General features: G+C 45.3%; 53 protein-coding genes and 1 tRNA gene (1 of these 54 running past the window's edge). 5 read left to right on the plus strand and 49 right to left on the minus strand.

The window, feature by feature from the left end; translation table 11 throughout:
• Positions 1 to 321: 321 nt before the first annotated feature.
• The 19 genes from DWZ61_RS12905 to DWZ61_RS12995 form a co-directional block, all read right to left on the minus strand.
• A tRNA-Ser gene (locus DWZ61_RS12905) sits at positions 322 to 409 on the minus strand.
• A 125-nt stretch (positions 410 to 534) separates the two neighbouring features.
• The gene (locus DWZ61_RS12910) at positions 535 to 1,242 is read right to left on the minus strand and encodes a lysophospholipid acyltransferase family protein (protein ID WP_022312674.1); all 708 of its coding nucleotides are present in this window, start codon (positions 1,240 to 1,242) and stop codon (positions 535 to 537) included.
• Between the two features lie 13 nt (positions 1,243 to 1,255).
• On the minus strand, positions 1,256 to 1,843 hold the full coding sequence (locus DWZ61_RS12915) for a Fe-S-containing hydro-lyase (RefSeq protein ID WP_172594671.1): 588 nt from the start codon (positions 1,841 to 1,843) through the stop codon (positions 1,256 to 1,258).
• Positions 1,844 to 1,850: 7 nt separating this feature from the next.
• Positions 1,851 to 2,693 carry a fumarate hydratase gene (locus DWZ61_RS12920; RefSeq protein WP_117465308.1) on the minus strand — a complete coding sequence of 281 codons (843 nt, stop codon included), beginning with the start codon at positions 2,691 to 2,693 and terminating at the stop codon, positions 1,851 to 1,853.
• Between the two features lie 12 nt (positions 2,694 to 2,705).
• Positions 2,706 to 3,116, minus strand: coding sequence for an HIT family protein (locus DWZ61_RS12925; protein WP_117465307.1), 411 nt, complete (start codon positions 3,114 to 3,116; stop codon positions 2,706 to 2,708).
• A gap of 10 nt (positions 3,117 to 3,126) precedes the next feature.
• On the minus strand, positions 3,127 to 4,134 hold the full coding sequence (locus DWZ61_RS12930; protein WP_022312670.1) for an SCP2 sterol-binding domain-containing protein: 1,008 nt from the start codon (positions 4,132 to 4,134) through the stop codon (positions 3,127 to 3,129).
• Positions 4,131 to 4,745: a rhomboid family intramembrane serine protease gene (locus tag DWZ61_RS12935; protein WP_172594670.1), complete on the minus strand. Its 615-nt coding sequence runs from the start codon at positions 4,743 to 4,745 to the stop codon at positions 4,131 to 4,133. Before DWZ61_RS12935 ends, DWZ61_RS12930 begins: the two co-directional genes overlap by 4 nt.
• Before the next feature lie 92 nt (positions 4,746 to 4,837).
• The gene (locus tag DWZ61_RS12940; protein WP_022312668.1) at positions 4,838 to 5,977 is read right to left on the minus strand and encodes a DUF6382 domain-containing protein; all 1,140 of its coding nucleotides are present in this window, start codon (positions 5,975 to 5,977) and stop codon (positions 4,838 to 4,840) included.
• Between the two features lie 18 nt (positions 5,978 to 5,995).
• Positions 5,996 to 6,484 (minus strand): hypothetical protein, encoded by a 489-nt coding sequence (locus DWZ61_RS12945; RefSeq protein ID WP_022312667.1) that lies wholly within the window; start codon positions 6,482 to 6,484, stop codon positions 5,996 to 5,998.
• A gap of 17 nt (positions 6,485 to 6,501) precedes the next feature.
• Positions 6,502 to 6,915, minus strand: a complete 414-nt coding sequence (locus tag DWZ61_RS12950) for a hypothetical protein (RefSeq protein ID WP_118538972.1) — start codon at positions 6,913 to 6,915, stop codon at positions 6,502 to 6,504.
• 18 nt (positions 6,916 to 6,933) lie between these two features.
• The gene (locus tag DWZ61_RS12955; protein WP_118538974.1) at positions 6,934 to 7,701 is read right to left on the minus strand and encodes a hypothetical protein; all 768 of its coding nucleotides are present in this window, start codon (positions 7,699 to 7,701) and stop codon (positions 6,934 to 6,936) included.
• A gap of 214 nt (positions 7,702 to 7,915) precedes the next feature.
• Positions 7,916 to 9,427 carry a DUF5702 domain-containing protein gene (locus DWZ61_RS12960; RefSeq protein WP_118538976.1) on the minus strand — a complete coding sequence of 504 codons (1,512 nt, stop codon included), beginning with the start codon at positions 9,425 to 9,427 and terminating at the stop codon, positions 7,916 to 7,918.
• 12 nt (positions 9,428 to 9,439) lie between these two features.
• Positions 9,440 to 9,622 carry a Flp1 family type IVb pilin gene (locus DWZ61_RS12965; protein ID WP_022312663.1) on the minus strand — a complete coding sequence of 61 codons (183 nt, stop codon included), beginning with the start codon at positions 9,620 to 9,622 and terminating at the stop codon, positions 9,440 to 9,442.
• An 18-nt stretch (positions 9,623 to 9,640) separates the two neighbouring features.
• On the minus strand, positions 9,641 to 11,014 hold the full coding sequence (locus tag DWZ61_RS12970) for an immunoglobulin-like domain-containing protein (protein ID WP_118538978.1): 1,374 nt from the start codon (positions 11,012 to 11,014) through the stop codon (positions 9,641 to 9,643).
• Between the two features lie 6 nt (positions 11,015 to 11,020).
• A complete protein-coding gene (locus DWZ61_RS12975) occupies positions 11,021 to 11,788 on the minus strand; it encodes a hypothetical protein (RefSeq protein ID WP_022312661.1) in 768 nt (255 codons plus the stop codon).
• Positions 11,754 to 12,971, minus strand: a complete 1,218-nt coding sequence (locus tag DWZ61_RS12980; protein WP_117465299.1) for a CpaF family protein — start codon at positions 12,969 to 12,971, stop codon at positions 11,754 to 11,756. The genes DWZ61_RS12975 and DWZ61_RS12980 overlap by 35 nt, the downstream gene beginning before the upstream one ends.
• Positions 12,972 to 12,987: 16 nt before the next feature.
• The gene (locus tag DWZ61_RS12985; protein ID WP_118538980.1) at positions 12,988 to 13,992 is read right to left on the minus strand and encodes a hypothetical protein; all 1,005 of its coding nucleotides are present in this window, start codon (positions 13,990 to 13,992) and stop codon (positions 12,988 to 12,990) included.
• Positions 13,992 to 14,522 (minus strand): A24 family peptidase, encoded by a 531-nt coding sequence (locus tag DWZ61_RS12990; protein ID WP_118501697.1) that lies wholly within the window; start codon positions 14,520 to 14,522, stop codon positions 13,992 to 13,994. The genes DWZ61_RS12985 and DWZ61_RS12990 overlap by 1 nt, the downstream gene beginning before the upstream one ends.
• Before the next feature lie 299 nt (positions 14,523 to 14,821).
• Positions 14,822 to 15,094 carry a pro-sigmaK processing inhibitor BofA family protein gene (locus DWZ61_RS12995; RefSeq protein WP_242993440.1) on the minus strand — a complete coding sequence of 91 codons (273 nt, stop codon included), beginning with the start codon at positions 15,092 to 15,094 and terminating at the stop codon, positions 14,822 to 14,824.
• A gap of 139 nt (positions 15,095 to 15,233) precedes the next feature.
• Between DWZ61_RS12995 and DWZ61_RS13000 the strand changes: the two genes are divergently transcribed.
• Entirely contained in the window at positions 15,234 to 15,530 is a 297-nt protein-coding gene (locus DWZ61_RS13000; protein ID WP_118501695.1) for a DUF2508 family protein, read from the plus strand.
• Here the strand turns inward: DWZ61_RS13000 and DWZ61_RS13005 are convergent.
• The 7 genes from DWZ61_RS13005 to yfcE form a co-directional block, all read right to left on the minus strand.
• The gene (locus tag DWZ61_RS13005) at positions 15,480 to 15,947 is read right to left on the minus strand and encodes a flagellar protein FliS (RefSeq protein ID WP_022312654.1); all 468 of its coding nucleotides are present in this window, start codon (positions 15,945 to 15,947) and stop codon (positions 15,480 to 15,482) included. The genes DWZ61_RS13000 and DWZ61_RS13005 overlap by 51 nt on opposite strands.
• 29 nt (positions 15,948 to 15,976) lie before the next feature.
• Positions 15,977 to 17,101 carry a flagellin gene (locus tag DWZ61_RS13010; protein ID WP_118501693.1) on the minus strand — a complete coding sequence of 375 codons (1,125 nt, stop codon included), beginning with the start codon at positions 17,099 to 17,101 and terminating at the stop codon, positions 15,977 to 15,979.
• 13 nt (positions 17,102 to 17,114) lie between these two features.
• A complete protein-coding gene (locus DWZ61_RS13015; RefSeq protein WP_118538982.1) occupies positions 17,115 to 19,991 on the minus strand; it encodes a DUF6240 domain-containing protein in 2,877 nt (958 codons plus the stop codon).
• Positions 19,992 to 20,251: 260 nt separating this feature from the next.
• Entirely contained in the window at positions 20,252 to 22,156 is a 1,905-nt protein-coding gene (gene glgB / locus DWZ61_RS13020) for a 1,4-alpha-glucan branching protein GlgB (RefSeq protein ID WP_118538984.1), read from the minus strand.
• Between the two features lie 14 nt (positions 22,157 to 22,170).
• Positions 22,171 to 25,053 carry a hypothetical protein gene (locus DWZ61_RS13025; protein ID WP_118538986.1) on the minus strand — a complete coding sequence of 961 codons (2,883 nt, stop codon included), beginning with the start codon at positions 25,051 to 25,053 and terminating at the stop codon, positions 22,171 to 22,173.
• Positions 25,054 to 25,204: 151 nt separating this feature from the next.
• Positions 25,205 to 26,857 (minus strand): D-alanyl-D-alanine carboxypeptidase family protein, encoded by a 1,653-nt coding sequence (locus DWZ61_RS13030; protein WP_182427083.1) that lies wholly within the window; start codon positions 26,855 to 26,857, stop codon positions 25,205 to 25,207.
• A 193-nt stretch (positions 26,858 to 27,050) separates the two neighbouring features.
• The gene (yfcE, locus tag DWZ61_RS13035; RefSeq protein ID WP_118538990.1) at positions 27,051 to 27,599 is read right to left on the minus strand and encodes a phosphodiesterase; all 549 of its coding nucleotides are present in this window, start codon (positions 27,597 to 27,599) and stop codon (positions 27,051 to 27,053) included.
• 110 nt (positions 27,600 to 27,709) lie between these two features.
• Here yfcE and trmB point away from each other — a divergent pair, with 110 nt between their 5' ends.
• Together trmB and trxA are read left to right on the plus strand one after the other, a co-directional pair.
• Positions 27,710 to 28,354, plus strand: a complete 645-nt coding sequence (gene trmB / locus DWZ61_RS13040) for a tRNA (guanosine(46)-N7)-methyltransferase TrmB (RefSeq protein ID WP_022312647.1) — start codon at positions 27,710 to 27,712, stop codon at positions 28,352 to 28,354.
• A gap of 67 nt (positions 28,355 to 28,421) precedes the next feature.
• The gene (gene trxA / locus DWZ61_RS13045) at positions 28,422 to 28,742 is read left to right on the plus strand and encodes a thioredoxin (RefSeq protein WP_022312646.1); all 321 of its coding nucleotides are present in this window, start codon (positions 28,422 to 28,424) and stop codon (positions 28,740 to 28,742) included.
• A 66-nt stretch (positions 28,743 to 28,808) separates the two neighbouring features.
• On the opposite strand, the gene DWZ61_RS13050 is transcribed toward trxA, so the two are convergent.
• From DWZ61_RS13050 to DWZ61_RS13115, 14 genes are all read right to left on the minus strand, one after another.
• On the minus strand, positions 28,809 to 31,304 hold the full coding sequence (locus DWZ61_RS13050) for an ATP-binding cassette domain-containing protein (RefSeq protein ID WP_118538992.1): 2,496 nt from the start codon (positions 31,302 to 31,304) through the stop codon (positions 28,809 to 28,811).
• Positions 31,305 to 31,335: 31 nt separating this feature from the next.
• A complete protein-coding gene (locus tag DWZ61_RS13055) occupies positions 31,336 to 32,235 on the minus strand; it encodes a hypothetical protein (protein WP_118538994.1) in 900 nt (299 codons plus the stop codon).
• A gap of 177 nt (positions 32,236 to 32,412) precedes the next feature.
• The gene (locus DWZ61_RS13060) at positions 32,413 to 33,534 is read right to left on the minus strand and encodes a 5-methyltetrahydropteroyltriglutamate--homocysteine S-methyltransferase (RefSeq protein ID WP_118539042.1); all 1,122 of its coding nucleotides are present in this window, start codon (positions 33,532 to 33,534) and stop codon (positions 32,413 to 32,415) included.
• A 120-nt stretch (positions 33,535 to 33,654) separates the two neighbouring features.
• Positions 33,655 to 34,554, minus strand: coding sequence for a LysR family transcriptional regulator (locus tag DWZ61_RS13065; protein ID WP_022313155.1), 900 nt, complete (start codon positions 34,552 to 34,554; stop codon positions 33,655 to 33,657).
• A gap of 195 nt (positions 34,555 to 34,749) precedes the next feature.
• Positions 34,750 to 34,977, minus strand: a complete 228-nt coding sequence (locus tag DWZ61_RS13070; protein WP_117465284.1) for a hypothetical protein — start codon at positions 34,975 to 34,977, stop codon at positions 34,750 to 34,752.
• Positions 34,974 to 35,570, minus strand: coding sequence for a hypothetical protein (locus tag DWZ61_RS13075; RefSeq protein ID WP_022313157.1), 597 nt, complete (start codon positions 35,568 to 35,570; stop codon positions 34,974 to 34,976). Before DWZ61_RS13075 ends, DWZ61_RS13070 begins: the two co-directional genes overlap by 4 nt.
• A 67-nt stretch (positions 35,571 to 35,637) precedes the next feature.
• On the minus strand, positions 35,638 to 36,231 hold the full coding sequence (locus DWZ61_RS13080; RefSeq protein WP_118538996.1) for a sugar O-acetyltransferase: 594 nt from the start codon (positions 36,229 to 36,231) through the stop codon (positions 35,638 to 35,640).
• A gap of 3 nt (positions 36,232 to 36,234) precedes the next feature.
• Positions 36,235 to 36,756, minus strand: a complete 522-nt coding sequence (locus DWZ61_RS13085; RefSeq protein WP_117465281.1) for a hypothetical protein — start codon at positions 36,754 to 36,756, stop codon at positions 36,235 to 36,237.
• Positions 36,757 to 36,817: 61 nt separating this feature from the next.
• Positions 36,818 to 38,020: an HD-GYP domain-containing protein gene (locus DWZ61_RS13090; protein WP_118538998.1), complete on the minus strand. Its 1,203-nt coding sequence runs from the start codon at positions 38,018 to 38,020 to the stop codon at positions 36,818 to 36,820.
• 152 nt (positions 38,021 to 38,172) lie between these two features.
• The gene (locus DWZ61_RS13095; RefSeq protein ID WP_117465279.1) at positions 38,173 to 40,491 is read right to left on the minus strand and encodes a PfkB family carbohydrate kinase; all 2,319 of its coding nucleotides are present in this window, start codon (positions 40,489 to 40,491) and stop codon (positions 38,173 to 38,175) included.
• A 4-nt stretch (positions 40,492 to 40,495) separates the two neighbouring features.
• Positions 40,496 to 41,338 carry a carbohydrate ABC transporter permease gene (locus DWZ61_RS13100; protein WP_117465278.1) on the minus strand — a complete coding sequence of 281 codons (843 nt, stop codon included), beginning with the start codon at positions 41,336 to 41,338 and terminating at the stop codon, positions 40,496 to 40,498.
• Positions 41,339 to 41,340: 2 nt separating this feature from the next.
• Positions 41,341 to 42,216, minus strand: a complete 876-nt coding sequence (locus tag DWZ61_RS13105; protein WP_117465277.1) for a sugar ABC transporter permease — start codon at positions 42,214 to 42,216, stop codon at positions 41,341 to 41,343.
• Between the two features lie 66 nt (positions 42,217 to 42,282).
• Positions 42,283 to 43,626, minus strand: coding sequence for an extracellular solute-binding protein (locus DWZ61_RS13110; protein WP_181968624.1), 1,344 nt, complete (start codon positions 43,624 to 43,626; stop codon positions 42,283 to 42,285).
• A 13-nt stretch (positions 43,627 to 43,639) separates the two neighbouring features.
• Positions 43,640 to 46,105, minus strand: a complete 2,466-nt coding sequence (locus tag DWZ61_RS13115) for a GH116 family glycosyl-hydrolase (RefSeq protein WP_117465275.1) — start codon at positions 46,103 to 46,105, stop codon at positions 43,640 to 43,642.
• A gap of 169 nt (positions 46,106 to 46,274) precedes the next feature.
• Here DWZ61_RS13115 and DWZ61_RS13120 point away from each other — a divergent pair, with 169 nt between their 5' ends.
• Positions 46,275 to 47,708, plus strand: coding sequence for an extracellular solute-binding protein (locus tag DWZ61_RS13120; protein ID WP_118539000.1), 1,434 nt, complete (start codon positions 46,275 to 46,277; stop codon positions 47,706 to 47,708).
• 48 nt (positions 47,709 to 47,756) lie between these two features.
• On the opposite strand, the gene DWZ61_RS13125 is transcribed toward DWZ61_RS13120, so the two are convergent.
• The 9 genes from DWZ61_RS13125 to DWZ61_RS13165 all read right to left on the minus strand — a co-directional run bounded on the left by DWZ61_RS13125 (position 47,757) and on the right by DWZ61_RS13165 (position 56,507).
• Positions 47,757 to 48,341 carry a rod shape-determining protein gene (locus DWZ61_RS13125; protein WP_118539002.1) on the minus strand — a complete coding sequence of 195 codons (585 nt, stop codon included), beginning with the start codon at positions 48,339 to 48,341 and terminating at the stop codon, positions 47,757 to 47,759.
• Between the two features lie 68 nt (positions 48,342 to 48,409).
• Positions 48,410 to 49,225 (minus strand): hypothetical protein, encoded by an 816-nt coding sequence (locus DWZ61_RS13130; protein WP_118539004.1) that lies wholly within the window; start codon positions 49,223 to 49,225, stop codon positions 48,410 to 48,412.
• 196 nt (positions 49,226 to 49,421) lie between these two features.
• Positions 49,422 to 50,381, minus strand: coding sequence for a PD-(D/E)XK nuclease family transposase (locus tag DWZ61_RS13135; protein ID WP_118539006.1), 960 nt, complete (start codon positions 50,379 to 50,381; stop codon positions 49,422 to 49,424).
• 373 nt (positions 50,382 to 50,754) lie between these two features.
• Positions 50,755 to 51,264: a hypothetical protein gene (locus DWZ61_RS13140; RefSeq protein ID WP_243026418.1), complete on the minus strand. Its 510-nt coding sequence runs from the start codon at positions 51,262 to 51,264 to the stop codon at positions 50,755 to 50,757.
• 321 nt (positions 51,265 to 51,585) lie between these two features.
• Positions 51,586 to 52,527, minus strand: a complete 942-nt coding sequence (locus DWZ61_RS13145; protein WP_242993434.1) for a DUF5301 domain-containing protein — start codon at positions 52,525 to 52,527, stop codon at positions 51,586 to 51,588.
• Between the two features lie 161 nt (positions 52,528 to 52,688).
• Entirely contained in the window at positions 52,689 to 54,008 is a 1,320-nt protein-coding gene (locus tag DWZ61_RS13150) for a DUF6688 family protein (protein WP_243026419.1), read from the minus strand.
• Complete coding sequence (locus DWZ61_RS13155) at positions 53,998 to 55,680, minus strand: DUF4173 domain-containing protein (RefSeq protein WP_118539008.1); 1,683 nt, start codon at positions 55,678 to 55,680, stop codon at positions 53,998 to 54,000. The genes DWZ61_RS13150 and DWZ61_RS13155 overlap by 11 nt, the downstream gene beginning before the upstream one ends.
• A gap of 22 nt (positions 55,681 to 55,702) precedes the next feature.
• On the minus strand, positions 55,703 to 55,930 hold the full coding sequence (locus tag DWZ61_RS13160; RefSeq protein ID WP_022154045.1) for a helix-turn-helix transcriptional regulator: 228 nt from the start codon (positions 55,928 to 55,930) through the stop codon (positions 55,703 to 55,705).
• 91 nt (positions 55,931 to 56,021) lie between these two features.
• Complete coding sequence (locus DWZ61_RS13165; protein ID WP_118539010.1) at positions 56,022 to 56,507, minus strand: DUF2975 domain-containing protein; 486 nt, start codon at positions 56,505 to 56,507, stop codon at positions 56,022 to 56,024.
• A 267-nt stretch (positions 56,508 to 56,774) separates the two neighbouring features.
• Between DWZ61_RS13165 and DWZ61_RS13170 the strand changes: the two genes are divergently transcribed.
• Positions 56,775 to 57,671 carry the 5' portion of a glycosyl hydrolase family 28 protein gene (locus DWZ61_RS13170; protein ID WP_118539012.1) on the plus strand. It continues 609 nt past the right edge of the window, so 897 of the gene's 1,506 nt are visible here — the first part of the coding sequence; the start codon lies at positions 56,775 to 56,777; its stop codon lies off the right edge, out of view.

Here is a 57,671-nt window from a genome sequence, read left to right on the forward strand (position 1 = left end):
ATTACTGTTTATTTGTCAAAGATCATAACCTCTTGCTTCGCAAGAGCTCGTTCATTCGTTGCTGTTGTTCTCAGCGGCAACTCTGATATCTTATCATAACCGCTTTTGTTTGTCAACAACTTTTTTCGATTTTTTCAAATCTTTTTCTCAACCGGAAAACTTTCATTTTCGCGGTGGAGTTTCATACTACCACATTGCTCCGTGCTTTGTCAACAACTTTTTACATTTATTTTTCAAAGCATTTACATAATGGTGGAAATGGCGTAAAAAAAGAAATCTCAATCTCTTAAGATTCTTCTTTTACTTCCTATTGGTAGTAAACGGAGAAAGAGGGATTTGAACCCTCGCGCCGGTTGCCCGACCTACACCCTTAGCAGGGGCGCCTCTTCAGCCTCTTGAGTATTTCTCCATGAACCGAACATCGTCTCTACCAATATGTTATTGGCGTCATTTCGTGACGCAAAAGTTATTATACATAAGCTCTATGCTTTTGTCAATTGCTTTTTTTATTATTTTCCTAATTGTAGATATTGTTTATGAATATTGCCGAATAGCTTCTTCAATCTTCGTTTTTACAATGTCCGCAATCTCCGGTGTTTTCAACTGTTTATACTCTTCATAACAGATTGGCGGTAAATAGATCAGCTTTACCGTAACCGGAGCTATGGACTTCTCATCAAACGGTTTGTAAGAATCAATCAGAGCACATGGTACAATGGGGCACTTTGCTCTGACTGCGCTTTTGAATGTTCCTCCCTTAAATGGAAGCAGTTGATTTCCCATACGGCTTCTGGTTCCTTCCGGGAAGATCAGAAAGTTTCTGCCCTGCTTTACTTCTTCTGTCATCTGATTGATCACCTGAAGCGATTGCTTAATGTCTTCTCTGTCTATGGCAATCGCGTGCAATGCCCGAAATACTTGTTTTAACAGGATTACATTGCTTACTTCTTTCTTATAGACTACAGAGAAAGGAACCGGGCAGGACTCCAGAAACACAAGTGCATCAAACATTCCCTGATGATTTGGGAAAAAGATAAACCCGTTTTCTTTCGGAATATTTTCCACACCATAGCTCTCTATGGTTACTCTTCCGGCACGGTTTGCCGCTTTTGTTACCTTTTTGATAAATGCATAGTTCTTTTCCAGGTCAAAATTCTTTCTGGTTCCCAGCCACCATATCCGAATCAGATAATACGGCACCTTATAGAACAGTCTTACCACCATCAGTATGATTCTATACATAGTCCGCCCCAGTCTACTCTTCGTTGTATTCTTTTACCGCCGTTTCATACAGGTTATTACCTTCTGCATCAATTACTACAATCGCAGGAAAGTCCTTTACGGTCAGTTTACGGATAGCTTCTGTTCCAAGATCATCATATGCAATGACCTCAGAAGAGGTAATTGTGCGGGACAAAAGTGCTCCTGCACCACCTACGGCTGCAAAGTATACCGCTCCGTTTCTTACAATGGCATCCCGGACTGCCTGTGACCTTTTTCCTTTTCCGATCATCCCCTTCAGTCCCAGATCCAATAATCCCGGTGCATATTTATCCATTCTGCTGGCTGTTGTCGGGCCTGCAGACCCTATAGGACGGCCTTCTCTCGCCGGAGACGGTCCCATATAGTAGATTACGTTATTTTTCATTCCTATAGGAAGTGTTTCTCCCCTGTCCAGAACTTCCTGCATTCTCTTGTGTGCCGCATCCCGGGCTGTATAGATGGTCCCTGTCAGATATACATAATCTCCTGATTTCAGAGAGCGGGCATCTTCATCGCTGAGAGGTACTTTTACATATTTATCCATGTCGCTTACACTCCAATTATTATAATATCCGGACATCTTTACTTCAGATCTCTCTAACTGCATGCCTATTGACATGGCAACAGATGTTTACAGCTACCGGCAATCCCGCTATATGTGTGGGATATGTATTAATATTGACCGCCAGTGCTGTGGTTGATCCGCCCAGTCCTCCCGGTCCGATGCCTGTTTTATTAATCTTCTCCAGCAGCTCTTCTTCCAGTTCCCTCACATAGGGTATCTCCGAATGTTCATCCACCGGACGTGTCAATGCTTTCTTCGCCATCAATGCACATTTTTCAAAAGTACCGCCAATGCCCACTCCGACCACCATAGGAGGGCACGCATTCGGTCCTGCATCCTTTACCGCCGTCAGGATTGCGTTCTTCACGCCTTCTATTCCGTCTGCTGGCTTGAGCATAAATACTCTGCTCATATTCTCACTGCCAAATCCCTTTGGTGCCACGGTTATCCTGACACGATCCCCCGGAACAATACTATAATGAATGATCGCGGGTGTATTATCCTTCGTATTCTCCCGGTAAATGGGATCCTTCACCACAGATTTTCGCAGATAACCGTCCACATATCCCTGTCTGACACCTTCGTTGACGGCATCTTCCACATTGCCCCCTGTCAGATGCACATCCTGACCCACTTCCAGAAATACAACCGCCATTCCGGTATCCTGACAGATGGGAATCATGTCCTTGCCTGCAATATCCATATTCTGCTGCAACTGTTGCAGGATCTGCTTCCCCAAAGGTGCTTTTTCCTGCTGTTCCGCTTTTGTAAATGCCGTCTTCATGTCCTCAGATAAGAAATGATTGGCCTCTATGCACATTTCTTTGATATTTTGCGTCAAAGTAGCTACATCTACTGTTCTCATGGTTTCTCCCTGTTATTCGGTAATGGTTTTGCGAATCTCTTCCAGTTCTTCCGGTGTACTTTTCCCGGGATTCCATAAAATATGCTGTCCATCATTCTCATAACGGGGAATCAAATGCATATGAAAATGGCGAACGGTCTGTCCGGCAGCCTCTCCATTATTCTGTACGATATTGAGACCATCGCAATGTAATTTCTCTGTCATCTTTGTTGCCATCTTTTTTGCAAGAACAAATACTTTTGCCGCTGTATCCTCCGGCAGTTCATAGAGATTATCCGCATGCTCCCTGGGCAGGATCAGCGCATGTCCTCTGGTAGCCGGTCCCAGATCCAAGATTACTCTGAAATCCCCGTCTTCGTATAATGTCTTGGAAGGGATCTCTCCGTTTGCAATTTTACAGAAAATACAATCTTCCTTTTTCATCGTTTTGCTCCTATCTATTATTTTCTTCAAAGGGAAACATCTGATCCAGTGTTCTGAGAATTCGGAAATCTCCCTTCATTCGCTTCATAATGCCTGACATAAACGCCCTCTGGAAGGTCATTCGTCCGTTCACAATATCTTCCATGGCAGCACGATTCATCTGCATCTCCACATCCGGCTTCTCCGTCTCACCGTATCCGCATTCCAGTGCGCCACTGCCAATAGCGATCCACAGAGGATTCTTCTTTTCTTCTATATTAATAACATATCTTGCTTCAAAACCAGGCTGCGGTACAAAAACTTTTCGGAACTCTTCCAGATATTCCTGTTCATTATCCGTTCCGCTGTTATCCAACATATCCCGGAACATGGAAGTCAATTCCTGAATATCTTCCTTCTGTCGCTGTACAAACGTATCATCCGATACATATTCCGACAACTGTTCTGTCTCCTGCGGTGTCAGGTTGATTGCCTTGGGGATCGTTACTTTCTGACGCATCACTTTATTGCTGGCTGGGAAACTGGCAATCTTCTGGTTGATAGTACGGTACATGTTCTCAGCCTTTTTCTCAATGATCTGGCCGTACTGTCCGTTCATCTCCAACGTTACTGTATTCTCTATATATCCGCATATGCCGCTGCAGGGCAATCCTCCCAGAATCTCCCAGGCCGCCGCAAGACTGAGCTTGCCTTCTCTCTCTCCGTAGGTGGTAGACATCACGACCGGACACATATAAATTCCCGCGATCGTCTCTTTATCCCCATACAGCCAGCAGGCATCCAGAAACTGCTGCATATAGCCACCGATACCGTACCACTCCACTGTCGTTGCCAGAATAATTCCGTCTGCCTCTTTCAGCGTCTGTGGCAATGTCGTAATATTGGTCTTTCCATCATAAAGATTGTATCTCTCCACATGCACCCGCAACTCTTCCAGCACTTCCTGCATCTTATTGATCACATAGATCGTAGGATCATCAATGATTCCTCGTCCGCCATAGTAAATGTTGATATTCAAGTCCACACCTCTTTCGTTTTCTTCTGTCTTCTGTGTTTCCTGAGCGCACAAAACAAAAGTCCCGCCAGGAATCCGGTCACCAGTCCGCCCACATGTGCCGCATTGTCAATATTTTGTGCAGTAAAACCACTGTACAGAGATAATGCTATCATCAGAATCACCCGTTTGGGTGTCACATCCGGCATAGATTGCCGATCCAGCAAAATCCAGGCAAGCAGTACTCCGTCCAGTCCAAAGATGGCTCCGCTGGCACCTACAGATGCCGAATAATCCATCTGCAGAAGCTTTACCAGCAGTGAGCATAAATTCCCTCCGATTCCGGACAGAAAATAAAGCACCAGAAACGTGACATGACCTGTCACCTTCTCAATCATGGCCCCCAGAAAAAACAGGAGGACCATATTATTAAAAATATGCTCTATGCCAGCGTGCAAAAACATTGCCCACAAAAGCCTGCCGTACTGTTTACCGGCCAATACACTGACTACATCCAGTTCGCCTTTATTATATAACACATTTCCCGAAAAAGTACACATCAGGAACACAATTACATTGATCACCACAAGCATTCCGCTTACCCAGGGTACATTACGAAGCCTTTTCACCTTCATTGCTCCTCTCAATGTTCTCTCCATCCGGTATTGTATTTCAAATGTACCACTGTTTATATCACTCCGTCAACAAAAAGGGGGCTGCACACTGCCTACCGGTAGATTACCGTGATCTTACCCAATGTAATCTCATCTCCTTCTTCCAACTTTCGCCTCTCATAAGGCTGCAGTTGTAATCCGTTCTTAAATGTACCGTTTGTGGAATTCATATCTTCAAGATAATACCCATCTGTTTCCTTTATGATCCTTGCATGCAGACGACTGATCGACTGATCATTCAATACCAGATCCGTTTCTCCCCGTTTTTTTCCGATCGTGTAGATTGGTTGTTCTAATGTTGCAAGCAGCTTCCCTTCTTCCGACAACAGGCGGTGTGTACTCTCTCTGGGGGCCGGTCTTTCCTCCATATACACAGTCCTTCCCATATCTTCTTCCTCATAAGCGGTCTCCTCCGCCACCGCATATCCCGTCATGGTCAGTTGCAGACTCCGGGTATAATTATCCCGTTCCTGCTTCTCTTTCTTTTTCCGGTTTTCCCACAGATTAAACAGGCCTTTCTTTTCCTTTATTACTGTAACTTCTCCCACCGGCATTTCCTTCTCTTCTTCCCTTATCGCATCCTTCTCCTGATCTTGTCCCACGACAACAGTTGTTTCCTCCTCTACGGCATCCATTTTTTCAGGGATTCTCAGGCACTCTGCATCCTCAAAAATTTTGGCCTGCAAATAGACCTCTCCTGCCGATTCATATTGCTCGTAGGCTTTATAGACATATTCCACCAGGCTTTCATCCTGATAATCCACATGTTCCACCAGGTATTCCATCAGCTCATCAAATCCTGTATTTTCCGTGCAATACGGGACATATATAAAATAAAATTCTTTCTTCTCCAGATCCTGATAGACATGTTGCGGAAACCACACGATGTTACTCTCTTCCAAAAGGAAACGGGACATTTCCTGCCGCACTCTGCGCATACTCCACAAAAAGTCCATGATCCATTGTCTTGTAATAGGCTTCTTCTCAAAAAGCTGTGCAATATTCTGTCTGGAAGTAATATCATAATAGAGATAGGCCTCTCCGTCTATGTATCTCAAACTGCAGGGCAGCAATCCTTTGATCCCTCCCCGGCTGATCATACAATACTGATATTTCTTTTCCTCCGGTTTCCGTTCTAATAATAGTCTCTCATAATTCGCATTTAAGCTTCTGATATATTCTGTATTTAGCAACTATTCTTCCATCCTTTCTCACTGTACCGCACCACTTGTATTTTCCTTGTTATCACTCTCTGTTGTTTCTTCCGTCTTCCCACGATACCTCTGACTGTTTCGCAGAATCTCCACCGGATTGTTCCTCTTCACCTGAAATGCGGCTTTTGCGCTCCAATACCTGGGTACTTCCGCTATTTCGGAAAACGGATAAGGCATTCTTCCCGTCTGTTCCACGGTTACCTGATTCTTTTCCAGTTTCCAGACCGGCAATTCACTCTCCCAGGCAATATATTTCTCCGTGTCAAAAAACATATCTTTCTCCTGCAGCTGTCGATTCAGTTCCTCTTTTTTCTGCATCCATCTACTGCCGCTTCTCACTGCCGCCCTTCCCATATCCTGTTCCAAAAGGCAGCGATCATATTGAAAAAACAGTAAATACGTCATCAACACTATCACTCCCAACACTATAGGATACAGAACTGCCGCCTCCACGGTAAAATACGCTTTATAATTCTTTCGTTGCATACGATTGCTCCCTCCAATCATCCTGTCATCCATGCCGTTATATATGCTGCCAGTAAAAAGGGAAGATATGGGATCTGCAGGCTGCGATTCCGCTTTCTGCAAAACAGGAACATTGCATAAAGAAAGATATACAGAAGGCTTATGCCTAAGATAAGAAGAATATTTTTATCTCTGCTTATAAAACCGGTCAGCGCCAGTACGATACCATCCGCCTCACCGATTTCCTTTGTTGCCTTTGACAAAAGCAACAGCAGAATTCCGGGAAGTAGTGCGACAAGCCTGCTGCATTCAAAGCCTTTCCAGACAATAACCATAACAGCCAGTACTCCGCCCAGGAACAATACCCCCACCGGAACCGCTCTCTTCCGGATATCATACCAGCTGCCCCATAGCAGATAGCCGGTCAGTATCACATTTTCCCACAGCTCCATCTTCACCATTCTCCCGTTTTATATTCTTCCGCATCTACTGCATTCTCTGTACCCGTCCACATCTTTCCTGGCAATGCAATATACGGTTCTCTTAAGCCCGGGGCAGTCCCGCCTTCTGTGATAACATTCACCCTCCGAGCAAATATAGTAGCCATTCTCTTCCGGGGCAGCGGCATCTTTTTTCTGTACCATACACTTCTCACAGGGATGATAACCCTTAGGAATTTCCGCTGCTTCCACCCGTCGAACCGACAATCTCAGATGTGTACATTCTCTGCTTCTATGATATACTTCTGAATCTTCCGTTACATAGACATATTCTTCATCATTCTCAGTCCCCGGAATCGCATAGCCGTTCCACAAATGCCCATAGTATCGGTTCGCCATACGGAATTTTCGAAATCCCAAAACCTCCGTGAGCGGATTGATCCCATAGGTGACTACAATCTCACAGATATCATTCTTTGTGCTGCTCTCCAGAAATTGCAGGCTGTCTGCCCCCTGTTCTAATGGCGACTGCTCCAGATATTCTTCTCCCAGCTGATTGCAGATCTGATTTTTAACATAGGTATAGGAAACAGCCACTGTTCCCAACCTGTCATCGTTATCCTCTTTCTCTCCGGCATCTCCTGCATTCAGTATTCCGCCATAGATTCCCACCTGTCTGCCGGCATCCCACAATGCTACTTCCAGGTTTCCATGCAAACGCATCATTTCTATAGCGCTTCCCATATGGATCATAAAAAAGCAAAACAACGGCAAAACCAGTGCTGTTTCCACCGTCATACTTGCCTTCACCGGTGTTCGCGGGAGTATAAGCAGTGATATCCTCTTTATGAAGTTTGCTGTCTGTAGGAATTTTACGGGGAGTAAATCGTTACATGGGTTAAGAGTTTTTCTTAAAGTCGGAGTAGGACTTGAATCATTCTTGTTAATAGTTGTAAAGCTGTACTTGCATAAAGAGGACATCGCTGCTCACCTCCCTTCCCGGCTCGTCTTCCTAATTACCAGTATTTTCTATTGCCTCTAAAGATCCTATATAAGATTTCTGTCTCTCGATCTCAAAAGAATAGCCATATTTGCTTTTTACTTTCACATTCATTGCAATTTCCACAATGCAGGTATCCAGTCGGAATGCTCTGTTTCCCGGAGTATTTCGAATATCCATTTCCACCACGTCCATAGCCCGGCAGGTAACAGACTGTTCCTCACAGAGCAGCAAAAATATTCTCAGATAATCTTCATATCCCATTCCCGGTGAATCGGAACCGGAGACATCCTCTTCGGAAGTCCCGGACAATTCTCCCTGTAATGCGGAAGAAAGTCCGTAATGCCAGGTAGCATCTGTTTTTAACAGGGGAATCTTTTCCCCGGCAAGAAGTTCCTTTACATCATAAACACTTTCTGCAAAAGCCCATCCCAGGATCAGTGTCGCCGCAAGCAACTCTCCAATCTCCGGAACCATCATTGCCGCTGCAAGTGCCTCTCCCAATAGCTCCGCTATTGCCCGTTTTTCCTCACTACCGGTCAGATACATGGTATTTGCAGCTTCTCTGATAACGAATATTCGGTTCACTATTCCCTTCAGATTGTCAGTATCATTATCCTTGCCTACAATGACATATTCTGTCTGATACCATAGGGGGCTGTCCTGTTTCTCCTGGCCATACCGCCCAAGATACCGCAACAGATACTCATGGAAAAAAACTTTTTGTTTTAACGCTTCCCATTCTTCATAATTTTCTGCGGTCCCCGGCACCAGATTTCCGCGGTTTATTTCTCCTCGCTCCATCCGCGTCTCCAATAGTGACTCTGTTTCTATCCTGCGGGAGGAGATATTGTCTTCCTCTGTTACCAGCTTTAACAGACCTTTATTTCTTTTCTCTTCCAGGGCTGCGGTAGGATTCTCTATATGAACGGTTTTTCCTTCCGTGGTCTCCTTCCCGTCATATTCCTGAATCTGTACATCGATCTGCTGTTTTTGTCCCGCAATATCCTGTTGCTCCAGTCCACGGGATTCTATGACCTGCAGCCAGTCCGTCAGTTGCTGTAAGAGTCCGATTCCCACCGTATCCTCTATGGCATCGACAGCAACCCGCCGAAAGACTTCTCCTTCGCCATCCGTCAGAAATGCCGCTTTCACAGCCTGTGCTTCTTCTGCCTGAACAGCAAAAAAATCCCGGTACAACAGTTTTTCGAGAAACACATCCTCCAGAGAAAAATTACGGTTCATATACTCCAGCAAATGACTCTCCGTCAGCTTTGTCGAAGCACTTTCTGTCCCGTAAGAGCAGTCTATGGCAAACAGATTGTACTGTTTCTGCAGTTCTCTATGATATTCAGCCAGGATACTATCCATTCCGATATCCATGACGCATTCTGTTTCCAGTGAGATTCCCCGATACCGACAGCCCTCGATCAAAGCAAGACACAGGGCCATGATCACTGTCACCGTCAGTGCCAGATATACCGTCATATAACCACCCGGGGTTACCTTTTTCACGGATGTCATAACGTATTTTCCTTATATCTTTTTGGTCTGATTTGTAATCTTTGTGAAAATGGAATTGACAACTTCCGTGATCTTCTCTTTAAAAATAATGACCAGCCCTACCAGTACCACAATGATTAGTATTACTTCCACTGTACCCATTCCGTCTTCTTCTGTCAGAAACTGTCGAAATGATTTTAATTTGTTGTTTCCCATAACCATACCTTCCTTTTCTTATATTCCCGCATTCGAAAATGCAGGCACCATGATCATTACCATTACTACCACCAGCAGCATCACCATAGGCAGGAGCAGTTTTGTCGTCGCTTCCTCACTGAGTTTTCTGGCATTCTGTATCCGCAGTTCTTCCGCCTGGACAGACTCTTCCTTTAATTGCTGTAAAAGCGTAGAACTGCCCTTTTTCAGATTTTGCGTCAGGAATGTGCTTAAACGGACATATTCCCTGACTCCTGTCCTTTTCCCAAAGTTCTCATATGCTGCCCCTTCCGGCACTCCCATATGTATCTCCCGGGTTGCTATCAGCATTTCCTCGTAAGCTTCCCGGCAACGTCCCCCTCGCTTTCTTTCCTTCTCATAATCTTCTGCAACCCGGCAAAACGCAGACCGGACCGTCAATCCCGCTTCCAGATACAGTGTCAGCTTTTGCAGGATTTCCGGATAGCTTCTACGTTCCTCCCGCTTTTTCTTCTCCACCAGATCATGCAGGTCTTTGTCCTGGAAGAAAAAGACTGCCGCCGCCAACAACAGAGCCCCCGCCAGAATCTTCCATCCAGTCTCCGGAATATCTTCTTCCCAGGAAATTTTTCTGCCCTCAATTTCTGTGGGCAGCTGGATTTTTTCACTTTCCGGATCTTCCTCCTGCGCCCGCTGCAGTAATTCCGACAACTTGCTTTTCTCTCTTTCCTGTGGGGTCTCATTCCTTTTTACGACTGTTACCTTAACCGTTGTCTCTCTGACAAATTCCCCGTATTGTATCTCCGCTCTCAACAATACAGGCACATCCTCCTGCCCGGGATGTATCTGTCCATTCTCTTCAACGGCTTCCGTAGAATTGCTTTTCCAGTTCACCAGAAACGGGTATCCTTCATACGTTTCCGATAAATCCAGATTCTCTCTGATCTCATCGGGAGAATCATTTTTCTCCAGGATCAACTGAGGCAGTTCTCTCCCAAACTGCTCGTACAAATTTTCCAATTCGCTTTGGCTATACTTGCGAGGCATCACTTCCATCTGGAAAGAATATCTCTCGCCGTCCTCCACCTGTCCAGTGATGCTGTATTCCCGACTGCCCTCTTCCCCAGATCCCCGATACACCCATTGATTCTGCAGGACATGACTTTCCCGACTGCTGTAATGCATTGTAATGGCAAGCATTATCCCTGCGATCAGTATGACTGCAGAAAGTGTCAGCTTTGTCACATAATAGTCTGTCACACACTCCTGCGGATTTTCTCCCGGATGCATACGATTCAGATCCGCTTGCACCTTATCTCTTCCAGGTATCGGAATTCTCCACAAATGTAGCTTTTTATAGCAGACCATCATCACCTTATAGAAAAAACGCAGGATGCCTTTCTTACCCATCATCTCTTTCTACAGTTCCTCCTCGATCCGATCCAGTATCTTCTCACCCAGCAGATATGCTCCTGCATAGACTGCAAGGCAGAGTGTCATCACTATGATACCCATTCCATTATGGTAGAGCGTTCCAAAATATCCCGGATAAGCGGCTGCGATATAGAGAGAAATTCCAAACGGCATGATCTCCATCACGTTCTGTTCCAGTCTTCTCCCCTGTAACATGGTCAGCATCTCCTGCATGGTTTCCACTTTATTACTGATCACCTCTGCTGTAGTCCGTATGATCTGCGTGACATTTCCACCGCCTCTCTTGGCAATGTTCAAAATAGCGGAAAATTGCTCAATTTCCTCAATGCCACTCCGGTCTGCCAGATCACTGATCAACTCTTCCAGCGTGATATTCAGTATCATTCCTCTGCGGATCAGTTCCAGTTCCCGGTACATGGCGGAATGCTCACCATACAACATTCGTATATCCTCCCGGCTTTCCAGAAAAGCATTTTCCAACGCATATCCGCTTCTCAGAGAATTTGCCACAGACAAGATGCATTCCTTGAATTGCATGGTCAGTTCCTGTCTGTTCTTCCGACACTGTCTGTTGACGCACCTGCGAAAATAGAGAATCCCCAGAGGGAACAATAGCGGAACCGCCCAGATAGAGCGATAGAAAAACCAGGCAAAAAATATAACTACCCCTGATGTCTGTGCCAGCAGCCGTATGCAATCTCCCCGCTTCTGAAAAACCTTATGATAATCCTGCTGCCTTAAGCTTTCCTTCATGAAGTAATTCTCCTTTTCTCCGCAGCCTGCCGACCACTTTTCCTTCACTGTTTTCCCCCAGCTCTTCAAACTGATACAAAGGATTCAGGCGTATTTCTCCATTCTCACAACCTACTACCTCCGTGATCTCCAGGACACGTCTACTCTTATCACGGATCCGCCCCAGATGTACAATAACATCCACTCCCGAGGCGATCTGGTTGCGAATAGCCGTCAGCGGAAGATCCATTCCCATCAGGACCATATTTTCCAGTCTTGCCAGCATATCCGTGGCACTGTTGGCATGCCCGGTGGACATACTCCCATCATGGCCGGTGTTCATGCATTGCAGCATATCGATAGCCTCCGGTCCCCGGACCTCTCCTACAATGATCCGGTCCGGCCGCATTCGCAGAGACGAACGGATCAGTTCCCGGATTCCGATTTCTCTGCATCCTTCGGTATTGCCGTTACGAGTCTCTAAACGAACCAGATTCGGAAGACCCTGCAACTGTAGTTCCGCACTGTCTTCTATGGTGATCACCCGCTCTTCCGCCGAAATATAGCCGGACAGAACATTTAGGAATGTTGTCTTGCCGCTTCCCGTTCCTCCACTGACAAAAATGTTGTAGCCCGCCTTCACCAGTGTCTCCAGGAACTGGGCTGCCTCCAGCGAAATGGTTTCCAGACCGATCAGCTTCTGCATGGTGACAGGCTTGTCCGGGAATCTCCGGATCGTGACGATCGGACCATTCAGAGCAATGGGATTCATGACAATATTTACTCTGGAACCATTATTCAACCGGGCATCTACGATGGGTGACGCTTCATTGACCACGCGATTACACCCCGCCACAATCTGCTGAATGACATCCTGTAATTTTTCCACGGAATCAAAGGCTCGATCCAGTTCCCGCAGTTGTCCATCCTGTTCTACAAAAATGTGATCCATGCCGTTGATCATGATCTCTGTAACAGAGCTGTCCTCCACAAAAATCTGCAGAATATCCAGTCTTCTCAGGGAATCAAACAATTCCTTACGCAGACGTCTCCGCAATTCTACCGGGCATAACTCCAGACTTTCCTGCTCCATCAGTACTTCATCGATCGTATCCTCCACTTCTTCATCCGTATAATCTCTTCCATAATCCAGTCTTTCCTGTACCATCTGACGAAGTTTTCTTCTCTGCTCTAAATAATCCATTTGTCCTTCTCCTATTCTACTCTTCCAATGTCTCTATTTCTTTTCTCACATAATCTGCCAGTTCCCCTCTGGTATACTGTTCCATTTCCGCGGGAAGTCGCTGAAAGTATGGCAAATTCAGCTTTCTGGTCTTCCCCTTTACTTCCTCTTTCTCGCATAGTGACAATAGCTGTTCATATTGATCCAGTTTACACTGTGACATCTTGTCCTCTCTGGTCAGCGTAAATACTTTGATACACATCTGCAGAACATCCAACAGCCCCTGTATGCTTTCACTCAGATCCAGAATGACATATTCGTATTTCCCCAGCTCCTCGATCCTCTGGAACAGACTTCTCCATTCTTCCCAGGTGATCCCCAACAGGTTCTGTCCGTTCCGCATGGGTGGAATATAATCCAGATTGCCTTTTCTCTGAATGACCGTCTGCATGCGAAGAGGAAATTTTCCTTCATCTCCTGCTAAAAAATAGAGCAGATCTGCCAGATCCCGGTTCTGTCTCTCCGGAAGCAATTCTATGATCCCCACATAATGTTCGAAATTCAGATACAGCGTGGGATGTTTTTCTGCCATCAGCTGTGCGAAAGTCAATGCGAACGTACTTTGAAGGCATCTGTGAACCGGAGAGTACATTCCGATAAAACGGGTCTTATATTCCGCACATAACAGCGGCATCCGTATCCCCGTCGTCTCTACATACAACGCCAACAGTTCCTTCCACACCTGTCCCGCTTCCTGATATTTGTTAATATTGGGAAACTGATGAAAGCGGAGAGTTCCGCTCTCATTTAAAATTGCCTGACATGTCGGCTGTAATGTGTTCAATGCCTCCTCACAGGAGGATTCCGCCACCACCAGCATTGTTACCTCCCCGCTTTTCTCTCCCGCCAACAGTTCTTCCGCCCTGGTATAAGTATGGATCTGCCAGGGCAATTCCTTTTGCCTCTTCAGGTATTCTGAAAAAAGCCGCGCGTATTCTTCCTCCCGGTCATACAGAACCAGAACCGGTTCCTTTTGTTCCATCAATACATTCCTCCCATATACATCAATGCACTGCAGAACACCGGTCCCGCCATGCAAATCCCTGCTCCGGCACCTTCCCGTTCTCCGGCAAAATAAAGTTTCCATCTTCCACACCGGAATACGTCCCATAAGTACTCTCCCAAATAGTACAAACGGTCTTTCATATTGCGTTCCAGATACATTTTGAAAAGTGCAATTACTGCTGCAATCATGAGCGCGAAAAACAGAAAATAAAGTACTTTATTCCAGGGAAAAAAACCGGCACAGACTCCCAACATCTTAACATCACCGGCTCCTATGGCTCCGATCCAAAAAACAAAATAAAGTAATATCGTTGTCAGTAATGCACTTGCCAGATATTCCAAAACGCCTTTGTACCCGCCGCTGATCAACCGATACCCCAGGCCTGCAAACATGCAGCATACGATCAGCCAATTGGGTATCCTGTGCGTTTTGTAATCAAAACAGCAAGCTATTGCCAAAAGTATACATAATACCCCAAATATCTCATCTCCTTCTCCTGATTTCACATTATTTTCCTGCGTATAGTCCTGTCGTCACCTTCCTCCCAACTATTCAAAATCAGTCTTCTGGTAATGCGGGATGAATCTATCCCAAAATAGAAATTCTAAAAGATCTTATAAGATGCTCTGAACAACCATCGCGATTGGTTGTAAGATGAATTATAAATGCTCACTTTCCGTCTGGCAATACCTTTTTCGTAAAAAGATAAACTTTAGTACATTTTAACAAACAGAATTGTTTCTCAAATTTTCAGTCATCCTGAAATACGCTATTTTACACGCTTTCCGTATGTCAAAACACCTTTTTATAATATTTCATAAATACTTAGTCCGTACAGCATCACAATGCCCGGAATTCCAAGGATTCCCGTTGTCAAAATACTTACTGCATTGATTCCAACCACTGTAGTAAATCCAAGGAAAGTCACACCCATATTAATAAAATAAATGGCAATGGTTCCCATAATGCCCCGCAATGCAAAATTGAGGAGCCACTCTGCCTTTTTCCCCAAAAAGCTTATGAGCAGCAATAATGCCGCCACTGCTATCAGCCATAATAAATTTTCCGGATGTTCCACTGTTGTTCTCGCATTCCCGACAATTCTTTATCCTAATCTATTCCTCTTTCCGTGTAAAAATGTCTTCCGTTTTCCTCCATGTCAGGTATATTTTTCCTTTTTTGTTCCTATACTGTTAGCAGAAAGGACGGTTAATGTTATGAAAATCTTTTTTAGTCAGGCAGATGCCTCCCCGGAAATCATTGAAGAGGATTTCTCTCCCATAGATCTGAAAGAATCCATAAGAAAAACCCGCCAGGCGTTGGAAATCGCCTATGCGGGTTTCGATAATGCTTTGGAAAGTGATCTCATTGACAGTTACATCTATGAGATCAATGCGTTGCAAAAAAGGTATCAGCATCTCACCGAGCTAGCTTCCACGCAGCCTGTGAGACAGGAAAAGTCACTATACCAGCATTCCCCGATTCGTGCCCTGGTCAGCCATGTTTTCGGTTAACTGGTTCCTGCCGTAAGTCAGTCCGGCATATACTGTCTGAGAATTGTTCATCACCGGGCCGGAAGTATCCTGATCCTGGATCTGCCTGTACGCATCGCAGAGAGGTGCGATCACTTTGCGAATCTCTTCCAATATTGTGCGGTCTCTGCGGACTTCACATACAGCAAGTCTGCGAAGGCAGAACAGGTACAGTCTGGAAAGCTCTCCTGCCGGGCTGTATTCTCTGTGCAGAGAGTTCAGGAGCTCTTTGATACATCCCCTGGCTCTATGAACAGCTTCCACCAGTCCGGCATCATCTACTGCCTGCTCTCCGTCTGCCAGATATTGTAAGGTCATTTCATACAGGATCACGATCAACTGCGTGGAATTCGCCTGTGTAATCCGAAGTGTAAATTGTTGTTTGCATTCTTTTGTCATTCTGCCATGCCCTCTTATTCAGAACTTTCCTACTGTAACAACTGCAGTACCTGAGACGGTCTCTCGTTGGCCTGTGCCAGCATGGAGGTTCCTGCCTGTGCCAGGATCTGATAAGTCGTATAAGAAGTCATTTCTTCCGCCATATCTACATCCATGATACGGGAATATGCGGAAGTCATATTTTCGCTGGTAATATCCAGACTGTTGATCGTAGATTCCAGACGGTTCTGGAATGCCCCCAGTCTGCCTCGAACGGAAGATACATATTTGATGGCGCCGTCTACGCGATCAATGGCATCGTCCGCACCTTCTGCAGTGCTGACATCAACATTCTCAATTCCCATATTTTGCAGGGAAACAGCCGGAATATTTACTTCCAGCACCTGATGCTCATTAGCTCCGATCTGTAAACGCATAGCGCCGATACCTGTGGCATTGATCTTTAGATCCTTAACCGTTGTTCCTGTCTGTGCTCCATTCAAAGTTCCGCTCACATCAAGTCGCATCTCAAATCCGTTTTCTCCGGTGATAGTCAAAAGATCATCCTTCAGTTCAGTCTTCAGTGTTTTCGCATCCGGGAAACCATCTCCGAACGTCACATCTCCGTCCAGCACAATATTGCCGTCCGCATCCTTTGTCAGCGGTATAGACTTTATGGTATATTCTTTTACCGGCACATCGGTAGAATAGTAGTTCACCTTAACTTCCTGCTTGTTGGTATATCCCTTCAGATCGTACTCCCCATTCAGCAGTTTCTGTCCGTTGAACTCTGTTACGTCAGAAATTCTGGTGATTTCCTCTTTCAGTTGCTTTACTTCATCCTGTACGGTAGCTCGGTCATCATCCGTCATTATACCGTTCGCAGCCTTGACGGAGAGCTCATTGATTCGCTGCAGCATCTCACTGATCTCGGTCATGGCGCCATCTGCAATCTCGATAATGGATACGCCGTCGCTGGCATTCTGGTTTGCCACGGACAGGCCCTCGATCTGGGCATTCATACGTTTGGACATTGCCAGTCCTGCCGGATTATCCTTTGCATGATTGATCTTTAATCCGGAAGAAAGTCTCTCTAATGATTTGGACAGCAGGTCATCATTGGTAGATAAGGCATTGTTGGATAACATTGCCGATACATTGTAATTAATTCTCATGTGTTGTTACTCCTTACTTTCCGCTGCTGTCTGCGACAGCCTGCAGGAATCCTTTTGCCAGGCGGTACAGTTGCGCCGCATCTGCCCGGCTCTCTATTGTTTCTGCATTTTGCGTCTCACCGGCAGCCATCCTTGTCATATCCCGGGAGCTGACAACAGAAAGCTTTTCCGCTTTCCAGTCTGCAGAGGTATCTGTCTGAATCCATTCAAGGAATATATCGGAGGTCTTTTCCAGTTTCGTAACCTCTTCCGGGGTATTTCCTACGAGATAACCTTCGATGTGTTCTCCGTTGACCTGTAAATGCGCTTCCAGCTGTTCGTCTCCCGCATCTACCCGGATATCCACAGCCGAGGTCTCTCCGGTTCCCTGCTGTAGGGTAAGGTGCACTCCTGCCAGCTGGTCTCCCAGATACATCGGTAGGAAATACTCCTGCCTGTTCTGAAGATTTCCTGCAAGGCGCAGCTGTTTGTGTACCAGCTGTAACTGTTTCACATCCAGATGGCTCTCTGCCTGTTCCAGACTGATCGTCTCTGTCTCCTGTAAAGCATCCTGAAGCATGGTCCGGTAATCATCTGCAAAATTCTGCTGATCCAGCTGTTCCCACAATCCGGAGGCTTCTGTTCCGGCAGGCTCCTCTCCGGTTGCCGCCACAGGTATTTCTTTCTCTTTGTTGTATTTCTTACGATAGCGTTGCAGGTCGCTGAACAGTTCCGCCGGATCCTCCAGCAGAGCCTGAGCTGCCAGCAGGTTAGAAGTACTGGTATTTACCTCTCCCCTTTCCAACATTTGTGCTGCTCCCGGTTCGGTCTCTACCGCTTCCCGCATCTGCTGCAGACATTCCTGATAATATGCGTCTCTGCTCTCAGTGTCTTCTGACACATCTGTCAATATTTCTTTTGCCATCCCTACAGAAATCTGCTCTGAAATATTGTTCTCCGATAAACGTACTTCCTGTGTCAGTCCGGTATCATCCGACACTTTCCAGTCCATATGGGAGGTTCTTCTGCTCCTGGAAGCTGCCAGGAGTGTGGAAAATTGCAATTCTGCGCCGATATTTACCACCGCGCCTACTGCGGCACCATCTTCTCTCTCAATCTGGTGTACCATACGATAGATACCGATATAAGCTTTCCGCTCATTCTCCGTGATATCTTTCTTTTGTTCCAGCTGATACAGGAAACGGCTGTAGTCCTCCGCCTCTTCCTCATAACTCTGAGGATTTTCGGAAAAATAGGACTCCAGTTCCCCAAAAGTCTTCTCCAACGGATTTACGCCGTCCCGGATCATCTGCAATACATTCTTCGGTGTCAGTTTCTCAATCACTGCAGTGACCTGTTTGTCTGCTTCTTTGACTCTTTCGATATTTTCTGCAGTAATCTCCATCCGGTTATACGCGAGGATGCGGACCGCCCGCTGGTTCTCCAGTGTTTTATCCAATGACATATCTGTCAGAATGTCATCTACATTGGAAAATGCCTTGCGGATGCTGTCCCCCAGATCTCTTCTGGGGGCTGTCATCAGTGTCTCATAACGTTCATTTGCTTCTGTATAGGCCGTCTGCAACGCCTTACCTTCGCTGTGAAATTCTGCCACGGTCTCCTGCGAAACTTTCTGTTTCAGGCTATAGGGTCCCAACACGCTGACCGGCAGTCCCGGCAGTTCGTTTGTCACCTGTACGGTCTGTGTATAGGTCTCATATTTTGCCACGGCATCCGCATCGTTGGGGAAATACTTATCCGCAACTTCTGCCTCCGCTCTACGCAGTGCTTCGATCAGCTGCTCCATAGGGGCCGTATCAATGGAAAAATCACTCTGTAAGAGTTTCACATTCACTTCCGCTGTCATGCGCAGCCGGATCTCTTCCAGTTGTTTTCTGGCCGCCAGATTCTCCGCCGTGACATCCCATTTTGCATCCGAGAACCAGTCCTGTACCATTTCTGTGGCTTTCTCGTATATATTTTCCTGCCGTGCCAGATTCGCATGAACAGGGGATTTCCCCTCCGCGAGTGCCGATGCCGCTGCCTGTGCAAAAGCATCCTCACTGACGGGATAGTCAATCGTATCCAGTTCTGCCAGCTGCTGCAAGGTATCCGTTGTCAGCGGCAAACCTGCTCCCACCAGCCACTGCGCTTTCTGGCGGTTCTCATCATTGACCGGCAGGCCGGCATCCGTGATCACCTTATCCATCTGGTCCTGCAATTCCTGCGGTACAGTATTCTGCTGTACTTTCGCACCGCTGTTCTCTGCCACATACAAGTTCCAGATCTCCGGCTCCAATCCATTATCTACAAGATACCCGACCTCGCCTTCCTGGGGCTGCTGCAGAGAAGATGCCAGCTCCCAGGCGGTTTTTAATTCATCTACATTTTCAGGAGTCAGAGGTATATCCGTTGCCCGGAACTGTTCTTCAATACTTTGTGCCAGTGTATCGCTGCCCACAGCTGCCGCCAGGGTGTCCATATCTATGTCGTCCGTGTATCCGGCAATGTTCTGTCCGGAACGCACCAGTTCTGCTTTGATCCTGTCCACGATGGTAACTGCGGTATCCTGATCCAGTTCTCTGGGGTCAAATCCGTCCTCACAAGCCTTCGCATAATCCTCCTGGGACATAGTATGTGACAGTAGTGTCATGTAATCCTGCTGTAATGCCACATTGGTGTTCCCGGCATCCTGCTGCAGTTCAATCAGGGATTTTCCCTTATTATTCTCTTCATTTCCTACAGGCATTGGGATCTGCCCACTCTCGTATACGGCTCCAAAAGTATTTGCATTCACACTTTTTTTATTGCGCTGTATCTTATCTCTGCCCCAGGTATTTTTCTCCGTCTGGATACTTTCTGTTCTATTTTCTGTATCAGTTACCGTCTGATTCTGAAATGTTATCTTCACGCTTGTCGTCCTTCCTGGTAATAACTCTTGAAATAACTATTCAGAGACTCATTCGCAAAATCGCTCTTTCAGAGTTTTCCTTTTGCCCATTGAGTCTATATCGCCCTATAAATATCACTAAATCCTCTTACGAATGCAAGCATTCAAAGAGGCCTTAGTGATATTTACATGTCTCTGAATAGTTAAGAAAAAAGATGAGTGCACCTTTGGGTCACACTCATCTTTTATTTCGGTCGTTTCTTATAATTTCTTAACCGGACTTAGAACAGAAATACAGCAGCTCCGTAAGGGGGCAGATCAAAGCTGATAGAATAATCCTTGTAATGGTAAGGCTTTTTCTCTGCCATGATCTCTGCGGGAATTTCATTGCCCCAGCCGCCGAAACGCTCCTCATCGCTGTTGAGCAGCAGCTTATATTTCTTCTTTTTCGGCACGGGTACGGTATAATTCTCCCATTTCATCGGAGTCATATTCAATACAAACAGCAGATTGTTCTTGCTGCTGGAACATTTTCTCACAAAGCAATAGGTGCTGTGTTCTGCATCATCCGCATTCATCCACTCGAAACCGTCCCAGGTATTGTCGATCTCATACATTGCAGGATACTTGCGGTACAGTTCCAACAGTTCATTTACATAGGTATGTACGCCCTGATTCAGCTTCTCACCTAACAGATACCAGTCCAGTTCGCGCTCTTCACTCCACTCACGCTCCTGTCCGAAATCCTGTCCCATGAACAGCAGCTTTTTGCCGGAATGTCCGAACATGTAGGTATAGCCCACACGTAGATTTGCGTATTTATCCGCAGTATAACCTGGCATCTTATTTACCATGGAACACTTCAGATGTACCACTTCGTCATGAGACAGGGGCAGAATGTAGTTCTCACTGTCATTGTAGCTCATGGCAAAGGTCATAGCGTAATGATTGCCCTTACGATACAGAGGATCCAGCTTCATGTATTCACAGAAATCATGCATCCAGCCCATATTCCATTTAAAGGAGAAGCCTAATCCCTCGCCTCCGATATCGCTGGTCACATTCGGCCACGCCGTGGATTCCTCGGCAATTGTCACAAATCCGGGATACGTTCCACGGATGACAGAATTCAGATGGTGGAAGAACTCAATGGCCTCCAGATTCTTGTTGCCACCGAATTTATTCGGCAGCCACTCACCTTCTTTTTTACCATAATCCAGATATAGCATGGATGCCACCGCATCTACACGGATGCCGTCCACATGGAACTCTCTGAGCCAGAACAAGGCATTGGCTACCAGGAAGTTCTTTACTTCATTTTTGCCGTAATTGAAGATTTTGGTTCCCCATTCGGGATGCTCTCCCAGACGGGGATCGGGATGTTCAAAAATGCACTGACCGTCAAATTCAGCCAAGCCATGGGCATCAGTTGCAAAATGCGCAGGTACCCAGTCCAGAATCACGCCGACTCCGGCCTTGTGCAGTTCGTTGATCAGGTACATGAAATCTTTCGGCGTTCCGTAACGGGAAGTCGGTGCATAGTAGCCGGTCACCTGATATCCCCAGGAACCGTCAAACGGATGCTCTGCAATACCCATCAGTTCTACATGGGTATACTTCATCTCCTTCAGATATTCTATGATCCGGTCCGCAAACTCCCGGTAATTGTAGAATCCTTCGGCGGTACCGTTGTTAGGATGCTTCATAAAAGAACCGATATGGCATTCGTAGATCGCCATAGGCTCTTTATTCATATCCTTTTTGTCCCGGGCTTCCATCCACTTGGAATCTCTCCAGTCAAAGCCTGTAATATCGGTGACGATAGATGCCGTACCCGGCCGGTACTCCGCATAATTGGCAAAAGGATCTGCTTTGTAGAGCTTTCTGCCATCCCTTGCATAGATCAGGAACTTATACATCGTTCCCTCTTCCACGCCGGGAATGAACAGCCCCCAGATACCGCCTTCTCCCAGCTTCTGCATGGGATGGGATTCCTCATTCCATTCATTGAATGTGCCAATGACATTCACCTGTGCTGCATTTGGTGCCCATACTCCGAAATAGACTCCCTGCACGCCGTCTTCCACCGACAGATGTGCACCCAGTTTTTTGTAAATATCATAATGGGTCCCCTGGGCAAAAAGATACTGATCTGCTTCGGAAATAAATACCTTCTCCTTCGTCATGACCGCGCCTCCCGCTATACAAAGTCTTTCTCGGTGAGGATGATCATATCCTCATCGTCATATCTCTTGGCAAACAGGACATCGAAGAAATGCTTCAATGTCTTTTTATTTGCATGAGCGATCGCTTCATCCACGATCTGCTTTACATCCACTACCGTAACCACATGATCTATCGTCTGCATATCTTCGATTCTGGTATGTAACGCCAGCTCTCCGAGTTCGTCAATAGAGTATTCCATCTCCCGTGCATACTGTTTGCCGAATGCCACCAGTGTGTTATTGCTGAGGGCTTCCACATCCATTCGTGCGGTAAAGCACTCTCTCAATTTTTCATGTTTCTCGAGGAATTTATCAATATCCCTCTTCGTATCTTCCAGAATAATTACGATTCCCTGACTCTCCTGCTGCAATGCCTTGTGAAGTACATTTGCCGTAGCATCGTTCATTTCGGATGCCTTGCAGATGATCAGCGCGCCGTTTTTCAGCTTGGATAAGGTATCTGCGGTATCCTTTTTATTCAATGCATGTCCAGAGATCTTTGCCACTTTTCCGGAGAAATTGCTGTCGGTTGCCTGAATTTCGCGAACCATGTTCTTCGCCAGAGATAAGGTATCCATACCCTCTTCTCCAGTGATGATCACGTTGCCGGTGTAGGCTGCCAGACTGATATTATCAATGGCCTTGACTAACTGCTCTCTGGCAGATCTGCTCTGGATAAAGGGTGCATACAGCTCTCTCTCTTCTCTGGTAAGCGCACGAACCTTTGCTTTGTCTCGCTCTACTGCGGGGCGCTCCGGCTGTTCCGGTGCCTCCCCGGCTTCCGGCGTTTCCTCAGCCGTCAGTTCTATCTCTTCCCTGGCTGTTTCCTCATCTGCCGATTCTACTGCTTCCGCCGTGGGCTCCTCTACAGGCTCGTCATCCATTGCCCCTTCCGGTTCTGCCTGTTCCTCGTCTACGATTTCTTCCTGCTCATAGATTTCTGCTTCCGGTTCCGCAGATTCCTCAAATTCTTCTGCTTCCGGCTCATATGCAGGTTCTTCCGCGAGTTCTTCTACAGTATCCTCTTCCGGAAGCTCTTCTACAGGCTCTTGTTCCGCTTCCTCTGCAGGAGCAGCCTCCGTCAGTTCTTCCACGGGTTCCTCTGTGGCAGGCTCTTCCGTGATCTCTTCCAGCTCTTCTACCTCATCGGTATCTGTTGTATCTTCTGCCACGGTATCTGCCGTGTCCGCAGCTTTTTCTTTTTCCAGTTTTTCCAGCAATCCGTCTCTTACCGCCTGCTCAAACTCCGTGAACATGGCTCCGGTCTGCTGTAATACATGTTGGCGAACCTCTTCTTCTCTCTTCTCCAGATTCTCCTTCTTCTTGCGTTCCCACTCTGCCAGAATATCCTCGATATTCATCTGGCCGGTGATCTGTTTCTCAATGCTCTCTGCCTCCGGCATTACCAGGCTGATCTGACCGTCGGATTCCTGTGCCAGCACATCGGCCAGTTCCTTGGGTGGCTCTACGGGAGCTTCCGGTACTTTCTGTGTTTCCGGTTCCTTCACGATTTCCTGTACTTCCGGTGTCTTCTGTACTTCGGATAGCTCCGGTACTACATCGGTTCTTCTTGCAACAACAGGCTCTTCCGGCAGAATCTCTTCCGTCTCTACCTGGGGCACCTGTGACAGATCGCCGATTTCTCCGGTCTCCCCAAAGAATACTTCCGAGCTCTCCATCTGCTCCGTCTCCGGCTCCAGATCGTCTTCACTGACATCTGCGATCTCCGGATAATCCAGAGACTCCGTATCGGAATCCCCGGGATCGATCATGGGTGCCACGATAGAACGGGTAATGGAATCCGAAGTCTCCTTCGCATGGTCCTCACTCAGTACCTCCCGCAGGCCTGCTGCCAGTTCTGCCTGTAGATTGATCGTATTATATTGTCCCACATCCATGGTCTTCACATGAATGTCGAAATCATCTTCCGCCGGCTGCGCGGGTGCCTGTTGGGGCTGCACCGGTTCATAGACTCTGGTGTCATCAATCACCTGATCATAAGCCCCCTCCTGCACATTGTCCGGATTGGAGTCGTAACTTCCATCCTGTGCATAGCCCTGGTTCGGGTCATAACTTCCGTCTTGTGCATAGCCCTGGTTCGGGTCATAACTTCCGCCCTGTGCATAGCCCTGATTCGGGTCATAACTTCCGTCTTGCACATAGCCCTGATTCGGATCATAAGTTTCGTTCTGTCCATAACCGGGATCCTGCGCATAATTCTGAGAATACTGCTGCGTACCGGGCGCGTCAAAACGATGATCGTATTTTTCCTGCTGTTCCGGTGTTAGCGGCTGATGGAGCATTTTCAGCTCCATTGCCTTGATAACGTATTTGCCCTCGCCAAACCAAAGGATCAGCTCATCACATTCCTCTACACATCTGGCAGCAAGTCCTACTCTATGATATAGATAAGCCAACTCATATGCCCATTTTTCTCTGTAATCTCTCTTTTTCAGTTCTTCCAGAACAGCAATGCGCTCTTCCAGACTGACATCCTGCGCCTCATATAATTTGTACTGCAAAATATATCTGCCGGGATCCTTGGGCGCTACCTGCACAAACTCTTTGTAATACTCGATAGCCTGTACATACTCTTCCATTTTAATGGAAAGTTCGCACAGAGAATAGCAGATCGTCCTTCCTCCCGGACGGCGTTCATATGCCAGAAGCAGCATATCTCTGGCATCCTCGTATCTTCGATTGATCTTGTAAAGGTCACTGATGGTGCACAGCATCATAACACTTTTGACTCTGCGCCAGTCAATGGTATCCGCAATCTCCGCAGCCTGCGCATACTCCCCACGGCTGATCAAGTCTTTGATTTCTTCCGCTCTTAATTTATATTCACTCTTATCCAAGGTATTTCGCTCCCTTAACCTTTTCTTATCCTAAGCTTCTCATTTCCCCGGGTATACTACCCCACTATTTTCTTATTCAGTGTACCATAGTACCCATTGATATGTCAAAATCAAACTGGGCAAAATGTATGGAAATCTCCCCTTCGGAATACTACCCGCGAAAGTGGGATGACTTCTTGGGCTTTTGACGTTTTTTCGCCTGTCGGATTGCTTCTTTGCGTCGGTTACGAAGGTCCTGATCCACCGAACGATACCGGGATCTGGAACGATTTCTTCTGCGGTTAAATCTCCAGGTCAGGCGGGTACTGCGGTGGGCAAAATGATAATTCTTGAAAAACGTACGTAATAACAGTGCAAGGAAGATCAATACCGCAATTCCCACGATACAGAAAAATACTTTTACCACATTAATGAAAATAACCGCAGGACCGCCGGAAGTGCTGTTTTCCTCCTCCGGGGATGTCTCCTGTGCAGCCGTTGGAATTCCACCATTGTTTCCGGTGTTATCTCCTGCTGTTTCGGTTGTCTCTGTATTGTCTGCCTCTGTGGTCGTTGTGCCTGACTGCGTTTCATCGGTTGCACCGCTTTCCTCTGCAGACTCCGTGGTCTCTGCCGTATTTTCCCGGAAGACACTACTGCCCTTTTCCGCTGCCGTAAAGTCCAGGGATGCCGTTCCCAGTACCACATCATTGTAAGTATAAGTGATCACAGCCACCTGTCCTGGTTCTGTATTATCATAGGAAATACTGGACACCGCATCCTGAAAGGTGATGGTATTCGGCAAAGTGATGCTGTCCGTCTGGTTCAGTTCCAGAATCGGTTTGGAGTTGCCGAAAATATCATTCCCACTGTAAAAAGATCCTGCATTCTCGATATTATACTTGGTCTCTGTCTGAGAAATGTTCACTCTCTGAAAATTGCTGAAACCATAATCAAACAGAGCGATTGTATCTTCATAGTAATTCGGATTTTCGTCTTTCATGACCACACAGATCAGCTTCATGCCGTCTTTTTCCGCACAGGACACCAGTGTACTGCGGGCAACATCGGTGTAACCGGTCTTACAGCCTACCAGATACGGATATGCATATTTACCGCCGGGGATCAGTTCCATCTTGTTGACTTCCATAATATCATCCGGCTGGCGTTCCGACGGCAAAATGTGCAGCATATGTGTCATTGTCATTTTACACAGCGCTTCGTTGGCAAAAAAAGCTCTTCCGATCATCGCCAGGTCATAGGCACTGGTGTAATGATCCTCATTGGGAAGTCCGTTGGGATTGACGAAATTGGAATCAACACACCCCAGTTCCTTGGCTCTTTCATTCATGATCGGTGCAAAGTCCTGCCAGGTCGTTCCGGAAATATGCTCTGCTACCGCGAAAGAAACTTCATTGGCGGAGCGGATCAGAATGGCATTCAGACATTCCTCCATGGTCAGCTGCTCGCCGGGGTCAATAGCGATATGGTTGCTTCCGGGATCAATATCGTGTACCGCATCATAGGAGAAATCCACGATCTCATCCATGCTGCAGCGCTCGGATGCGATCAATGTTGTCAGAATTTTGGTGGTACTGGCAGGGTATTCCTGCTGATGGATATTTTTGGCATAAAGGATCGCTCCGGTATCCGCATCCATCAAAATGGCGGATTCTGCGCTGATTACCGGTCCCGTAGGCCAGCTTGCCACTTCATTGGACTGAATGGCCAGTGCCTGATTGCGGGCGATGTTCTCTTCTTTGATCGTTGCAGCAGAGACACTAAGCCCCTGAGATGCAAAAAGGCAGAGAGCGCTGATTCCCATCACTGCCCTGGTTAAAAAACTTCTATATGAAAAATGCCTGAAAAACTGCATGTATAAATCCTTCCTGATATCTTCAAAATAAAATGGTGTATGATAATGCGCATTCTTTATCATACACCATTTTACCTAAAAACCAAAGTCTTATCTCTATTTTTTAATTCTTTTTAAGACCTTCTGCGAACGCTGTCATTCTCTATACGGAATACCGTAAATGTTCCTGTCCGCCGAAGTCTTTCCACACAAAATTTTTGCCTTCCCAGATCATGTATCCGTGCCAGCTTTCTTCCTTGGGAATCGACACGGACCCCGGATTCATGCAGATATACTGCTCTGTCTCATGAACAACGCATTTCGGCACATGAGTATGACCGTGCAGTAAAATATCTCCGGAATGCAATGGCGGCAGTTTCTGCTCATTATAGATATGTCCATGGGTGGCATAGATTGCCTGCGTCCCTTCCGCAAGTACACAATAATCACTCAGCACCGGAAATTCCAGCACCATCTGATCCACCTCCGTATCGCAATTACCGCGTACACAGTAGATATCATTTTTCCGCTCGTTCAATAAGGCGATCACTTCCTTGGGCGCATAATCTCTGGGCAGATCATTTCTGGGGCCGTGGTATAAAATATCCCCCAGTAAAAGCAGCCTGTCGGCCCCTTCCTCCGTATATGCTTCCAACAGTTTTCGACAGTAATATGCCGATCCGTGAATATCTGATGCAATCATCCATTTCATAAATTTTCTCCTCCTACTGCCAGTATAATCCCCCGGCCTGTGACTTGACAAGCTTTCTCAGATAAAGTACATTGACAATACAGATTACTATAAGAAAGGCTGAGATTACCATGAGGTTACGAAATATTACCGGTTCCCGGGAAGTTATTGCGGAAAGTCCCTATGTCGTACCGGAAGATACCCTGGAAGCATGCCCCGGAACCTGGCATGAGATTTTCGGAAACGATCATCCGATCCATATTGAGATCGGTATGGGAAAAGGACGTTTCCTACATACCCTTGCAAAGCAGAATCCGCAGATCAATTATGTGGGAATTGAAAAATATTCCAGCGTATTGCTCCGCGCGATCCAGAAAATGGAAGAGGACGAGCTTCCCAACCTGAAATTCATCCGTATGGATGCAGAAGACATCGATAAGGTGTTCGGAAAAGGTGAAGTGGACCGCATTTATCTGAATTTCTCCGATCCCTGGCCCAAGGACCGTCATGCGAAGAGAAGACTTCCTTCGAGACAGTTTCTGGCCCGCTATGATGTGATCCTGAAAAAAGAGGGTACGCTGGAATTCAAGACAGACAACCGCCCGTTGTTTGATTTTGCAGTAGAGGAACTGGAGCCCGCCGGATGGAAAGCGCAGGTGATCACCTACGATCTGCATAACGATGCCGCGCTGATGGAGGGGAACGTCATGACCGAATACGAGGAAAAGTTTTCCTCCGTTGGCAATCCCATCTGCAAATATATTATTTACAGATAAGGCCCCGAATATAGAATCTTATTTTTGAGATACTATCAACAACAGATAACAGAAAGGAAGGATACTTATGGAATATACGTTTACCGTTGCTAATTTTGAGGAAGAAGTTCTGAACTCCCCTCTGCCCGTTCTGGTAGATTTCTACGCAGACTGGTGCAATCCCTGCAAGATGATGGCTCCTACCGTGGCAAAGCTGGCAGAAGCTTACGAGGGAAAAGTAAAGGTCGGCAAGATCAATGTGGATGAGAACATGACCATCGCCCAGAAGTACCGCGTGGCAAGCATTCCGAATTTTGTGATCTTCAGAGACGGACAACCCGTGGCCAACTTCGTCGGCGCCATGTCCGAAGCAGACTTCCGTGAGAAGCTGGAGCAGGTGATTCTGTAAAAATCAGTTTTTTAAAACCCGGGTACGGTGAGCGGATGCCTCTGCCGTATCCGGGTTTTTGATTTTTTACAGATATTTTCCCGTAATGCTGTCGGCATCTGCCTTGATCTGCTCCAGAGTTCCCACAGCAACGACTCTGCCGCCGTCTTCTCCGCCACCGGGTCCCATATCAATGATGTAATCGGCATTGCGGATCACATCCAGATCATGTTCAATGACAAGTACCGTTGCCCCATTGTCTACCAGCGTCTGAAATACCTGCAACAGGGTCTGTACATCTAACGGATGCAGTCCGATCGTCGGTTCGTCGAATACAAATACGGAATCTGATTGTCCTCTGCCCATTTCACTGGCCAGCTTCAGCCGCTGGGCCTCTCCACCGGAGAGGCTTGGTGTCTCTTCGCCTAATGTTAAATATCCCAGTCCCAGATTTTTCAGGACTTCCAGCCGCTGATGTACGACTTTCCAATCCTCTGTCGCCTGCAATGCCGTCGTTACATCCATCTCCATCATCTGCGGCAGAGAATAACGTTTCCCCCGTTTGTTCTCATAGCAGATGTCCCATGCTTCTCTGGCATAGCGGGAACCACCGCACTCCGGGCAGGGCACATCCACATCCGGCAGGAACTGCACGTCCAGACTGATCTGTCCGGTGCCGTCGCAGACCGGGCATCTTAATTTTCCGGTATTATAAGAAAAATCTCCCGCCTTGTATTTCCTGTTTTTTGCATCTGCAGTCTTGGCATAGATCTTCCGCAGTTCGTCATGCACATTGGCATAAGTGGCTACCGTGGACCGCACATTGATGCCGATGGGGGATGCATCGATCAGTTTTACATGGGCGATGCCCTCTGCGGTGATACTTTTTACATGGTCGGGCAAATGTTCGCCGTTTAATTTCGCTTCCAGTCCGGGGATCAGGCTTTCCAGTACCATGGTGGTCTTCCCGGATCCTGAGACACCAGTGACTACCGTGAGCCGTCCTTTGGGAATGTCGATCTCCAGAGATTTTACCGTGTGAATCGCATCCGTAGACAGATGAAGCTTTCCCGGTGCAAATATGTCCTCCCGGGCGATGGGTTTGCGAATTCGCATATTCGCTGTTCCGGCCAGAAACGGCCCGATCATGGACTCTTTCTGTGCGATCACCTGTGGAATACCGCCCTGTGTGATCACATAACCGCCTCCGGCACCGGCTTCCGGTCCCATCTCGATCAGCCAGTCCGCTTCGGATAATATCTGGGTATCATGATCTACCAAAATGATGGAATTGCCATCAGCAATTAGATCATGCATCACGGCATTCAGTCCCACGATATTCGAAGGATGCAGACCGATGGAGGGCTCGTCCAGCACATAGAGTACCCCGGTGGTACGGTTTCGCACCGCCCGGGCCAGCTGCATCCGCTGTCTTTCCCCGGTGGACAGGGAGGCTGCCGCACGGTCCAGAGACAAATAAGAAAGTCCCAGATCCATCAGCCTTTTCGCCACAGTCTGGAAAGATTCACAGATGGATTCCGCCATGGGGCGCATCTCTTCCGGCAGAGAATCCGGCACTCCCGCTACCCAGTCCACCAATTCTTTCAGGGGCATCTGGCAGGCCTGTGCCAGCCCTATCCCCCTAAGTCTCGGTGCTCTGGCAGCTTCCGAAAGTCTGCTGCCGCCGCATTCTGGGCAGATATCCTCCTTTAAGAATTTTTCCACACGTTTCATGCCCTTTTCATCTTTTACCTTTGCCAGAGCATTCTCTACCGTGTATACCGCATTAAAATACGTAAAGTCCAGTTCTCCCGCCTGATTGGTCTTCTTCGCCTTATAGAAAATATGTTTCTTCTCCGCGGGTCCGTGATAAACGATCTCTTTTTCCCGGTCTGTCAGTTCCCGGAAGGGTACATCTGTCCGCACTCCCATTTCCCGGCAGACATCCGTCATCAATGACCACATGAGGCTGTTCCAGGGTGCTACCGCTCCCTCATCAATGCTTAGGGAATCATCCGGCACCAGAGAATCCAGATCCACGGTCCGCACACTTCCCGTACCACCGCACTTCGGACAGGCTCCCTGGGAATTGAATGCCAGTTCTTCTGCACTGGGAGCATGCACCTTTGCTCCGCATTCGGGACACAGGATCTCCTGCTCCGCCGCTACTTTCAGGGTCGGCGGCACATAATGTCCGTTGGGGCAGCGATGGGAAGCCAGACGGGAATACATCAGACGCAGACTGTTCAAAAGTTCCGTGCCGGTTCCGAAGGTACTGCGGATCCCCGGGATGCCGGGACGCTGATGCAATGCCAGCGCTGCCGGAACATAGAGGACTTCATCCACCTGGGCTTTCGCCGCGCCGGTCATACGTCTTCTGGTGTAGGTGGACAGAGATTCCAGATAACGTCTGGAGCCCTCCGCATAGAGGACGCCCAGCGCCAGTGAGGATTTTCCCGATCCGGATACTCCGGCGATCCCCACGATTTTGTGTAAGGGAACATCCACATCGATATTTTTCAGGTTATGAACCTTTGCACCTCTTACCTTGATATGCTTTGGTTCATTGGTTTCGTATTCCATGACAGCATTCCTCATCTTTTGATTTCATTTATTAAAACAGATCCAGCATATTGTCCAGATAGATTTCTTCTCTGACCTGCAGCTGGTACTCCGGTTTCGTCATATAATACAGTAAAAATTCCAGAACCAGTGCACTGCCCAGTCCCCGGCCCTCGATCTTATAATTGGAAAATCCCATGGGCAAGTAGATCTTCTGAATATCTCCCACACTGATAAATCCGGGATTTTTCATAACTTTGGAGAAACGATAGCCCTCCTCCGCCCCCGGTGAGGTACAACTAAAATCCGGCTCCTCTCCCAGATTCCTGTGGCTGACGGCTTCGTAGCATTCCTTCCTGTCCTTGCAGCCAAAATAGCAGCACTCATTGCACAAAAACTCCACTTTGTCTTTCTGTGATTCTGTCAGCGTATTTAATTTTTCATAAGCCTTGTTCAGGCGGAAATCCGGTACGACGTAGCGAAAATCTTCTCTGTCTGTTTCCTTTTTTAATGCTTCAAAATCCGTCAGTACTTTTGTGGTGGAGGATATCAGATAAAGTTGCGGATAATGACTTTTCAAATACTGTAACAGCAGTTCCGAATAGACGATCACGCCGTTTTCCGGCTCTGTATTTTCCGCAAACAGGGCACAGAGTTCATTGCATTTTCTGTCGGAAAGATGTTCTTCGATAAGCTTTGAATTGCTGAAGGTCAGACGGGCTGAGATCCCGTATTCCTGTAACAGTGCCAGCACTTCTCCTGCGTCGTGATCCTCCAGTGAGACCCGGCCGCCTCCCCAGATGCAGTCCGGCGGGGCTCCGTAGATGGAACCGATGTCGCACCAGTCGTAAAAATATTCCCGATGCTTCCGAAACAACGGCAGGAACATTCTGTATAATTCATAGAATTCAAACAGACCGGGAAGATGGTAATGGGCTGTTTGTTTATTCATGTTTCTGCTTCCTCCGTATTATTTTTCATATTCAAAATATTTCAAAAATCCCCATTTAGAAAATGTTAAACAGGGATAACCATAGGTATATTATAGCCTATCCAGAAAAATGAGACAATTGAATATAATTAAAATTCCGGCGACCACCTCTCTGGTAATCGCCGGAACCACGTTTATTTATTTTCCCCAGACTTCCTCCGCCACCTCTTTCACAAGTCGGAGTTTTGCCCACTGTTCTTCCTCGGTCAGCTTGTTGCCGATCTCGCAGGAAGCAAATCCGCACTGGGGGCTTAAGTATAATCTTTCCAGTGGAATGTATTTTGCCGCATCATGGATTCTGTCAATGACAAGCTGTTTGTCCTCCAGTACGGGAGACTTGGTAGTGATCAGTCCCAGAACGACCTTTTTCTCCCCGGATACCTTGGCCAAAGGTGCGAAACCGCCGGATCTCTCATCATCAAACTCCAGGAAATAGGCATTCACATCCTCTTCTCCGAACAGGATATCCGCTACGGAATCATAGGCACCCTCGCTTGCGTAGGTGGAATGGAAATTACCGCGGCATACATGGGTGTTGATGATCATATCCTTCGGTGCATTGGCGATCACCTTATTGTTAATATCCTTGTGGGCTTTCTGGAACTCCACAATTCCCTCTCTGGTGGTTCCGTACAGGGTATGACCGATCTTGTCTGCGAACATGCCCCAGGTGCAGTCATCCAGCTGTAAGTTCCGGCATCCTGCCGCATAGAGATCATCGATCACTTTTCCGTAGGCCGCCACGATGTCATTTACCAGTTCCTGCTCATTCGGATAATGCTTCTCTGTGCAGCCTCGGTTAAAGGGCATGGTAAACTGTGCCAGAAACTGGGCGGGAGAAGGTATGGTCTGCTTTGCTACGGTATTTTCATCCTCTAATGCTTTTACAAACCGGAAATGATCTACAAAAGGATGCTCCCCGGTCAGTCCGATCTTGCCTACAATATAGGTATCATCCACCATGGCCGCCTCGCCGTGGAACGGAAGTCCCGTCTTGGTAGGGGTATGGCCGATGCCGTCGAATCCCCACATGAAATCCAGATGCCAGGTGGCTCTGCGGAATTCACCGTCTGTGATCACATGATAGCCCAGCTCTTTGATCTTGCTCACAAGCTCTGTGATGGCTTCATCTTCCACTTTCTTCAGTGCCGCAGCATCGATCTTTCCTTCATTGAACTGTCTTCTTGCTTTCTTCAACTTCTCCGGTCTTAAAAAACTTCCTACGAAATCATAGCGAAAAGGTGTCTGTAAATTGCTCATTGTCATTCTCTCCATTTCTTTGTCGTTTTTTGAATTGTCCTCATTATAAGAGAAATGATGAAATCCGCAAAATACGTAAAAATAAGGGTTGTCCATAGTTTAAAGCTATGGACAACCCATTCATCCTAAATACTTCTGCAGTGCTTCCAGGTAGGTAGTACCCAGTCTGCTGAGCATTCCTTTTCTGTGTGTGATATAACCGATCCGCATGTCACTCTCATCTGCCAGTGGCACGGCGATAATATCTTTTCCGTTTAATTTTTTATCGATCACGCCGCTGCACACGGTGTAACCGTTCAGGCCGATCAGCAGATTGAACAGTGTCGCTCTGTCCCGCACACGGATATTTTTCCTGCGTTCAAAATCAGAGAAGATTTCCTCTGAAAAATAAAAGGAATTGTGCTCTCCCTGTTCAAAAGACAGGTACGGGTATTCTTCCAGTTCTTCGTTCGTAATTATGCTGTTACCCGCCAGCGGATGTTTTCTGCTGATAAATACATGGGGACTGGCAACAAACAACTGGTGGAATTCCAGATCATGGGATTTCAACAGCTTGCTGAGTACCGCTTCATTGAAATCATTCAAAAACAGGATTCCGATCTCGCTGCGCAGACGCGCCACATCTTCTATGATCTCATAGGTCTGTGTCTCCCGCAGGCTGAAATCGTATTCTTCCTGCCCGTACTGTTTGATCAGGTCCACGAATGCGTTGACGGCAAAGGAATAATGCTGGGTGGATACGCAGAACTGTTTTTTGCCCCCGGGATTTCCCTTGTATTTATCCTCAAGGATCGCCGCCTGCTCCAGCACCTGTCTCGCATATCCCAAAAAGTCATCTCCCTCTTTGGAAAGCGTGATCCCCTTGTTGGTCCGGTTGAAAATAACAATATTCATTTCCTTTTCCAACTCGTGGATCGCGTTGGTTAAACTGGGCTGTGAAACATACAGCCTGTTGGCTGCTTCCGTGATGGTGCCGGTCTCTGCTACCGTTATTACATACTTTAATTGCTGAAGTGTCATTCTTTTCCCTATTTTTTATCCTTTTTACTTTCACCGTAAATGGCGACAGCAACGCACAGGATCGCTGCTGCAATCGCCAGCCAGAATGCCAGATCCATATATTGTCACTCCCAAAGTTTTCAAAATCTCTTCCTAAGGTTAGCACTCGCTAACCTCCGTGTCAATCATTCTTCCTTTGGGAAACAGGATTTATTCTCAGACAATATCTTTCAGTTCTTCCTCTTCCTGGCGTTTCATTTTCTCGATTTCTTTTTTATCCATACGCTCGATCACACGGGAAAACAACACGGTTCCTACTATAAACGCGATCACTTCCAGCGTAAGGTTGTCTCCGAATATCAACGTTGCCACAAAAAGGATCAACGCACTGATGATCATTCCGGCTTCTATATATTTCAGTTTTTCCCGCCAGCGCTGCATCATAGGATCAGTCCCTCCCTTGCATCCACACCAGTCTCCCTGCGGTTCAGGTAATCAAACGAAATCATCTTATGTTTCACATAGAGCCGCTCGAGTGTCATAATGGGAATCTTGTAAGAATCTCCCCGTTCTTCCCAATATCCCACGCCGTCTTCTCTCTCCTGCTCGATCAGCATGTGAATGTACGGATCTTTGTCGGTGTAGCAGATGTAGAACTTTTTCAGGCTTCCCATAGTAGGCGTGACTGCGATCTCCACATGGCCCGTCCGGTATTTCGCCAGCCACTTGATGGCATATTCGATCTGGGAAAAATCCGTGACGGTCTCCACCTTATCCCCGTAAGTTAAGGTGAATGTGTAGGTCAGAGACTTGTCGATCTTATACTTGGTGTATTTCGTTTTCTCCTTGTGGTATTTGACAGAAAAGTGAACACTAATCACAAAGATCACCAGACCCAGCAGAAACATGATAAGCGGCGGCAGGATCTGCTTCTCCTTTGTGGCACCGCAGAAATAAATAACCGGGAACACCATAAATACCAGTCCCACCATAATGAGACCGGAATAAAAGGATTCCCAACTCCTTTTTGTAAACATATTCTCCCCACTCCTTTGTATTATTTTCCACCATAGTAACACAAGAGTGGGGCTATCGTCATCTTTTTTAGAAAAGAATGTCCTCCGGCCGGATCTTATCTTTCTCCGTAATGGGACGGATCACCCGGCAGGGAACGCCTGCTGCAATCACTCCCGCCGGAATATCATGGGTAACCACACTTCCGGCGCCGATCACAGAACCCGCGCCGATGGTTACACCACCGCAGACCGTGGCATTTGCTCCGATCCATACATTTTCTTCCAGCGTGATGGGTGCAGAAGTACCGATTCCCTGACTGCGCTGTCCCGGGTCAACCGCATGTCCGGAGCAGGCCAGACAGACGCCGGGCGCGATAAATGCACCCGCACCGATATTGACGGGTGAGGTATCCAGAATGACACAGTTATAATTGATGACTGTAAGTCCGTGGGTATGAATATTAAATCCATAATCGCAGTGAAAATCCGGTTCAATGCCTGTCATCGGATGACAGGTTCCCAAAAGCTCCTGTAAGATTTCCCGCCGCTTCTGCTGTTCCTTCGGAGCTGTCCGGTTATATTCCCAGCAAAGCTGTTTTGCCCGGTTCTGTTCCTCTCCCGGGATATTTTCATAGCCACTGGCATAGGCCGCAGGGCGCTTCATAATGTCTATAACGTTCATGTTTTACGCTTCCTCGCTTTTTCTTTTCCCGAAAACCTCACAATTTACAGTAATGTCACCATTCTCCTGAATGGTAATATTCTGCCAATGAAATGTATTTTCATTTCTTTCCACAAATCGCCATTTTCGATTGGGATTTTCCAGAACAGTTCCCGTCAATATTCCATTTTCCATGGTAAAACACAAATTTGTAAATTTACTCTTGCATGCATATACCATATCATAACAATGGGTCTTTGAATTATATATTCTGAGTCCAACACCATACTCACCATCCGGCTGTGGAGAAGTCTCCCTCGTTGCTCTGGAAGGACATATGAACATATCTTCAATGCCTATCCCGTTCAATACCCGCCTAAAGATCCACTCTCCCTTTAATTGACGCTGTGGCCTGTTATGATCACCATCTATAAACTTATCTTTATAATCAAACTCCCAATCACCCAACAGCGGAGCAAACCAATCATACTCCTCCGGAATAGTTCCTTCCGGTTGTCCATACAAAGCTTCTATAAAGTTGTCCATATCTTTATACCTTCCCTATATCTGCGTCATATTAATCCTGCAATAATCGCCCTCACATCTTTTATCCCCGAAAGCAATCCTCGACCTGTTTCACAATCGTTTCATCCAGCCAGCCCTTATTCGCCATATCCCGCAGGATCTCACAAGCTTTTTCGTGAGGCATGCCCTGTTTATAGGGACGGCTTTCCGTCAGTGCCTGATAGATGTCTATACAGGCCATCATGCGCTCCTGCGTGTTCAGCTCTGCGGCGGTCTTCCCGAAAGGATATCCGGTTCCGTCCAGCCGCTCATGGTGGAATGCCGCCCAGTCGCGGATCTCGTCAAAATCATCTACGCCTGACAGAATATAATAGGTATATGCCGCATGATGTTTCATCACAGCAAATTCGTCCTCCGTAAGCCTTCCCGGCTTCTCCAGGATCTCATTACCTACCGCCACTTTTCCGATATCATGTAAAGCGCCCGCCAGGTACATTTTCTGCACGGTCTCTTCATCAAAGCCCATATAGCGGCTTAGGCGCTCCGCATCCTCCGCCACACCAATGGAATGGGTGCTGGTAAAGGGTGACTTGTAATCAACGATCTGTGCAAAAAAACGGGCCAGTTCCTTGATCTGTGCGAAGCTTAGCTCCTGTTTGATGCGGGGGATTTTCTCCCACAGATTTTTCTCAAAGCTATCCTCTCCCAGTGTCAGAAAATGCGGCAGGGGAAATGCCTGCAGGAAAGCATCCACACATTCCTTGTCCACAACGGTTCCTTCATTTTTGTGAAGATATCCACAAGCTTTATTGAAAATATCCTCCGTGAAGCCCTTTGCACCGTACGCCCGGTCCAACAGATCGCCTAAATGAATGATGCGGGAAAAAAGCGGAATCTCTTCCCATGTTTTTCCAAACGGTCCACTCCCATTGGCATTTTCATGGTGATACAGAATTACATTCTTCACATCCGTATGGAAGGGAAGTCTCTGTATATTTTTTTCACCCAGGGTACAGTGAATTCCTACCTGAGAAGCTTGCGGAACATTTGCAACATCCTTATGTAATTCTTCCTGAATATACTGTGTCAGTGCATTATCATGCAACAGGGCACATGCTGCCAGATCCTGCAGGCTCTCATCGCTGATCCCCAGCTGCTCTGCCATGCAGACACTCATGTATGCCACACGCTTCGCATGTTTGTCAGACACATGTACCAGTTCTGCCTCCACACAGTCCAAAGCATACGAACAGGCTGACAGTAATCCTAAAACATCCAGTAACATTTCTATATCTCTCCAATCTATTTATAACACACCTATTATGACAATGATTTATGTAAAAAGCAAGCATATCCTGGACAATAAATTATATCAAAAAGGAGCATCTCCCGGTACTGCAGAGTTGCTCCTTCTTACTGTCCATTGATCGGATTATGTTAGCTATTGATCCTTTTAATTACTTCTTCCATTACGGGCATCGCAGGTATTGCTCCTTCTCTCTCAACACATAGGGAAGCCACCGCATTTCCAAAGCGGACACATTCTATCATTTCCTGTAAAGAATATTCTTCTATACGCTTACCGGATTCACAAATCTTATATAAAAAGCCTCCCATAAAAGAATCTCCGGCACCGGTGGTATCCACAACTTTGCTGGAATAACCTGAAACATATGCTTCCTGCTGATCCTGCAGATATACAAACGATCCTTTTTCTCCTAAAGTAATGAGTACTATTTTTGCGCCATACTCTGTTATGGTCTCTGCTGCTTTCCGAACATCCGTATAACCTGTTAATAGCTCAATCTCTTCTTCTGATACTTTAACGATATCTGCATATTCTAAAATACTTCTCATCCATTTACAGGCTTCTTCCTGTGAATCCCATAAACTGGCTCTGTAATTCGGATCATAAGAAATAATTGTTCCATTACTTTTCGCAGCTTTTAATGCAATAAACTCTGCATTTCTGGATAGTTCATATGTTAACGACAAAGAGCCTACATGAAGAATACGGCTTTGGCAGATGATATCTTTCCGTACTTCCTCAGCCTTCAGTCCGATATCTGCTCCGGGTTTTCTGGCAAACGCAAAATTTCGTTCTCCGTTATCCGCCAGTTTAACAAAAGCAAGGGTTGTAAAATAGTCTGCATCACTTATTAATCCTTCGGTTGAAACACCGCATTTATCCAAGGTTTCCTTTAAGAAATCTCCCAGGAAGTCTTCTCCTATTTTTCCGATAAATGCTGTTTGGGCACCCAGCCGTTGTGCCGCAACCACAACATTAGCAGGTGCACCTCCCGGATTTTGTGTATAAGACAATGTTTGTCTTTCACTCTCTTTTTTCCCGGTAAAATCAATCAATATCTCTCCCAGAGAGGTAATATCATAATGCCGTTTTGTCCTATATTTTATATCTACGCCTATATTTCCTTGTGGGTATAATTTTCCTGTATAGCGATATAAACCATGCTCCCACAATAATGTAAATGTATTTCCGTCTATGAGGATATCAATATCTGTTTCTTTTTCCATCATTTCACAGGGCACAGTCCGTATACCATATCTGGAAGCTCTGTCTGCCCGGTTATAATTCACGGTCATTTCTTTATTTGAAGAATCAAAGCATATTGTCACTGTATGTCTGTCTGCATCATATAGGTCAATACATAATAACTCTCCATCTCCCGGCAGATTTCCCTTCAGCTCTACCATAACCGGCTGACTTTGCGGTGGTATGTTTTCACCGGTCCAATGTTTTTCCAATGTTCTGCTGAAGACCTTCAACTCAGATTTCACTTTATCAGCCACTTTTGCGCACAAACGCCTGTTATCATCTAAATACCACACTCGTGATACATCCAATATTCCACGATAATCTTCCTCCGGACCGAAATCCCGGATCCAAGGCATCCACAGCCAGCCGCCCAGCCAGGCAACAGACCGTATTTCCCCATGCAATAACGGATATGTCTGTGCTGCATAATAATGAGTTCCAAGATCCAAGGTTCCTCTTGTCTCTTTATGGAATTCACATTTGTCAAAATCCACCTGTCCGGACAGATACAGCGTCGTTACACTGTCTTTTTCATACATCGGCGAAGTTGTCAAAAACCAGACATCATCAAGGCAGAAGGCATCCGGACATTCAAACATTCTGCCCTCACCGGGCTCTGCTTCGTACAAAATTCCGCTATACGCCCAATGGTACAGATCGGTAGAAGAGAACAGATAAATTCTTCCGCAGCTGTCCGGATGTTCAATTCTTCCGGTGGATCCTCCACAGATCATTCTCCATTTCCCTTGTGCAAAAAACACCTTGGGATCTCGAAAATCTCTTCCTCCCTTTTCCGGGACTTCTTTTATCAGCGGGTTTTCTTCTGCCTTTACGAAATGTATCCCATCCTTCGACACTGCCAGATTTTGCGTCTCAAAAATACCGGTTTCATCTTCCGTTCTTCCTGTATAAAATAAAAATAGCTGATCATCATGTACAACAACCGATCCGGAAAAACATCCGCCGTTTTTATCGTTATCATATGGCATATCGGGGACCAGTGCCGGTTCCAATTCTTCCCAGTGTATCAGGTCCCGGCTTACCGCATGCCCCCAGTGCATACTGTCCCAGTTATCATGGTACGGATTATACTGATAAAATAAATGATATTGTCCTTTAAAAAACACCAAGCCATTAGGATCATTGATCCAGCCTTTCTGTGGTGTAAAATGTAGGGATGGCCTTACGATTTCTCTCATTTTCTTATCCTTTCACTGCTCCTGCAGTCATACCACTTATAATATACTTCTGCAAAACGACATAAAATACCAATTCAGGAAGCATGATCATCAGACTCGCTGCAATGATCCCACTGTAATCCATGGAATATTGTCCTTTAAACATAGATGTCATTAACGACACGGTGTTTAAGGCATTATTCTGAATAAAGGTTGATGCAAACGGGAACTCATTGTAAATATAAACTGCATTAAAAATAATGATCGTCACGAACGTCGGTTTCATGACCGGAATCACTACTTTGGTACACAGCTTAAAAAGATTGCAGCCGTCGATAATTGCTGCTTCTTCCAATTCTCCGGGGATATCTCTCAAAAATCCGGTAAACAGTAAGGTATTGAACGAGATGTTCACTGCAACATACGGCAGGATCAGTCCCAAACGGGTTCCAAGGATTCCCATCAATGAATCAATCCGGTATACCGGAAACAGTAGCACATAAATAGGAATGCCAATCCCGACCAGCAGGAACAGATACAATGTTTCCGATGCCTTATGGTTTCGAAAAACCATTCTGGCAATTGCGAACGAACTCATAAAAGTAAATAAAATACTGAAAAAAGTAGATATTACTACCAGTAAAATCGTGTTAAAATACATTCTGGAAAAATCAATAGTATCGATCGCACGCTGATAATTTTCAAAGCTTATTGTCTGCGGCAAAGAAAGCGGACTGTTGACAATCTCATTATTTGTCTTTAATGAAAGCAACATAGCCCACAGTATGGGCATGACCAAAAGAATAATCAATCCCAGCAGACATATGTAAAAAATGACTTTTTTTATCGATATTCTCTTGTTTCTCATGTTTAACTCCTTTGCTTCCTCGTTGTGATCTTAATATAGGAAAACGAGCCCAGAATTGAAAGTAACAGAATTGCAACCGCAATTGCCATTCCATATCCATACCTTCTGGATGTAAATACTGTAAAATACATATATGAGGTAAGCAGCTCCGACTGATGAGCAGGTCCTCCGCCTGTCATCTGATATACCAGTTCATATATTTTAAATACGCCTGTTACCACCAGAACAATATTAATAATAAAGGTCTCTTTCAGCATAGGAATTGTCACATAAAACAAGCGTTGTAACAAATTGGCTCCATCAATATCGCAAGCTTCGTAAATATCTCCCGGTATTGCTTTGATTCCGGATAAAAAAATAGTTCCATGGAAACCCAGTACCTGCCATGTGAATACGATCGCCAATGACAATGGAGACCATTTAGTTCCACCGATCCATTCAATAGCAAGCATATCCAGTCCTATTTTGTGCAATACACTATTTACCAGCCCATAATTAGGATTCAGGATATATCCCCAGATAATTCCTATGATAATAGGCGCTATTACATAGGGAGCAAAAATCACCATTTTAAAAAATGCGTTTCCGTGAAAATTCTTGTTCATCAATAATGCTGCCATAAAAGATCCAACGATCAGGAATATCACACTGAATAACAATACTAAAAATGTATTTTTCAATGCGATCAGAAATAGCTTATCATGGAACATAGCAACATAGTTTTTTATTCCCACAAATGATGCTTTTCCAAGACCACTGTAGTCCGTAAAGCTATAATAACATGCGATAAACACAGGAATAATAATAAATACTGCATAAATCATAAGAGTCGGAAGCAGCATAATGATTTTTGCTTTCTTTGTACTCAACCAATACATAGCTTTCTCCCTTTCCATTCTATAGAAAAGAGCGGTATTACTTAATTTCATACCGCTCTTTTGGTTTTATCTTTCGGCACTTTGTAAATTTTCTACATAATCAGCTGCTTGTTCCGGTGTGTAAACGCCGGTCATAACACCGAAGGTAGCATCAAAATATCCATATGCCACATTGGACGAAAGTGAATTAAACGGCTCAGTTACTGCTTTCCAGTCATCATTTAATGCCGTGATCATCGTGGAAAGTACAGGATGTTGGCTCTCATCAATCTGTCCATTATATGTAGAGCACGGTAATGCCGCGGTATCCTCGGCAATGATCCTGGTTCCCTCTTCGCCGTAATAGAACTGCCAGAACTGCATAATTGCATCTAACAACGCAGGATCTTCTTCTGCTGCCTTTGAAGATACTACATAAACACCGCCGGATGCCTTGATTCCGATCTGCTGCTCATACTGGCTGTCGGAAAAGGTAGGTCCCCAGAAAAATCCGATTTTAGAAGCCATATCACTTCCCTCAAAATCACCGATATCCCATGCTCCGGAATTGAACATTGCTGCATTTCCACCCAGGAACTGCTCTTTTGCTTCAAAATATCCAATATTAGAAATGTCCTTTGTGAAAGTTCCTTTTTCACGCATTTCTTCTACTTTTTCAAAATAGTGAATAAAGTCTTCGTTATTCCAGGAAATGCTTCCATCCTTCAGACCGTCAAGCTTTTCAAAAAATCCATATCTTGCCAGCATTGTCTCAAATGCCCAGATACTGTAATTATCCTGCGCACCCACGGTCAGCGGTGTGATTCCGGCTGCATTCAGCTTATCTACCGCATCCAGGAACTCTTCATAGGTAACAGGCACTTCTTCGATTCCTGCCTGCTGGAAGAGATCTTTGTTATAATAAAATCCTACCATCATAACTTCACTGGGCATTCCCACATCTTTACCGTCAACGGTACATGAATGCACCAGTCCGGGAAGAAGGCTGTCATTGATACCATACTGATCCAATGCATCTGTCAGATCATATAAATACCCATTCTGTGCAAACTCCTTTGCGGTTGCCTGCTCCAGCCAGAAAACATCCGGAAGCTTATTTTCTCCTGCCAGTAAAGTCATCTGTGTATTATGCTCGGACACTTCTTTGCCCGTAATATCAATTTTAATCCCCGGATGGCTTTCTTCAAAAGCAGTAATAATCTTCTGCAGATGCGGCTCCTGTGCCTGAATATCAGCAACATGCTCTGCAAACTTGATCGTGATCTCTCCGGATCCATCTGCAGTCGTAGAGCTCTGCGCAGTCTCTGCGCCGCCTGTAGTTCCTTCTGCATTTCCGCATCCAGCCATTGTAAACAGCATAGCGGCCGCACAAGTAAGTGCCATCATTTTTCTCCAATACTTTTTCATCATAATTGTACCCTCCTTATTCTTGTACATGAATATCATCTAACGTCCCATACAGGATGTCAATATGTTTGCACATTTTCCCATTCTCTTCCTTCTGACTGTAGATACCCCATGCTTTTCCACAGATGAAGAAACTGGACATTTCACCTTCTATTGCAGGATGGAATGACAAGGTTCCGCGATACATATCACTTTGCAGTCCCAATAATGCATTCAGCACTCCCCAGCTTGCCATTGCTCTGCAATAATGATGACCGGACTCGATCTCACTGAACGGATTCCTCTTGTATCCGTCATAACGATCCCGAATTGACTTTACCACCGTCAGACCTTCCTCTACACAACCTGAATAAATCAGATTAACGGCTACTTCATACTCTACTCCTGTCCACACCTCTCCGGCATAGGATAACGGGAATTTAGGTCTGCCGCCTTTCGGCCAGGTAGCTACTACCATTCCATGCTCTTCATTGATTGCATATGCTCTGTGCACACTGTCCGTATGATAAAAATCCGTTTTATAATTATACTTGAATACGGATTCCATAGCAGATTTTACATGCTCTTTCGGTAAAATTTCCCCGATTCCGGCCATATATGCCAGGAACTGTCCGAGAAGCTGATCTGACAAACAGCCTTTTCCGAATTGATATTTATATTTATCAATCTCCTTCTGTACCTGAATATAATATTCTCCGTCAAACATCAGTTGATCGGCTCTTGCAGCTCCTTTTTCGTAAGCATCTGCGTATAGCTGATGATGTTCTTCATCCCCTACGATCTCAGCCATCTCTTCACAGCATTTCAGTGCTGCCAGGAAGATACTGTCCGTCATGGGATTCGGTCCGTAAAATTCAATATCATAGGTTGTATTCTGCTGACCGTCCAGTACATCATCTCCATCCAGATCCCATTGTTTCAGGGCATATTCCATTGCCAACACTACTTTGGGCCAAATGGTCTTCAAAAATTCCACATCCCCGAGATTCTTGAAATCCCGGTAGACACGAACAACACTTCCAAGTTCTCCATCACAGGCCGGAACCATTGCATACCGTTCCTGATCAAATACGGAAAACATTCGTGTAGACATGCATCCTGTCTCATCTGTTTCTCTCAAAAATTCTACATTACGCATAGTTTTTTCAAGATCCGGGAACAGAAAAGCAACCGTCTGTGCATAATTCCATACATGAGGCACACTACCGTAACCGCAGCCTATGTAGTCACGTATTCCTTCAAATCCGGCAAAGGTTCCGTCTTCCAGCCGGAAACATAAATTACTTCGAAGATTCGTAATGTTTGCAGTCAGAGCATCAATCACATAATAAGGTAATGTAGTCTTATGGAACATAGCATCGGCAAATTTTCTGCTGTCTGATTCCAGTCGTTCCTTATTATGGTATACATATTTTGCTACATCCCATGCATCTGTGAATTTTGTTGCATAGTAATTTCTTACCGTTCCGTATTCACCGCGTTGGAATTTCTCGTAGTCCTCATCAAACTCGATCCATGCCTTTACCCTGTTGGGGAAATACCATGTAATGACAAATTCGAAGGTTCTTTCTTCTCCCGGCTGAAGTTCTTCCCAGGCTCCGATGGATCCGATCTTTTCTCTTCTTTTCAGGAAACTGAAATTATGAAATTGTGCAAATTCACATCCCACACTGTCAGATACGGTCTCTTTTTCCAAAAGTCCATCACTGGTAAAGTCATCCCAGAAATCCTGTATTCCATCCACCCATTCGCCGTCAAACCACTGTGTTTTATAGGTTACATTGGATCCACTGGTCAGAATCGCCATATTTCCATACCGTAAATGATCCTCTTTCAAATGTTCGGGTGAATAATACAATCCCTTCACATCATCAAATTCCCGATATTCATTTTTTACGCTGTCGGCCAGCTTCAGGTTCTCAATAACATCATATCCCTCAAAACCGGATGCATTGGGAAGTGTGCCTACCAGGCTTACTTTTGTCGGACAGTCTGCAACATTTTTCACTGTGTATCGGATAATTGCACAGGGAATACTGGAATCGTCTGTATTTAAAGGAATAAACGGTGTATATGCTTCCATAGATACTTTTACGGGCAATTCGGAATCTTTGAAATTCACCCTTGCAAAAGGATATTCACAAATCAGTTCGGAATCTTCCATTCTTGGCAGATTTACTAATTCAGCCTGAAGATATCCGTGTGAGCTGGTATATGGCGGAACCATTCTCGATTCCAGAATTTTCGATATAGGTTTTTCCAGTTCTTTGTTTTCCGTACGAATTGCAAAAAAGGAAAGGGGAAATTTCGTATTCTTGGAAGGCCAGTTAAAAATTTCCCAGTCGAGGAACTTTCCTCTTGAATTTACAGAAAAATTACCTGTTCCGATTCCGCCCAGCAGAAAACGGACTTCCGTTGCATCCCGCTTAAAGACCCGCGGTGTTCTGTCAAATAATTTCTCTTTTGAAAATGTCTTTTTCATCTTCTCCTCCTTTTAGTTGTTCGGTTGTTCGAATAACTTGTTTTATTTTTTAACTCCCTGCTTTTGCAGAGAGTTTTTTATTTAATCTTGTTTGTTCGAATAACTTATGCTATGATATTAGCATAACGAAAATATATTGTCAATCACTTTTCAAAATGTGGGGGATTTTATGAACACCAGAACACCAAAATACATGCTTATAAAAAATGAATTTGTCCAGAAAATCGAAAGCGGATATTATCGTCCCGGCGATCTCATCCCTTCCGATAATGAATTAATGCGTACTCTAAATGTAAGTAAAAGCACTATTACACAAGCCCTGAAATGTCTGGAAGCTGAAGGATATATTATACGGCAACAAGGAAAAGGTACTTTTGTAGCAGACCGCTCCAAAGATAAAATAAACCTATCTATTTATTTATGTCCTATGGAAGATAATGAAAAACATTTTTGGATCTCTCTGATCGAACAGTTTAATCTGACATCTTCCGGTTTTTTTGTAACACCGACTTTTCTCACCAACGATAAGGCTCCTCTGCGTGACTCGCTGTTGCAAAGCTTTACCAGTGGAAATGCACCGGATATTCTGTCCCTGGACGGTCCTGATGTCCCCTATTGGGCATATATGAATTCTCTGCTGCCGTTTGATGGATATATGGATTCGTCTTTCCTATCCTCTTTTCTGTCTCCCATTGTGACACAGGGAACCTATCAGGGAAAACTATATCATCTGGGTTATACGGAATCCACTTTATGTATTCTGTATAACAAGGAGTTATTCCATTCCCTTGGTATCCGCATTCCGACTTCTGCGGAAGATGCCTGGAGCTGGGATGAGTTTCTGAATGTCTGCCATACAATACAGACCAAAACTTCTTTTCCCTATCCTTTGCTTATGGACTCCGGACGCGGTCTTTCTCCAAAATCCGGAGAATGGAACAGCTACGCCGGATTGCCATTTATCGTACAGAACAACGGCAGCTTTTTTAACGATACGCTGACGGCAACCTCTGGATATATTAACTCTCCGGCTTCCGTCGCTGCTATGAATTGGCTGGGCGAATTATTTCATAAATATCATTATACCCACGTGGAGAATCTCAGTGCCGATTTTCCTGAAAACTTTGCCATGAGTCTTTCCCTGCCCAGTGCCTATTTTCAATCGCAGAAAAGGAATAGTAATATCGGCATAATCCCTCTTCCCCATGGTATAAAAGCAGCTTCTCCCCATGGAAGCTGGGGATTATGCATGTCCAGACAGACACAATATCCCAGGGAATGTTGTGAATTTATCCGTTATGTTTTCAGTCTGCAGAACCAGTTGGAGATCAGTCAGTTAACGGGTATTCCCGTTTTAAAAGAGATTTATGACGTAATGGACAGCTTTCAGGCTGGTTCCGGCAACAGCAATATTTTATTTTCACAATTACGGAATACCTCTTTTACCAGACCGCAGACCCCCGCATATCCTTTCTTCAGTAAGCAGTTTTCCTATGCGTTTTATAATATTGCCATGGGTGCTGATGCACAAGAAGAAATGAATCACCTGGCGCAGCAGGTAGACGATCATCTTTACCGGCATAATTACTATCAACAAAGCTAATAATTTAGGCTAAGGATAAATAAATTCATTTAACCTTAGCCTATTTTCTTAAATATACAATTTTGACATTTCCTCTTCCAGTCCCCACCGCTTACAGTTCTCTGCCAACTGCGCCAGCGAATATCTGAGGTAATCCATGGGCTGTTCCTTCGTAATCTCCACGGCAAAACGAAGATTTTTATAAGTGTTCTTCATTCCCCAGATCACATCCTCCCAGGGAGTTCCCTCCGGGATTCCTTTCACGCTTTCATCTGCATAGACCACATTTTTGGCTCCCGCCTGATACAGAAGATCGAAATAGGCTTTCATTTCCACTTCGTTCAGCTTCTCGTGAATAAAAATAAGCCCTTCTCCGTATCCCGTAAATGATGCCTTGCCAAGATACCGGCACAGCATCTGCTTTAGCATCTTTTCCGCACAGGTATAGTCGCTGACTCTTCCCAATACGATCGGAGAAAAACCAATAGAATTAGCCGGAAGAGCGTAAAGCATGCCTTCGCACTCTTTTCCGGCTGTTATCATTTTCCCTGTTTTCTCAAAAATCACCAGGGATTTCTCATCATATTTTACTTTCTGCTTATAATCATAGATCTTAATGTCTGCACAAAGCTCTGAAGGGGTAAACTTTTCCATCCCGGTACCTCCGTTCGTTTCCGGAAATAAGTATACCTCTTTTGCCCTGTCAGTTCAATCCGATTCTTTTACCGAGAAATCCGAATCTCTTCTACAAAGAAATTCGTGCGATAGAGATAGCACAGTTCCTTCTCTGTGATGTAAAAGCCGTAATCGGCATTAAAATTTTCTTCGTTTTCTTCTTCAATAGAGCCTGCTGCCCGGATCTCGTCCCAGGTCTTCCCCAAAACTTCTTCCGGAGTGACTTCTTCGCCGGTGGCAACGGAGATCGTCACGGGTATGTAATAGGATAATGGATGCGCTGCTCCTGCATAATAAACCGTGTCATTAAAATGCAGGCTGACATACTCGTCATCCGCTAAAGTAATGCCATTGAATACCAGATAATTGTCATCATACCGCTGTCCCTCGGAAAGAGTTTCATCCACTAACTCATACGCTCCGGTGTGATTCTCCCCTTCCTCCTCATACTGGGTTCTGTAATTCTCATACATCTGCTGCAGATAATCATTTACCTTTGCATACTTTTCATCAGCAAAATAGAACTCATCTATTTCGAAATAATAGGTCTTTTCTTCATTATCATTGTAGAATTCTTTTACCGTGTTGGAACATTCTCCATAATCTTCCCAGGGAAGCCATGCGTCCTCATCTTCGTAAGAAGGACCTGTCGTGGATGCCGTAGTGTCGGAAACAGTCTCCGTGGATACTGTCGCTTCCATGGATTCACCAGTCTCTGAAGTGCTCTCTTCCGTTACCGCAGCCTCTGCGGATACGATAACCTCTGAACTACTACTCCCTCCCACCGGATCACTCCCCTGTGCTCCGCAGGCAGACAACCCCAGTGCCATAACTCCTGTGATAACTATTAATTTGCCCCTCATTTTGTATCTCTCCTTATGTATTTATTGTAACCGAACGCTTCCCCCGTCCATTACAGTAAAGAATTTAACATACCATTGCATCATAGTTGCATCACGTGCAACTCTTCCGATTTATTATTCAATTATCATTTCATAAAAAACGCAGAAATGTATAAACATGAATTACACATCCCCGCGTTTTTTCCGGTAATAATTCTCAAGCCTCTTGGGATTTTTCTTTTCCCTCAATAATCGTCTTTACCTCTTCTATTGTTTTATCTGTTGCAGATGCAATCAGTTCTATTGAAAGACCGTTTTTATACATTTTTGTAATGAGTCCTGCCTCACCCTCTGCACGCCCAATTGCGATACCTTCTTCCTTAACTCCCTGGCTCAAATTACACATAGTACTCATATCCTTTCTGAAATTCTCTTCTAATGGAATATCATATTCCTTTCCAATAATATCCAGCTTCTCGTCCACTGTAAGCTCTCTGGACAATAATGCTCCCAGCAGACGATGCAGCTCGTAGGTCTCATCATGCTCCGGCAGTTCCTTCGCAAGACCTATCATAATGATATTCAACAGATCCAGATTGCCCTTCCATTCATAAGAGCCGATCAGGTCTTCTTTGGTCAGATGAATATGACTCATGGTGTTTTCCTCCATATTCATACAGATCCAGATGGAATAGACACATTTGATGTCATCGTAGCTCGAATTCTCAAAATCCCGTTCTTTCTGGGAAGAAATCAATCTGCTCACGTAGAAGACTGCCCGGTTCAGGATCTCATATTCGCCGGGTTCATCCTTTTGTGCTTCCACATTAATAATGATCTGCGAAAGGCCATCCTTCATCCGCACATAGAATACAATGTCAAAACGCACCAGGCCTTCGTTCAGTTCCTGATTCTCTGTATTAAAACCAACAAGGCGTTGACCATTCTGAAAATGCACCGCATTCGTCAGTCCCGGCTCCACCGGCACGGCGCTGATATAAGGAAGTCCCTCTATCAGTGCTGCTACCTCGAGCGGATCCATCCCCTTAAATTCCTCCACGGTCTTCACCAGGATCCGCGCCAGGATGATCTTATGTGCTATCAGGCGTTTTGCGCTGTTATCGTATTGGGCGTCTCTGTCTGTTGCCATTACTGCACTCTTTAATTCCGTATTCAATGGTTTCCTCCTTTTGTGTCAGGTAATCATAGATACCGCCGGAAATAAAAGGATTTCGCCATATCTACATTATAACTTACCTGTTTTTCTGATACAACTGATTTTCTTTCTGTGTGGGTTTTCCTCTTCCCTTCTTCCTGGTTCTATGATTTAGGGAATCGGATGGGACATCAGCTTTCGCTGACATAGAAATTTTCATAAGTGAAATGTACTTATACGCAAAGTATAACTTATAATTCCTAATTAGACAATAAATATATTTTAATATCTAAATAGAATTGTCTTTTAAGTGTAATAGTATAATTACCCCTTAAAAGACAATCCTATAAATGATAATTTACCACGGTGATTGCTTATTAAATAATCCGGTTACTTACTTCGATATTATTTCAACAGTCGGCGTTATGCTGTCCAACCCGAGTTCGCTATCTTCCGCAACTCTATAATTAGTAACATCTATTGAGTACATATAATCCGAAATATCTGGATTTTCCTCATCAGCCGGAAGTTCAACTTCAAATGTCTTGAACTCGAACACATAAACCGTTCCTTCAACAAGCTTTCCGGTCATATCTTCCCGAAAGCGAAGTAAAAATGGTTTATCCTGAAAGAAGTGAACTACGGCAATCGTTTTTCCCGGAAGCGCACAGTAATCAGGCAAGAGTTGCTCAACAGTAGCTGTAAAAGACCCCGAAAACTGTGCATAGCACTTTTGGGGGTCGGTCATTTGCTGCTTCCCATCATTATATCCAGCCTCGTAGCCAGCCGTATAACCTTCTTCGTAGTTCGCATCATGCGTATCTGAACTTTGATCATTATTTCCACAGCCAGCCAATGAAAAAACCAACACAAGACAAAGAACCATTGCAATAATCTTTTTCATACTGTTTCCTCCCTCAAATTCCGATTTAGTTCAATTCACTTTTATCATATAAAAAAGCCTCCCTTTCAAATATTATTATATCCAAAAGGGAGAGCTTTTTCCATTAATATTCTCCCTTTTCGGAAAAGTGTTCCCGCTGTTCATTTCCCCAATTTTAGTGTATATTCATACATTTCTTAATTTTTCGAGCAATTTGAGCAACTGTATCTTGGATTTTGCCTACTGAATATTGAGAAAATTTAGGCTGAGAATTGAAAAAAGGCTATCCCTTTATTGAGACAGCCTTTTGAATTTAATTTGACTTATCTATCGTTTATTCTCTCATTCAGATTCTTCTCTGTATTCAAAGACGAACCACTTTTCATTCATATAAATTTCTATTGTATCGTCTGCCCCATACTGATAACCAAATCCACTTCCAAAATTAGACTGATTATCTTCTGTTGGTATTTCAGTTCCATCGACAGTTGATGTTATTTCTCCATCCATAGTGCCACAACGTGCATCCATGATGCTTTCTCTCCCTGTATCGTAGTATAATTTACCATCTATTCTTACCATAGGTATTCTATCCCACATGGCATTTGCTTCTGTCTGTTCTATCACGGTAATTTTATAAACCTCTCCTAATTGCGCAGGATATGATTCCATTATTTCTCCGTTATAGCTAATTTCTACGAAATCTCCAATTTGCAATTCAAGGTTCTCTTCGTTTGATATATAAAACTTATCTGCTGAATCAAGTTCCAAAGAACCATCTACCGGTTTTACTATTATTGAATCATGATTCGTTTCAATTACCGATGCCTGAAATGTTACCATTAGCGGTCTATTATCTGCCGAAGCAAGCATTTCAGTTATACAATTACCTAAAGCAGGCGTTGGTTTATAAATTCCTTGATATGGCTGTTCTACATATTCGATTCCTTTATCTACATAGTAAAAAAGAGTAGTTCCTGCCGCCCCATCACAATTTATATTGATCGTAATAGAATCTTTGTTAACCGGTGCATCATTGATTGATTGCTGACTAGTTGTTTCCATATCCATTAGCATAGATAAAAATTCATCAATAAACTCCGTAGCTTCACCTTCTGTGTTAGGTGACATAGCATATTTGTCACCGTCAGAGACACCAATCGATACAATATCCTCTCTGGCAGGCAATCTAATAGGATTCCCCTGTTCTTTTCTTCCACATGCACATAACATAATTGAAACAAAGTAGCAAAGACAAACAATACTGCATAATTTCTTTTTCATGGTCATAATCCTCCCCAAAATATATTTCGTATTATATGTTATCTAAGTGTATATTTCAATGTGTGGGAAATAGCCGGAACGTGTTTTTATGCATTGTGAATGCATGTTTATAGGCTCGTTTTCAGTGGGTACACAATTCCGAAAAGGGAGTTAATATTTTACTATTCTTCCACCTGCGCCGCCGTTTTCCCGGTGTACTGCACAGCAATGCGGTTCTCGGGATGGGCGTCTGTCAGGTACAGCACGCACAGGAAGATCCATTCTAAAGGTTTCATGATAAAATACACCAGATCCGCCGTGTATTTACTGTGGATCAGTCTCGCCACAGGGAACCCGTAAGTGTCATAAAAATGACGCAGTGCCCGGTGGAAGCCGGGAGTCCGTTCTTCCAACACCTGTTCAAAAGCATTGGCGATGCACAACTGACGGTTCACAATGACTTCATGCCCATGCCGCCTCCCCAGGCGGATAGGCTTTACGACCTTTTCATGACCGCCGGCAGCTACCGTGCAGAGATAATGTTCATCATACATGACATTCTGCGGTGCCTGCCTGAGAGACAGATTCCAGTCGCTGGTCTCCGTGAATGCTTTAATCACAGAATCCGGTGCCTGCCCAAACAGCATGAGGATTGCGATCAGGATCCCCAACAGTGGGAACATCAATACCAGTCCCAGCACCGGCCACCATGCAGCCTTCCGCAATATGCTGTCACACCAACGCAGCATGGGATTCTGATAAATCTTCCCCGTCCCAAAGTGTTCCGCCTCCGCATTCTGCACCAGTGCATTCCACTCCCGTATTTTCTTCAGAAGCAGTCGCACCACCAGCAGCACACAGCACAGTGGAAATAATAACAAATATCCATCAAGCAAAATCGTCGGCTTGAATATCTGTACTGTGAACAGGATCAGCTCTAACAGTCCCAGGTACATTGCGGAAATCGACAGGACTGTCACAAGGGGCGGCAGCTTCCGAAGCGGAATGCTCTGCAGGATCTCATACCCTATAAATGCCAGCAGCAGAAGTACTATAAAAGTAACCATGGAACCACTGTAAATCGGTGTATGTTTATTGGAATTGCTTAACTGCGCCTGCCAGTCAGCGGATGTCACATCCATAATCAACCCCAAATAACAAAGTTCATAGAATCCGCCCAGCCAAAATACGTGCTGGTCAAACAGCCAGTCTCCTTTCACCGGACGTTCCCATGCTTCACCGATCAGGCAGATTACTTCACTGATGGTCAGCACCACAGGAAATACCAGTACCGCTCCCATTAAAATTGCCCAGGTAAATACTTCCGTAAAAGCCTTAATAATTTCCAACACATAATCTCTTTGCTCATAATGAATAACAGAGGCTATGATCGTAAAAAGCGCATAGCCCAGTCCGATAAATATAGAAATCAGCCATGCAAGCAACACCGGATGCTTTTTATAAAACTTTATTTTTTCCGTATTCATTTCTTTATTTTCCATCGATTCTTGCCTCTATCTGTTTCCGCGCCATATATCTGGAAATATTAAATGTCCGCAGAGATGTCTGATCCAGACGCTTCTTATTATGGTTCAGGTAATAATATCCGAATCCCTTCGGCTGATAACTCCCCCACCACTGAGCCTGCGTATCTTCACTCATAATATCCGTAGGGTTCTCCAGTTCATAGGCGCCAAAATCATACCCAAGGCTCTCCATATAAGGAATAATGGCCGGTGCCGCATCCGCACTCAGATCACTCAGATAAGAGTAGTCATTATATTCTGATCCCCGGAAAAACGGTCCGGCGAAAAAATCATCTCCGTAATCCTGCGCCACGGATTCTTCCCAGCCTGTACCGTCCGCGCCGGGTGCATTGGCAATATTCACTCTGGCTATAATATAGTCGGGATGGCTGAAGGACAATGCCAGATACAGCACGGTCACTATCACCACACCATAGCGGAACAAAGGGAAGCTTTCCCGGTAAATGTTGATCAGTACTCCGACAAACATGACGAATAATACTGCCAGCATCCACAATACGAAGATCCGCAGGAAAGTCAGATAATAATACCGGATGTAAATGATCATTCGCATTACGCTGGACGCGATCATGATAAAAGTACATAATGACATAATCGTCATAATCGCTTTCAGTACCTTGCTCTCCCTAAAAAAGCTGAGGCACACCAATACCAGGATCAGATTCAGAATGCTGACAGCCAGCAGCTGGAAAAAGCCCTCTCTTGCATACTGTGCGTAAGTATAATCCTCCGGCAGCTGCATTTTCCCCAAGAACAATCCGAAGATCTGAATACCGGAAAACAGCAGATACAATAGTGACAGCAGTGACATAATCGTAATTGCCAGTACCGGCTCACCCTTTCTGCAATCCTTCACTTCTTCCGGGATGCTTCTCTTGCACAGATAGGAAGTCAGTGCGTAGGCGGCAAAGAACAGAAACGTTACCCGGATGACTATGTTAAATACATTGCCCGGACGGATCCAGTTCATAAAATCCATTGTCATCTTACGGAATACCGCATCGGCAGAACTTAACAGTCCGGCTGCTATGAGTAGAATAGGAAGTGCGATCACTACTCCCAGCAGCCCGTACCATACCTTTTTATTTACTTTTCCTTTTTCACGAAAATAGGCTTTGCCATCGGAAAAAGGCTTCCCCAGTTCCCCGAAGCTCATAACCACCAATTGGCAGATGCTTCCCACATATTTTCCTAGCTTCCACTTTTTCGTATCAAAATATTGATTCAGCAGCAGACACATCACTAACAGAAACACCGCCAGCTTGTTCAGACCTATGATCGCCCATCCGTCGGTGCAGAAGGTGGATACCCCCAGCAGCAGAATGCTGACCATATAAAAGGCGCTCCCTTTTTTCAAGGTAATCTCTAGTTTTGACAGCGAGAAGACAAAATACAGTAAAGTGCCTGCGAGAAAAAAAGGGAAGGTAATTCCCGATCCGTTATGAAACATGCAAAACGCATAGAACACGGCATAGAGAAACGTCACCGGTCCAAAGAAATTAAAATGTTCCTTCATGCGCTTTGTCTCCACAGTCTCTGTTTTTTCCACTACCCGGACTACATTCTGCCCGGAAATCTGTTCCTGATTTATTGAATTTGTTTCCTGTACTGCTGTATTTTCCTGCATTATGATCTCCCCCTCTCAGGTTTTATTTGGTTTCCTCTTCTTTTGTGTCTTCTACATACTCCAGAATGTCTCCGGGCTGGCAATGCAGCACCTCGCAGATGGATTCCAGTGTAGAGAAACGAATTGCTTTTGCTTTATTATTTTTCAGGATGGATAAATTTGCCTGTGTCAGATCCACCTGATTCGCCAGTTCTGTCAGGCTGATCTTCCGCTTTGCCATCATTACATCCAGATTTACAATGATTCCCATAATAGATGCCTTTCTAATTTTGAATTTCCGTTCAGCCGGCGTCATTTACATAGTCGCGTATCACACGCTCTATCACTTCGTGACTGAATTTTTAGATTGTTAAGTCGTTTTCTTCCTTGTAGCGCACGGCTTCTTCAAATACCATCGCCAGCACTTTGCTGAACATGCCTGCAATGATAAATACCAGAATGATCACCAGCATGGCAATGGTCAGGTACACCACACATCTCACAGCGCTCATGGCCGCGATGAAAAAACTTAAGTCTCCCATTCTCCTAAGACTCGCCACATTTTCCGGTACAAAGCAGTTCTCCGCAAGCACCGTGCCAAACATCTTCCGCAGTTCATCGACCAGTAATAACGCCAGCACGCCCAGAATGGCGAATATGATCACTGCCGGAAGGTAATGCTCCTCCACCGCCTCCAGATATTTTCCTATGTATTTGAGACTAAACGGCAGACTTATCGTCACCAGTATCCCCGCATAGAACATGAAATCCAGCAGGTACTTTGTCCCCTTCGCCAAAGATAACTTTTTCTCCCGCAGCTCCTTTTCCGACAACTCTCTCTTCTCCATAATGAATACCTCTTTCCTTCTTGGTAGCCTTAACATATCACTCTATTATACGAATGTCAATATAATTTTATTGATATTCGATAAATATATATTGACATTCGTATATCTTTCTACATATTGTAACTTATACCAGAAGAAAATACCTGTTTTTTCATTGCAAATCAAAATAATGCTGGAATTATTAACATGAATGAAAATAATTGATATAGACATTCTCAGTGCTTTTTTTTACAATGAAAATAGTAAAAAACGAAAAGGAGGATTTTTATGGAATCCGTTTTACTATCCGCACGCTGTACTGCAAACACCGCAACTGTGTTCTGGAATAAGCCGGAAAATGCCAATGCCGACACAGTGTATGAAGTTTCTCTCGATGGTGGACATTCTGTTCACACAAATCGGACACATTATACATTCACAGAATTGATACCCAATACTGAATATTGTGTTACTGTCTACAATATCGGCAGTATCCGCATCTGTACCTCACCTGCACGGCACCGCATCTATGTAACGGAAGAACCCTACAATGCCGTGGGTGATGGAAAAACGCTGAATACTGCTGCGCTCCAACAGGCTTTTACAGACTGTGGGCCAAATGACGAAGTATACTTTCCTGCCGGAATCTATCTGACCGAAGCTCTTGATCTGCATAGTTGTATGTCCGTGTGTCTGGAGAAAGACGCTGTTTTACAGGGAAGTTCTGACCCCACAGATTATCTGCCTCGTATCTGGAGCCGTTTTGAAGGCACGGAGCAGGAATGTTACCGCAGTCTTTTAAACGCCGGACAGCTTGATCATACCGCAGGTGCAAATTGCGAAAACATCCTGCTTTATGGGAAGGGAACCATTAGTGGCGGTGGGCATGTTCTGGCTGAGCGCATGATCGATATCGAACGGGAGAATCTCAGGGAATATCTTGCCCAAAATGCTGCACTGGTTGCCACCTGTGAGAATGACCGTACCATTCCGGGACGTGTCCGCGGACGACTTATTAATTTAAGCAACTGCTCCCGTATTCGTATTACAGGGCTGACTTTACAAAACGGCGCAGCATGGAATGTCCATATGATCTACTGTGATGACATTGTGACTGACCACTGCACGCTACGCTCTGGCGGTATTTGGAACGGCGATGGCTGGGACCCGGATTCTTCCACAAAC

Source organism: Clostridium sp. AF34-10BH (genome assembly GCF_003478095.1).
GTDB lineage: Bacteria > Bacillota > Clostridia > Lachnospirales > Lachnospiraceae > Acetatifactor > Acetatifactor acetigignens.

Bases quoted from the DNA above. Each gene is read 5' to 3' on its own strand.
- DWZ61_RS13010 (WP_118501693.1), bottom strand. From the start codon at position 17,101: ATGAGAATTAATTACAATGTATCGGCAATGTTATCCAACAATGCCTTA.
- DWZ61_RS12955 (WP_118538974.1), bottom strand. From the start codon at position 7,701: ATGACGGTGGAAACAGCACTGGTTTTGCCGTTGTTTTGCTTTTTTATG.
- DWZ61_RS12980 (WP_117465299.1), bottom strand. From the start codon at position 12,971: ATGGATTATTTAGAGCAGAGAAGAAAACTTCGTCAGATGGTACAGGAA.
- DWZ61_RS13155 (WP_118539008.1), bottom strand. From the start codon at position 55,680: ATGCAGGAAAATACAGCAGTACAGGAAACAAATTCAATAAATCAGGAA.
- DWZ61_RS12925 (WP_117465307.1), bottom strand. From the start codon at position 3,116: ATGAAAAAGGAAGATTGTATTTTCTGTAAAATTGCAAACGGAGAGATC.
- DWZ61_RS12950 (WP_118538972.1), bottom strand. From the start codon at position 6,915: ATGGAGCTGTGGGAAAATGTGATACTGACCGGCTATCTGCTATGGGGC.
- DWZ61_RS12985 (WP_118538980.1), bottom strand. From the start codon at position 13,992: ATGGAACAAAAGGAACCGGTTCTGGTTCTGTATGACCGGGAGGAAGAA.
- DWZ61_RS13140 (WP_243026418.1), bottom strand. From the start codon at position 51,264: ATGAAAAAGATTATTGCAATGGTTCTTTGTCTTGTGTTGGTTTTTTCA.
- DWZ61_RS12915 (WP_172594671.1), bottom strand. From the start codon at position 1,843: ATGTCCGGATATTATAATAATTGGAGTGTAAGCGACATGGATAAATAT.
- DWZ61_RS13110 (WP_181968624.1), bottom strand. From the start codon at position 43,626: ATGATGAAAAAGTATTGGAGAAAAATGATGGCACTTACTTGTGCGGCC.
- trmB (WP_022312647.1), top strand. From the start codon at position 27,710: ATGAGGTTACGAAATATTACCGGTTCCCGGGAAGTTATTGCGGAAAGT.
- DWZ61_RS13070 (WP_117465284.1), bottom strand. From the start codon at position 34,977: ATGATGCAGCGCTGGCGGGAAAAACTGAAATATATAGAAGCCGGAATG.
- DWZ61_RS13095 (WP_117465279.1), bottom strand. From the start codon at position 40,491: ATGAGAGAAATCGTAAGGCCATCCCTACATTTTACACCACAGAAAGGC.
- DWZ61_RS13030 (WP_182427083.1), bottom strand. From the start codon at position 26,857: ATGGGAATCAGCGCTCTCTGCCTTTTTGCATCTCAGGGGCTTAGTGTC.
- DWZ61_RS13120 (WP_118539000.1), top strand. From the start codon at position 46,275: ATGAACACCAGAACACCAAAATACATGCTTATAAAAAATGAATTTGTC.
- yfcE (WP_118538990.1), bottom strand. From the start codon at position 27,599: ATGAAATGGATGATTGCATCAGATATTCACGGATCGGCATATTACTGT.
- DWZ61_RS13105 (WP_117465277.1), bottom strand. From the start codon at position 42,216: ATGTATTGGTTGAGTACAAAGAAAGCAAAAATCATTATGCTGCTTCCG.
- DWZ61_RS13055 (WP_118538994.1), bottom strand. From the start codon at position 32,235: ATGAATAAACAAACAGCCCATTACCATCTTCCCGGTCTGTTTGAATTC.
- DWZ61_RS13145 (WP_242993434.1), bottom strand. From the start codon at position 52,527: ATGAAAAAGAAATTATGCAGTATTGTTTGTCTTTGCTACTTTGTTTCA.
- DWZ61_RS12960 (WP_118538976.1), bottom strand. From the start codon at position 9,427: ATGACATCCGTGAAAAAGGTAACCCCGGGTGGTTATATGACGGTATAT.
- DWZ61_RS13130 (WP_118539004.1), bottom strand. From the start codon at position 49,225: ATGAGGGGCAAATTAATAGTTATCACAGGAGTTATGGCACTGGGGTTG.
- DWZ61_RS13165 (WP_118539010.1), bottom strand. From the start codon at position 56,507: ATGGAGAAGAGAGAGTTGTCGGAAAAGGAGCTGCGGGAGAAAAAGTTA.
- DWZ61_RS13150 (WP_243026419.1), bottom strand. From the start codon at position 54,008: ATGGAAAATAAAGAAATGAATACGGAAAAAATAAAGTTTTATAAAAAG.
- DWZ61_RS13060 (WP_118539042.1), bottom strand. From the start codon at position 33,534: ATGAGCAATTTACAGACACCTTTTCGCTATGATTTCGTAGGAAGTTTT.
- DWZ61_RS13125 (WP_118539002.1), bottom strand. From the start codon at position 48,341: ATGGAAAAGTTTACCCCTTCAGAGCTTTGTGCAGACATTAAGATCTAT.
- DWZ61_RS12935 (WP_172594670.1), bottom strand. From the start codon at position 4,745: ATGAAGGTGAAAAGGCTTCGTAATGTACCCTGGGTAAGCGGAATGCTT.
- glgB (WP_118538984.1), bottom strand. From the start codon at position 22,156: ATGACGAAGGAGAAGGTATTTATTTCCGAAGCAGATCAGTATCTTTTT.
- DWZ61_RS13115 (WP_117465275.1), bottom strand. From the start codon at position 46,105: ATGAAAAAGACATTTTCAAAAGAGAAATTATTTGACAGAACACCGCGG.
- DWZ61_RS12945 (WP_022312667.1), bottom strand. From the start codon at position 6,484: ATGCAACGAAAGAATTATAAAGCGTATTTTACCGTGGAGGCGGCAGTT.
- DWZ61_RS13085 (WP_117465281.1), bottom strand. From the start codon at position 36,756: ATGGACAACTTTATAGAAGCTTTGTATGGACAACCGGAAGGAACTATT.
- DWZ61_RS12970 (WP_118538978.1), bottom strand. From the start codon at position 11,014: ATGATGGGTAAGAAAGGCATCCTGCGTTTTTTCTATAAGGTGATGATG.
- DWZ61_RS13160 (WP_022154045.1), bottom strand. From the start codon at position 55,930: ATGGGAATCATTGTAAATCTGGATGTAATGATGGCAAAGCGGAAGATC.
- DWZ61_RS13080 (WP_118538996.1), bottom strand. From the start codon at position 36,231: ATGAACGTTATAGACATTATGAAGCGCCCTGCGGCCTATGCCAGTGGC.
- DWZ61_RS13075 (WP_022313157.1), bottom strand. From the start codon at position 35,570: ATGTTTACAAAAAGGAGTTGGGAATCCTTTTATTCCGGTCTCATTATG.
- trxA (WP_022312646.1), top strand. From the start codon at position 28,422: ATGGAATATACGTTTACCGTTGCTAATTTTGAGGAAGAAGTTCTGAAC.
- DWZ61_RS13090 (WP_118538998.1), bottom strand. From the start codon at position 38,020: ATGTTACTGGATGTTTTAGGATTACTGTCAGCCTGTTCGTATGCTTTG.
- DWZ61_RS13005 (WP_022312654.1), bottom strand. From the start codon at position 15,947: ATGACAAAAGAATGCAAACAACAATTTACACTTCGGATTACACAGGCG.
- DWZ61_RS13000 (WP_118501695.1), top strand. From the start codon at position 15,234: ATGAAAATCTTTTTTAGTCAGGCAGATGCCTCCCCGGAAATCATTGAA.
- DWZ61_RS13065 (WP_022313155.1), bottom strand. From the start codon at position 34,554: ATGACACTTCAGCAATTAAAGTATGTAATAACGGTAGCAGAGACCGGC.
- DWZ61_RS12965 (WP_022312663.1), bottom strand. From the start codon at position 9,622: ATGGGAAACAACAAATTAAAATCATTTCGACAGTTTCTGACAGAAGAA.
- DWZ61_RS12920 (WP_117465308.1), bottom strand. From the start codon at position 2,693: ATGAGAACAGTAGATGTAGCTACTTTGACGCAAAATATCAAAGAAATG.
- DWZ61_RS13100 (WP_117465278.1), bottom strand. From the start codon at position 41,338: ATGAGAAACAAGAGAATATCGATAAAAAAAGTCATTTTTTACATATGT.
- DWZ61_RS12975 (WP_022312661.1), bottom strand. From the start codon at position 11,788: ATGAAGGAAAGCTTAAGGCAGCAGGATTATCATAAGGTTTTTCAGAAG.
- DWZ61_RS13050 (WP_118538992.1), bottom strand. From the start codon at position 31,304: ATGGAATACGAAACCAATGAACCAAAGCATATCAAGGTAAGAGGTGCA.
- DWZ61_RS12910 (WP_022312674.1), bottom strand. From the start codon at position 1,242: ATGTATAGAATCATACTGATGGTGGTAAGACTGTTCTATAAGGTGCCG.